At 64.4% G+C, this 54,720-nt stretch carries 57 protein-coding genes and 1 pseudogene (2 of these 58 running past the window's edge); 37 read left to right on the top strand and 21 right to left on the bottom strand.

What is annotated here, in order from left to right:
• On the bottom strand, positions 1-138 hold the 5' end (the start) of the coding sequence (locus tag LB529_RS07445; protein ID WP_224609617.1) for a DUF1003 domain-containing protein. The gene continues 786 nt to the left of window position 1, outside the view; only the first 138 of its 924 coding nucleotides appear in the window; its start codon is at positions 136-138; its stop codon lies off the left edge, out of view.
• A gap of 502 nt (positions 139-640) precedes the next feature.
• On the opposite strand from LB529_RS07445, the gene LB529_RS07440 reads away from it, so the two are divergent.
• Complete coding sequence (locus LB529_RS07440) at positions 641-1,090, top strand: universal stress protein (RefSeq protein WP_224710693.1); 450 nt, start codon at positions 641-643, stop codon at positions 1,088-1,090.
• A gap of 409 nt (positions 1,091-1,499) precedes the next feature.
• Here LB529_RS07440 and LB529_RS07435 read toward each other — a convergent pair.
• Positions 1,500-2,348, bottom strand: a pseudogene (locus LB529_RS07435) (D-alanyl-D-alanine carboxypeptidase family protein); the annotation flags it as partial.
• A gap of 314 nt (positions 2,349-2,662) precedes the next feature.
• On the opposite strand from LB529_RS07435, the gene LB529_RS07430 reads away from it, so the two are divergent.
• The 4 genes from LB529_RS07430 (at position 2,663) to LB529_RS07415 (ending at position 7,066) form a co-directional block, all read left to right on the top strand.
• Complete coding sequence (locus tag LB529_RS07430) at positions 2,663-4,471, top strand: methyl-accepting chemotaxis protein (RefSeq protein ID WP_224710691.1); 1,809 nt, start codon at positions 2,663-2,665, stop codon at positions 4,469-4,471.
• A gap of 240 nt (positions 4,472-4,711) precedes the next feature.
• Positions 4,712-5,818, top strand: a complete 1,107-nt coding sequence (locus LB529_RS07425) for a hypothetical protein (RefSeq protein WP_224710690.1) — start codon at positions 4,712-4,714, stop codon at positions 5,816-5,818.
• 151 nt (positions 5,819-5,969) lie between these two features.
• Positions 5,970-6,596 (top strand): nucleoside triphosphate hydrolase, encoded by a 627-nt coding sequence (locus tag LB529_RS07420; protein ID WP_224710689.1) that lies wholly within the window; start codon positions 5,970-5,972, stop codon positions 6,594-6,596.
• Between the two features lie 152 nt (positions 6,597-6,748).
• On the top strand, positions 6,749-7,066 hold the full coding sequence (locus LB529_RS07415) for a hypothetical protein (protein ID WP_224710688.1): 318 nt from the start codon (positions 6,749-6,751) through the stop codon (positions 7,064-7,066).
• Between the two features lie 4 nt (positions 7,067-7,070).
• Here LB529_RS07415 and LB529_RS07410 read toward each other — a convergent pair whose 3' ends face one another.
• The 3 genes from LB529_RS07410 to LB529_RS07400 all read right to left on the bottom strand — a co-directional run bounded on the left by LB529_RS07410 (position 7,071) and on the right by LB529_RS07400 (position 9,377).
• Positions 7,071-7,775 carry a glutathione S-transferase family protein gene (locus LB529_RS07410; protein ID WP_224637981.1) on the bottom strand — a complete coding sequence of 235 codons (705 nt, stop codon included), beginning with the start codon at positions 7,773-7,775 and terminating at the stop codon, positions 7,071-7,073.
• 134 nt (positions 7,776-7,909) lie between these two features.
• Positions 7,910-9,118 carry a beta-ketoacyl-[acyl-carrier-protein] synthase family protein gene (locus LB529_RS07405; RefSeq protein ID WP_224710687.1) on the bottom strand — a complete coding sequence of 403 codons (1,209 nt, stop codon included), beginning with the start codon at positions 9,116-9,118 and terminating at the stop codon, positions 7,910-7,912.
• 4 nt (positions 9,119-9,122) lie between these two features.
• Positions 9,123-9,377 (bottom strand): acyl carrier protein, encoded by a 255-nt coding sequence (locus tag LB529_RS07400; protein ID WP_041003067.1) that lies wholly within the window; start codon positions 9,375-9,377, stop codon positions 9,123-9,125.
• A 204-nt stretch (positions 9,378-9,581) separates the two neighbouring features.
• Between LB529_RS07400 and LB529_RS07395 the strand changes: the two genes are divergently transcribed.
• The 5 genes from LB529_RS07395 to LB529_RS07375 are packed head-to-tail and all read left to right on the top strand — an operon-like array spanning position 9,582 to position 11,986.
• On the top strand, positions 9,582-10,463 hold the full coding sequence (locus LB529_RS07395; protein WP_224710686.1) for an urease accessory protein UreD: 882 nt from the start codon (positions 9,582-9,584) through the stop codon (positions 10,461-10,463).
• A 21-nt stretch (positions 10,464-10,484) separates the two neighbouring features.
• Positions 10,485-10,787 carry an urease subunit gamma gene (locus tag LB529_RS07390; protein WP_224710685.1) on the top strand — a complete coding sequence of 101 codons (303 nt, stop codon included), beginning with the start codon at positions 10,485-10,487 and terminating at the stop codon, positions 10,785-10,787.
• A gap of 12 nt (positions 10,788-10,799) precedes the next feature.
• A complete protein-coding gene (locus tag LB529_RS07385) occupies positions 10,800-11,054 on the top strand; it encodes a DUF1272 domain-containing protein (protein WP_140756795.1) in 255 nt (84 codons plus the stop codon).
• Between the two features lie 25 nt (positions 11,055-11,079).
• The gene (locus LB529_RS07380; RefSeq protein ID WP_224631543.1) at positions 11,080-11,673 is read left to right on the top strand and encodes a HupE/UreJ family protein; all 594 of its coding nucleotides are present in this window, start codon (positions 11,080-11,082) and stop codon (positions 11,671-11,673) included.
• 7 nt (positions 11,674-11,680) lie between these two features.
• On the top strand, positions 11,681-11,986 hold the full coding sequence (locus LB529_RS07375; RefSeq protein ID WP_224546641.1) for an urease subunit beta: 306 nt from the start codon (positions 11,681-11,683) through the stop codon (positions 11,984-11,986).
• 20 nt (positions 11,987-12,006) lie between these two features.
• On the opposite strand, the gene LB529_RS07370 is transcribed toward LB529_RS07375, so the two are convergent.
• Positions 12,007-12,492, bottom strand: a complete 486-nt coding sequence (locus LB529_RS07370; RefSeq protein WP_095768214.1) for a hypothetical protein — start codon at positions 12,490-12,492, stop codon at positions 12,007-12,009.
• 159 nt (positions 12,493-12,651) lie between these two features.
• Positions 12,652-13,029, bottom strand: coding sequence for a hypothetical protein (locus LB529_RS07365; RefSeq protein ID WP_140546156.1), 378 nt, complete (start codon positions 13,027-13,029; stop codon positions 12,652-12,654).
• Positions 13,030-13,196: 167 nt separating this feature from the next.
• Between LB529_RS07365 and ureC the strand changes: the two genes are divergently transcribed.
• From ureC to LB529_RS07325, 8 genes are all read left to right on the top strand, one after another.
• Positions 13,197-14,909 carry an urease subunit alpha gene (gene ureC / locus LB529_RS07360; protein ID WP_411962446.1) on the top strand — a complete coding sequence of 571 codons (1,713 nt, stop codon included), beginning with the start codon at positions 13,197-13,199 and terminating at the stop codon, positions 14,907-14,909.
• Positions 14,910-15,002: 93 nt separating this feature from the next.
• Positions 15,003-15,596, top strand: a complete 594-nt coding sequence (locus LB529_RS07355; protein WP_224710684.1) for a hypothetical protein — start codon at positions 15,003-15,005, stop codon at positions 15,594-15,596.
• 56 nt (positions 15,597-15,652) lie between these two features.
• Positions 15,653-16,258 (top strand): glutathione S-transferase family protein, encoded by a 606-nt coding sequence (locus tag LB529_RS07350; protein ID WP_224710683.1) that lies wholly within the window; start codon positions 15,653-15,655, stop codon positions 16,256-16,258.
• Positions 16,255-16,815, top strand: coding sequence for an urease accessory protein UreE (gene ureE, locus LB529_RS07345; protein WP_224710682.1), 561 nt, complete (start codon positions 16,255-16,257; stop codon positions 16,813-16,815). Before LB529_RS07350 ends, ureE begins: the two co-directional genes overlap by 4 nt.
• A complete protein-coding gene (locus LB529_RS07340) occupies positions 16,790-17,479 on the top strand; it encodes an urease accessory protein UreF (protein WP_224710770.1) in 690 nt (229 codons plus the stop codon). The genes ureE and LB529_RS07340 overlap by 26 nt, the downstream gene beginning before the upstream one ends.
• Entirely contained in the window at positions 17,476-17,916 is a 441-nt protein-coding gene (locus LB529_RS07335; protein ID WP_224710681.1) for a DUF3995 domain-containing protein, read from the top strand. Before LB529_RS07340 ends, LB529_RS07335 begins: the two co-directional genes overlap by 4 nt.
• Complete coding sequence (gene ureG, locus LB529_RS07330; protein ID WP_224710680.1) at positions 17,913-18,545, top strand: urease accessory protein UreG; 633 nt, start codon at positions 17,913-17,915, stop codon at positions 18,543-18,545. Before LB529_RS07335 ends, ureG begins: the two co-directional genes overlap by 4 nt.
• 82 nt (positions 18,546-18,627) lie before the next feature.
• Positions 18,628-19,395: a class II aldolase and adducin N-terminal domain-containing protein gene (locus LB529_RS07325; protein ID WP_140628305.1), complete on the top strand. Its 768-nt coding sequence runs from the start codon at positions 18,628-18,630 to the stop codon at positions 19,393-19,395.
• Positions 19,396-19,789: 394 nt separating this feature from the next.
• Here LB529_RS07325 and LB529_RS07320 read toward each other — a convergent pair whose 3' ends face one another.
• The gene (locus LB529_RS07320) at positions 19,790-20,422 is read right to left on the bottom strand and encodes an HAD family hydrolase (RefSeq protein WP_224637991.1); all 633 of its coding nucleotides are present in this window, start codon (positions 20,420-20,422) and stop codon (positions 19,790-19,792) included.
• Between the two features lie 208 nt (positions 20,423-20,630).
• Here LB529_RS07320 and LB529_RS07315 point away from each other — a divergent pair, with 208 nt between their 5' ends.
• Complete coding sequence (locus LB529_RS07315) at positions 20,631-21,587, top strand: sugar-binding transcriptional regulator (RefSeq protein ID WP_095768100.1); 957 nt, start codon at positions 20,631-20,633, stop codon at positions 21,585-21,587.
• Positions 21,588-21,607: 20 nt separating this feature from the next.
• Here LB529_RS07315 and LB529_RS07310 read toward each other — a convergent pair whose 3' ends face one another.
• Entirely contained in the window at positions 21,608-21,841 is a 234-nt protein-coding gene (locus tag LB529_RS07310; protein ID WP_224629626.1) for a hypothetical protein, read from the bottom strand.
• Between the two features lie 62 nt (positions 21,842-21,903).
• Here LB529_RS07310 and gcvA (LB529_RS07305) point away from each other — a divergent pair, with 62 nt between their 5' ends.
• The 9 genes from gcvA (LB529_RS07305) to LB529_RS07265 all read left to right on the top strand — a co-directional run bounded on the left by gcvA (LB529_RS07305) (position 21,904) and on the right by LB529_RS07265 (position 32,076).
• A complete protein-coding gene (gcvA, locus tag LB529_RS07305) occupies positions 21,904-22,812 on the top strand; it encodes a transcriptional regulator GcvA (protein ID WP_224560586.1) in 909 nt (302 codons plus the stop codon).
• Between the two features lie 174 nt (positions 22,813-22,986).
• Positions 22,987-24,297, top strand: a complete 1,311-nt coding sequence (locus LB529_RS07300; RefSeq protein WP_095768216.1) for an ABC transporter substrate-binding protein — start codon at positions 22,987-22,989, stop codon at positions 24,295-24,297.
• Positions 24,298-24,440: 143 nt separating this feature from the next.
• Positions 24,441-25,313 (top strand): carbohydrate ABC transporter permease, encoded by an 873-nt coding sequence (locus LB529_RS07295; protein ID WP_095768103.1) that lies wholly within the window; start codon positions 24,441-24,443, stop codon positions 25,311-25,313.
• Positions 25,314-25,519: 206 nt separating this feature from the next.
• Positions 25,520-26,344, top strand: a complete 825-nt coding sequence (locus LB529_RS07290; protein WP_140846390.1) for a carbohydrate ABC transporter permease — start codon at positions 25,520-25,522, stop codon at positions 26,342-26,344.
• A 46-nt stretch (positions 26,345-26,390) separates the two neighbouring features.
• Positions 26,391-27,395, top strand: a complete 1,005-nt coding sequence (locus tag LB529_RS07285; RefSeq protein ID WP_224710679.1) for an ABC transporter ATP-binding protein — start codon at positions 26,391-26,393, stop codon at positions 27,393-27,395.
• Positions 27,392-28,162 (top strand): L-iditol 2-dehydrogenase, encoded by a 771-nt coding sequence (locus LB529_RS07280; protein ID WP_224710678.1) that lies wholly within the window; start codon positions 27,392-27,394, stop codon positions 28,160-28,162. The genes LB529_RS07285 and LB529_RS07280 overlap by 4 nt, the downstream gene beginning before the upstream one ends.
• A 148-nt stretch (positions 28,163-28,310) precedes the next feature.
• Positions 28,311-29,789 carry a mannitol dehydrogenase family protein gene (locus tag LB529_RS07275; RefSeq protein ID WP_224710677.1) on the top strand — a complete coding sequence of 493 codons (1,479 nt, stop codon included), beginning with the start codon at positions 28,311-28,313 and terminating at the stop codon, positions 29,787-29,789.
• A 20-nt stretch (positions 29,790-29,809) separates the two neighbouring features.
• On the top strand, positions 29,810-30,493 hold the full coding sequence (locus LB529_RS07270) for an HAD-IA family hydrolase (protein WP_224710676.1): 684 nt from the start codon (positions 29,810-29,812) through the stop codon (positions 30,491-30,493).
• Positions 30,490-32,076: an FGGY-family carbohydrate kinase gene (locus LB529_RS07265; protein ID WP_224710675.1), complete on the top strand. Its 1,587-nt coding sequence runs from the start codon at positions 30,490-30,492 to the stop codon at positions 32,074-32,076. The genes LB529_RS07270 and LB529_RS07265 overlap by 4 nt, the downstream gene beginning before the upstream one ends.
• 15 nt (positions 32,077-32,091) lie before the next feature.
• Here LB529_RS07265 and LB529_RS07260 read toward each other — a convergent pair whose 3' ends face one another.
• The 6 genes from LB529_RS07260 to LB529_RS07235 form a co-directional block, all read right to left on the bottom strand.
• The gene (locus LB529_RS07260; RefSeq protein ID WP_224710674.1) at positions 32,092-33,177 is read right to left on the bottom strand and encodes an ABC transporter ATP-binding protein; all 1,086 of its coding nucleotides are present in this window, start codon (positions 33,175-33,177) and stop codon (positions 32,092-32,094) included.
• A gap of 3 nt (positions 33,178-33,180) precedes the next feature.
• Positions 33,181-34,227, bottom strand: coding sequence for an NAD(P)-dependent alcohol dehydrogenase (locus tag LB529_RS07255; RefSeq protein ID WP_224710769.1), 1,047 nt, complete (start codon positions 34,225-34,227; stop codon positions 33,181-33,183).
• Between the two features lie 14 nt (positions 34,228-34,241).
• A complete protein-coding gene (locus LB529_RS07250; RefSeq protein ID WP_411962452.1) occupies positions 34,242-35,054 on the bottom strand; it encodes a carbohydrate ABC transporter permease in 813 nt (270 codons plus the stop codon).
• Positions 35,055-35,065: 11 nt separating this feature from the next.
• Positions 35,066-35,932 (bottom strand): carbohydrate ABC transporter permease, encoded by an 867-nt coding sequence (locus LB529_RS07245; protein ID WP_224531626.1) that lies wholly within the window; start codon positions 35,930-35,932, stop codon positions 35,066-35,068.
• A gap of 102 nt (positions 35,933-36,034) precedes the next feature.
• Positions 36,035-37,309: an ABC transporter substrate-binding protein gene (locus LB529_RS07240; RefSeq protein ID WP_224631524.1), complete on the bottom strand. Its 1,275-nt coding sequence runs from the start codon at positions 37,307-37,309 to the stop codon at positions 36,035-36,037.
• Positions 37,310-37,588: 279 nt separating this feature from the next.
• Positions 37,589-38,506, bottom strand: coding sequence for an AraC family transcriptional regulator (locus LB529_RS07235; protein ID WP_140846401.1), 918 nt, complete (start codon positions 38,504-38,506; stop codon positions 37,589-37,591).
• Positions 38,507-38,747: 241 nt separating this feature from the next.
• Between LB529_RS07235 and LB529_RS07230 the strand changes: the two genes are divergently transcribed.
• On the top strand, positions 38,748-40,151 hold the full coding sequence (locus LB529_RS07230; RefSeq protein ID WP_224710672.1) for an MATE family efflux transporter: 1,404 nt from the start codon (positions 38,748-38,750) through the stop codon (positions 40,149-40,151).
• A 40-nt stretch (positions 40,152-40,191) separates the two neighbouring features.
• Here LB529_RS07230 and LB529_RS07225 read toward each other — a convergent pair whose 3' ends face one another.
• From LB529_RS07225 to speB, 4 genes are all read right to left on the bottom strand, one after another.
• Positions 40,192-40,839, bottom strand: a complete 648-nt coding sequence (locus LB529_RS07225) for an amino acid ABC transporter permease (protein WP_224710671.1) — start codon at positions 40,837-40,839, stop codon at positions 40,192-40,194.
• Positions 40,836-41,504 (bottom strand): amino acid ABC transporter permease, encoded by a 669-nt coding sequence (locus LB529_RS07220; RefSeq protein ID WP_224710670.1) that lies wholly within the window; start codon positions 41,502-41,504, stop codon positions 40,836-40,838. The genes LB529_RS07225 and LB529_RS07220 overlap by 4 nt, the downstream gene beginning before the upstream one ends.
• Before the next feature lie 66 nt (positions 41,505-41,570).
• Entirely contained in the window at positions 41,571-42,371 is an 801-nt protein-coding gene (locus tag LB529_RS07215; RefSeq protein WP_224710669.1) for a transporter substrate-binding domain-containing protein, read from the bottom strand.
• Between the two features lie 141 nt (positions 42,372-42,512).
• Positions 42,513-43,568: an agmatinase gene (gene speB, locus LB529_RS07210; protein WP_224631519.1), complete on the bottom strand. Its 1,056-nt coding sequence runs from the start codon at positions 43,566-43,568 to the stop codon at positions 42,513-42,515.
• Positions 43,569-43,780: 212 nt separating this feature from the next.
• On the opposite strand from speB, the gene gcvA (LB529_RS07205) reads away from it, so the two are divergent.
• The 8 genes from gcvA (LB529_RS07205) (at position 43,781) to LB529_RS07170 (ending at position 52,635) form a co-directional block, all read left to right on the top strand.
• A complete protein-coding gene (gene gcvA / locus LB529_RS07205; protein WP_224710668.1) occupies positions 43,781-44,755 on the top strand; it encodes a transcriptional regulator GcvA in 975 nt (324 codons plus the stop codon).
• Between the two features lie 189 nt (positions 44,756-44,944).
• Complete coding sequence (gene pncB / locus LB529_RS07200; protein WP_224710667.1) at positions 44,945-46,249, top strand: nicotinate phosphoribosyltransferase; 1,305 nt, start codon at positions 44,945-44,947, stop codon at positions 46,247-46,249.
• A gap of 183 nt (positions 46,250-46,432) precedes the next feature.
• Complete coding sequence (locus LB529_RS07195; protein ID WP_224710665.1) at positions 46,433-47,875, top strand: hypothetical protein; 1,443 nt, start codon at positions 46,433-46,435, stop codon at positions 47,873-47,875.
• Between the two features lie 152 nt (positions 47,876-48,027).
• Positions 48,028-49,332: an ABC transporter substrate-binding protein gene (locus tag LB529_RS07190; RefSeq protein ID WP_224710664.1), complete on the top strand. Its 1,305-nt coding sequence runs from the start codon at positions 48,028-48,030 to the stop codon at positions 49,330-49,332.
• A gap of 16 nt (positions 49,333-49,348) precedes the next feature.
• Positions 49,349-50,230, top strand: a complete 882-nt coding sequence (locus tag LB529_RS07185) for a branched-chain amino acid ABC transporter permease (RefSeq protein ID WP_224545258.1) — start codon at positions 49,349-49,351, stop codon at positions 50,228-50,230.
• The gene (locus tag LB529_RS07180; RefSeq protein ID WP_224710663.1) at positions 50,227-51,189 is read left to right on the top strand and encodes a branched-chain amino acid ABC transporter permease; all 963 of its coding nucleotides are present in this window, start codon (positions 50,227-50,229) and stop codon (positions 51,187-51,189) included. Before LB529_RS07185 ends, LB529_RS07180 begins: the two co-directional genes overlap by 4 nt.
• Positions 51,186-51,914 carry an ABC transporter ATP-binding protein gene (locus tag LB529_RS07175; RefSeq protein WP_224710662.1) on the top strand — a complete coding sequence of 243 codons (729 nt, stop codon included), beginning with the start codon at positions 51,186-51,188 and terminating at the stop codon, positions 51,912-51,914. The genes LB529_RS07180 and LB529_RS07175 overlap by 4 nt, the downstream gene beginning before the upstream one ends.
• Positions 51,907-52,635, top strand: a complete 729-nt coding sequence (locus LB529_RS07170) for an ABC transporter ATP-binding protein (protein WP_224710661.1) — start codon at positions 51,907-51,909, stop codon at positions 52,633-52,635. Before LB529_RS07175 ends, LB529_RS07170 begins: the two co-directional genes overlap by 8 nt.
• Before the next feature lie 159 nt (positions 52,636-52,794).
• Here LB529_RS07170 and LB529_RS07165 read toward each other — a convergent pair whose 3' ends face one another.
• Together LB529_RS07165 and pncA are read right to left on the bottom strand one after the other, a co-directional pair.
• Entirely contained in the window at positions 52,795-54,177 is a 1,383-nt protein-coding gene (locus tag LB529_RS07165) for a sodium:proton antiporter (protein WP_224710768.1), read from the bottom strand.
• A 370-nt stretch (positions 54,178-54,547) separates the two neighbouring features.
• On the bottom strand, positions 54,548-54,720 hold the final stretch of the coding sequence (gene pncA / locus LB529_RS07160) for a bifunctional nicotinamidase/pyrazinamidase (protein WP_224531653.1). Its footprint extends 442 nt past the window's final position; the window shows 173 of its 615 coding nt (coding positions 443-615); its start codon lies off the right edge, out of view; the stop codon is at positions 54,548-54,550.

The following is a 54,720-nucleotide window of genomic DNA, read 5'->3' as shown; positions in this document are numbered from 1 at the left end:
CACCTCCGGCGCTTCGAGGATCTCGTCGGCTCCGTGCTGGGCATCCTCCAACACGGTTTCCGCCTCGAGATATTCGCCGGCGACGTCGTTCTCGTTGTCCGCCTGTTTCTGCGCGGCTGCCTTCGGGTCGCTGGCCATGGTCGGTGCTCCTGTTCGAGGCTTTGCGATACGATACGCCAAGCCGGCGCGGCATATCCATGGTCAGTATGAAAAGTGTGTGACGGAACAAGTTCTTGTGATTGGGCGGGCGTTGCTTTCTCCGCCGACCTTCGCGCTGCAATCGCACCTGGCGGCGCAGCCCCCTCTCCGTCTCGGCGCTTCGCGCCGATCCACCTCTCCCCCGCTTTGCGGGGGCGAGGAAACGCCAATCGCCATTGCCGCGCCGTTCGCAATCCTGGGTTCCTCGCCCCCGCCGGAGGCGGGGGAGAGGTGGCTCGGCGAAGCCGAGACGGAGAGGGGGAGCGCCGTCGGCAATTTCTCACCAGCCTGGAGCAATCGTCTCCGCCCCCTGGCCTTGATCCGGATCAACCTGGCCCCTGTGGCGGGCCTGATAGGCTGACTATATCGACATCAGGCCTGACCGTTCAGGCTCCCGCCACCTGGGCCGCGCGCAGCGCCCCGCAAATGAGGGATCGCCACCATGTACAAGACAATCCTGATTGCCACCGACGGTTCGGAACTCGCCCAAAAGGGCGTCGCCCACGGGCTTGAGCTGGCCAAGGGGCTCGGCGCCGCCGTGGCTTTCGTCACCGTCTCCGAGCCGTTCCCGACGCTGGCCTGGGGCGGTGCCATGGCCGGCTATGTCGCCGCCGACGAGCTCACCAATTACCAGGAAAGCGCGCGCAAATATGCAAGCGAGGTGCTCGACAAATGCAAGGCCGAAGCCGATGCCAAGGGTGTGGCCTCCAAGGGCGTCCACGTCGAGAACAAGGCGCCGGCCGAGGCGATCCTCGAGGTTGCGGGCGCCGAGGGCAGCGACCTCATCGTCATGGCCTCGCACGGCCGCCGCGGCCTCGGCCGCCTGGTGCTTGGCAGCCAGACGGCGGAGGTGGTGTCGCTGACGCGGATCCCGGTGCTGGTGGTCCGGTAGGCTCCGCCGATATTCAGGTGATGCCGGCCTGCGAACGACGATTTCCTGCGCTTCCGGTGCTCACGTACTTAAAGTACGCTCCGCTCGGTTCTCGGAAACCATCATTCTCGGCGCGGCCTGACCTGAATCTCGACAGACCCGGGCCGTCGGGCGCCGTTTCCTATCGGTTCGTCATTCTAGGGTCTGCGCGCGTCGCTTCGCTCCTTGCTCCGCCCTGGAATGACGAGCCGACAAGGGCGCCGCTCTACTGCGTCGGCAGCAGCGGCGAACTGGGCGACGCCAAATCCGGCGAAGGCAGATCGGACGCCGGCTGGCCAGCCTGCATCGACGCAGGGGGCGCGGAACCAGGTGCCGGCAGCCCTGGCAAAGCCGAATCCGGCGGCGCCATGCCGGGCAGGGGCGAAGCCGGCTGCTGCCCGGAATACATCAGCCTGGGCTGGCCGGCATCGGCTGTCGTCGGCCCCAGGCTTCGCTGGATCAGCGCCTCGACATGGTTGTTGCGCTGGCGCGCGCTGTCGGCGCCCATCACCACCACGATCAGATGCCTGCCGTCGGCATTGTAGGAGGTGACGATGTTGTAGCCGGAGGCACGAATGTATCCGGTCTTGATGCCGTCGACGCCGCGCACGCGGCCCAGCATGTCGTTGTGGCCGCGCACCAGCCGGCCGCGGAACATGAAGTCGCTTTCGGAGAAATAGTGGAAATGCTGCGGAAAGCGCTTTTCCAGCGCCATGCCCAGCACCGCCATGTCGCGCGCCGTGGTCACCTGGCCGTCGTCGGGCAGGCCGCATGCATTGCGGAAATTGGTGGCGGTCATGCCGAGTGCGCGCGCTTTGGCGGTCATCATGGCGGCGAACTGGTCCTCTGAGCCGCCGCCCAGATACTCGCCCACCGCCACCGCCACATCGTTCGCCGACTTCACCACCATGGCGCGGATGGCGGAATCGACGTCGATCGTCTCGCCGTGCCGGAAGCGCAGCTTCGTCGGCGGCTGCGAGGCGGCGTGGTCGTAAACCGGAATCTGCGTCTGCTTGGTGACGCGGCCGGACTCGAGCGCCTCGAACAGCATGTAGAGCGTCATCATTTTGGTCAGCGAGGCGGGATAGCGCTGCGACCTCGAGTTCACTTCGAACAAGGTCTTGCCGGTCGAGGCATCGACCACGATCGCCGCATATTTCTGCGGCTTCGCCGGCACGGCAAGCACGCTTTCAGGCGGCGCGGCCGTGGTGCAGCCGGCGACCAGCAGGAGCAGGGCCATCGCGGCGATGAGTTTCTGGAGGAGCGGGAAGGGACGGGGCAAGACGGTTCTAAAGCTGTTGCTGAGATGCGGCGAAGCTAACGTACCGCATGTGCCGCGTCCAATGGGTTAACGGCGGCAATAAGGCATTTGCCCAGGTTTTCGGGGTGCGCGCTGCCGGCGAAGCGGCCAATCTCCCCCCTTGCGGCCCGCAAGGGGGGGAGATCGGATGCTGCTTGGCTTTCGCCAATCGCCGGCCCCTGCTTACCCCCGTTTTGCCTTCCGCCCCACCTTTCCGTTAATATGCCCGCGGCTTGGTTTTGGGGGGATCGGCAATGTCGGAAATCGCCACGGGCACCACCTCGCTTCTGCGGGCATCGCTCAGCCGCACCGGCAAATGGGCGGCGAGCTTCGCCTTTGTCAGCGGCGCGGTCGGCGACGTGCTCAACCCGCTCGGACCCTTTGCCGCCTATATCGCGCTCGGCGCCGCGGTCGCGGCGTTGATCATCGCCATCGCCATGGTGCTGCGCCTGGTGCTGGCGGCAAAAGCCATGCCAGCACTGATCTTCGCCACCAGCGCGGCGGCAATCGCTGGCGGCGTCTACGGCATCCAGCAGCAAACAAATTCGCAGAACGGCGTGATCGCCGGCCTCGTGCCGGCGGTGGCCGAGCTGCAGCAGTCGCTGGGCATCGTCTCGCAGAAAGTGGCGAAGATCGAAAAGACCGTCACAGAGACGCAGAAGACCGTCGAAGCGGTCAAGAAGTCCACCGACACGGTAGCGAAGACGACCGAAGAGATCGCGCTGACGCAGACCAGGCAGACCCAACAGGGCACCGAGACGCAGAAGACCGTGGATGCGGTGAAGCAGACCACCGACAGCTTGGCCGCGGGCCAAGAACAGCAGCAGGCGCAGGCCGAAAAGCTGCAGGCGACCACCGAGCAAATCGCCGCTTCGATCGACACCATCGCCAAGGGCTTCGCGCAGCTCTCCGCGCAGGGCGGCGCCATCGCCGATCCCAAGCGCCCGGACGAATTCTATCATAATGCCCGCGTCTATGAGCTGGCCGGCGACATGCTCAACGCCCGCCGTTCCTATCTTGGTTTTGCCGGCTTCGATGTCGATGCGATCGACCCCTATACGCGCTTTGCCACGCTGCTCAGGGTCCAGGACGGCAAGGCGGGCGCCCGCGAAGTGTTGGGTTCTCTGGCGGAAAAGGCCAAGGCGCCGTCGATTAAGCTCGTCCATCTGTTGCAGTTCGACGATGTCCAGCGGCTCGACAAGCTCAACGCCTTCATCGCCGCCAACCCGGATTACGCGACGGCTTACTTTCTCCTGGCGCAGGAATTTTCGGAAGACCGCCTGGGCAGCCAGACGCTGGCCGACAAGCGCAGCGAGGCGACCGCGCTGACCAAGTTCGTTTCGTACGAAAAAGACGGCGGCCTGCTCAAATATTTCGTCGATCAGAGCCAACTGGCCGACTGGCTCGACCGCAGCCGCGCCCGGCTGACGGCATTGGGCGACGTGCTCGACCCGTCGCGCTTCGTGCCGACGCTGACGCCGACGCGCTCCAACGCCGGCTGGTCGATGACGATCTCGCTGCCCGAGCCGGCGACGGCGATTTCCTGGCGGCTCGGCGCCAATGGCCCGTTCACCGAGACCGGCATGCTGGCGATGAACGACCAGCGCACCGGCAAGCCGATGCCCAATCCGAGCTTCGAATTGCCGGACAGCACCGCGGCGACCAATATCGGCATCAAATATCTCGACATCCGCGGTCGTGAGACCGGCCCGTTCGACATCCGCTTCGATCCAGATTCAGCGCTCCAGCAGGGCAACAAGCAGATCCTCGACCAGTTCTGGACGTCGTGGATCGCCTTCGACGCAGGCGGCAATCGCGGTCTGGTCTATTTCACCCAGATGCTCTCCTTCCGCTGCGCCATCAGGCAAGTGCATTACAGCCTGAACGGAACCGCGCTCGACAAGGAGATCAAGATGCCGCCCTGCGACGCCAAGGACCCTTATGCGATTCCGTCCGACTACCAGCCCTATTTCAAGGTCAAGGATGACGTGAAATCGATGGCGGTGCAGGTGACCTATACCGATGGCACCAAGTCGCCGGTCAGGGAGTATAAAAGGCAGTAGGGTCGTTTTCAGCGTGGCGCTGTTCCCCTCTCTTGCGATTTTTTATCGCGCGTGAAGCGGCGACCTATCCTTCGTCATTCTAGGGTCTGCGCGCGTCGTTTCGCTCCTTGCTCCGCCCTAGAATGACGAAGGATAGGTTGGCGGGGGCGAAAACGCCTGATGCAAATTGCCAGCCATCACGCTTGCGTATCCGGTGCTGGACAGGCTTTGCTGCCGCGAGAAAAGATTCGGGAAGCATTCATGGACACGCTCACCATCGGCGCAAAGGGCATCTCGGTTTCGCTCGATCTTGCCGTCGGTCACATCAGTGCCATGGAGGTCGAGGCCGAAGGCCGCCTCCTGAAGCCCCTGCACCGCGCGCCCTGGATCGGCACGCCGCGCGAGAGCCTGCCGGAAACCCTGCCCGAAGGCACGGTGCGGCTCTCAGGCGATTTTCTCTGCGCGCCTTTCTCCACCAGTGACGTCGAGACCGCGCCCCTGCATGGCTGGCCGGGCAACAGCGAATGGGATGTCGTCGAAAGCGCCGCCATTGCCGGCGGCTGGCGGGCCGGTTTCCGGCTGCGCCGCAAGGTGATGGGCGCCACTGTCGACAAGGTCTTCACGCTGCGCGACGGCCATTCTTTCCTCTACCAGGAGCACATCTTTTCCGGCGGCTCGGGCGCGATCTCCGTCGCCCATCATCCGATGACGGTCATGCAAGGCGGCGGCCGGCTGGCCTTCTCGCCGAAACGCGTGGCTGTCACGCCCGCCACGCCGCTCGAGCCCGATCCGGCGCGTGGCCGCTTCATGCTCGCCTATCCGGCCCGCGCCCGCGACCTTGCGCAGTTTCCGCTGGCGGCCGGCGGCACCACCGATCTCACCGACTACCACACCGAAGACAGGCGCGAGGATTTCATCACCCTGGTGGAGGCGGATCACGGCGGGCCGGGCTGGACGGCGATTGCGCGGCGCGCCGAGCGGGATCTGGTTCTGGTGCTGAAGAACCCGGCCGAACTGCCGGTCACCATGCTGTGGTTCTCGAATGGCGGCCGCGACTACGCGCCCTGGAGCGGCCGCCATCTCGGCGTGCTCGGCATCGAGGACGGCCGCACCGCGATCGGCCATGCCGCTTCGCTCGGCGACAACTGGCTGAAGCATGAAGGCGTGGCGACGGCCTTTGCGCTGGCCGAGGGGCGGTCGGTCTCCTTCCGCCATGTCATCGGCGCGGTGCCGTTCGCGGACACCGAACCGCCGGGGAGTCTGGAAACCGCGCCCGACCGCCTGCGTGTCCTCGCTGCCGGCGGGGCAGCGCGGGAGCTGCCGTTCGACGGGGAGTTCCTGCGCATTGGCAGGTCGGTTCCTGCTTGAGAGGTCGGCCAGCGCCTGCCGGCGTTTTGGATTTCTGCATGAACCGGCAGCATGCGACTGCCAGCTTGCAGTCTAAAACGACGTCCTAAGGTTTGAATTTTCCGCCGACACCCGCCAAGATGTCGGCTGAACCGCAGCCGGAAAGCCGCCGATGTCCGAGATCGCCCATATCACAGCCGCCATCTTCAAGCGCGCCGGCGGAGCCAGGCGCTTCGTCGTCGCCATCGCCGGTCCGCCCGGCTCCGGCAAGTCGACGCTGTCCGCTGCATTGCATGAACTGCTGCCGGAAGGCACATCCGAGGTCGTGCCGATGGACGGCTTTCATTATGACGACATCATTCTCAACCGCCGCGGCCTGCGCCCCCGCAAGGGCGCGCCGGAAACCTTCGATTTCGCCGGTTTCGAGACGCTCTTGAAGCGCATCCGCTCCGGCGAACCCGATATCGCGATTCCCGTGTTCGACCGCAGCATGGAACTGTCGCGCGCGGCGGCCGAAATCGTCGGCACCGACACCAAGTTCATCCTGGTCGAGGGCAACTATCTGCTGCTCGACGAGGAGCCGTGGTCGCGGCTGGCGCCTTTGTTCGATTTCACCATCTTCGTCGACGTGCCGCGGGGCGAGCTCAAAAGCCGCCTGATGGAGCGCTGGCGCGAACATGGCAAGTCCGACGAGGATGCCCGCGCATGGATCGCCTCCAACGACATGCCCAACATCGAGCGGGTGCTGGCGCGGCGCCGGCCGGCCGATATGGTCGTTGGTTCCTTGGTTATTGGTTAACCTGCTCAATTTTCAATATTTTCCGGCGGGAACTTTAAGGTTTTCAGGCCGTTATGACCCTATCCCGAATTGTCCGGCGCCGGAGCAATTCCAGGAAGGCGGGCGAACGCTTTCCCTCCGAAACTGCGAACCGAGAATGCAGGAGCCGTCAGATGGCAACGAACAGCAGAAAAACCGCGCCCAAAAAGGCCAGGGCCAGCCAATCCAGGACGATGCAAGCCCAAGCCGGCGCCGCGGCGGCCGAACGATCGAAGGACGCCAAGCCGACCTTCGGTAAGGCAGCGCCGAAGAAAGTGACGCCCGGCGCGGCCCACAAGGTCGCGGCCAAGGCGCAGAAGCCCCATAAACCAGCCGCAAGCAGGCCGGGTCCGATCCGCACGGTTGCAAGCGTTGCGACCGGCGCGGTGGTGGCGACTGCAAGATTGGCCGCGTCCATGCTTGGCAGGGGAACCAGCGCCAAGTCGAAATAAGAGCCTAGCCCTTCGCCGGGATGGTCAGGCCCCTCTTCACCGCAGGCCGTGCCAGGCCGCGCTCCAGCCATTCGGCAACGGTCGGGAAATCGTCGAAACCGACCAGGTCGCGCGCCTCGTAGAACCCGATCAGGTTGCGCACCCAGCCCAGCATCGACACATCGGCGATGGTATAGTCGTCGTCCATGATCCACTTGCGACCCTTCAGGCGCGTTTCCATGACGCCGATCAGCCGCCGCGACTCGTCGCGGTAACGCTCCAGCGGCCGCTTGTCGGCAATCTCGCGCCCGGCGAATTTGTGGAAGAAGCCGACCTGCCCGAAGATCGGGCCGATCGCCGCCATCTGGAAGAACACCCACTGGATCGCCTCGTAGCGGCGCGCCGGATCGGCGGGAATGAGCTTGCCGGTCTTGTCGGCCAGATAGAGCAGGATGGCGCCGGACTCGAACAAGCCGATCGGCTTGCCGCCCGGACCATCCGGATCGATGATCGCCGGTATCTTGCCGTTCGGATTGAGCGACAGGAATTCCGGCGTCCAGCTCTCATTCTTGCCGATATCGACATAGTGCGGCTCATAGGGCAGGCCGATCTCCTCCAGCGCGATCGACGCCTTCACGCCATTGGGCGTCGTGGCGGAATAAAGCTGCAGGCGCTCGGGGTGCTTGGCCGGCCAGCGCTTGGCGATCGGAAAGGCGGACAGGTCGGTCATCGCAAACTCCGGATGCGGATTGGCGCGGGGCGGCGCTTTTTGGCGGGTCAGGGAGAATTAGGACCCCGGCCGGCCGGGATCAATACGCCGCTAACCCGCTTGCCGTGCACACACAGTCAACCGGTCGGCCGCGATCAAACCGCCTTGAAGGCCAGCACCGCATTGGTTCCGCCGAAGGCGAAACTGTTGCTGAGCGCGGCGCGCACCTTGCGCTCGCGCGCCGTGTTCGGCGTCACGTCGAGATCGCATTCGGGGTCCGGCTCGCGGTAATTGGCGGTCGGCGGCACGATGCCGTCGCGGATCGCCATCACGCAGGCGATCATCTCCAGTCCGCCGGAAGCGCCGAGGCAATGCGCATGCATCGACTTGGTCGAGGACACCGAAAGCGAACGGGCATGCTCGCCGAAGACGCGCTTGATTGCCGCGGTCTCGATCTGGTCGTTGGCCTTGGTGCCGGTGCCGTGCGCGTTGAGGTAGTCGACATCTTCCGGACTGAGTCCGGCATCCGCCAGGCAAAAACGCATTGCCGCTTCCGGTCCCTCGATGGTCGGCGCGACGATGTCGGAGGCATCGGCCGAAAGCCCGACGCCGGCGATCTCGGCCAAGATAGTGGCGCCGCGCGCCATCGCGTGATCGTAGCTTTCGAGCACCGCCATGCCGGCGCCTTCGCCGAGCACCAGCCCGGCGCGATCGGCCGAGAACGGCCGGCAGGTGTCTGGCGAAAGCACCCTGAGCGCCTCCCAGCCCTTCAGCACGCCCCACACCAGCGGCGCTTCGGTGCCGCCGGCGACCATCACGTCGGCGCGACCGAGCCTGATCTGGTCGACCGCCGAGGAAATCGCATGGTTGGCCGACGAGCAGGCCGAAGTGGCCCCGAAAACAGGACCGCGCAACCCGAGATTCATGCTGACCTGGCCGGCGGCCGCGCCCGGCATCACTTTCGGCACGGTGAAGATGGCGGCGCGGTTGCGCCCTTCGAGCAGGATGGCGCGGTAATTCTCCTCGATCGTCTCGAAGCCCGCGACGCCGATGCCGACGATTGCGCCCATCCGGTAGGTGTTGTCGGCATGTGCGGTCAAGCCCGATTGCTGCATGGCTTCCCGCGCCGCGATCACGGCCAGCAGGCTGAAGCGGTCCATCGACACGACCTGCTTGCGGTCGATGCCATGGTCCGGCAATTGCTTGATTTCGCAGCCAGTCTTGACCTTGAGATCATGCAGCGACGGATTGTCGATAGGGCCGATGGCCGAGCGGCCGGCGCGCATGGCGTCCCATATCGCCGCCGCATCGTTGCCGAGCCCGCAAATCCCGCCAATACCGGTGATGACGACGCGTTTTTGCATGCAGTCAGGCTTTTTTCGCGATCAGTTCGCGAACCGCCTCGACCATGTCGCCGACGTTCTTGAGGTTGCTCCAGGCATCGACCGTGTTCATCTCGATCTCGATGCCGTACTTTTCCTCGAGATCGAAGATGATCTCGGTCAGCTCCAGCGAATGGATGCCGAGCGTGCCGAGATCGGTGCTGGCGGTGATTTCCTCGCCGCCGGTATCGGCATGCGCCTTGATCTTTTCGATGATCTCGGTCGTCAGCTGGTCAGCCATTCGGTTCCTTCCCTGTCGTTGCCCGACGCCAACTGATCAGCGCCTCTTTTTTTGATCCCCGGACCCAACAAACGCCGTTGCCCTTACCTCGTCAGGCACCGCGCGACCGCTCCAAGGTGGCTTCCCTCTATAGAAACCGAAACGATGTCAAGCAACAAGCGATATCGACAAAGCCGCCGGAGTGCTTAACCTGGGATCATGGACATGATCGGCAACACTTTGACATCCCAGCCTGCCTCGCCTTTGGTCGCCCCTCCCTTGCCTGCCGCGCAACGCGTTGCCGGCCTAGGCAGGCTTTTCTGCGGCAAGAGCGGCGGCCGGACGCGCCTGCGGCGGCTCTATCAGGACGGATCGGCCAAGATCCGCCTGCCGGCGGTGCAAGGCGATCCGCTCGAGGCGGTGCTGATCAACACCGCCGGCGGGCTGACCGGCGGCGATCGCCTCGGCTGGACGGTCGAGGTCGGCGCCGACGCCTCCGCCGCCGTCACCACCCAGGCCTGCGAGAAGGTCTATCGCGCCGCCGCCGACAGGGCCGAGACAAGCGTCAACCTGCGGGTCGGTTCGGGCGGCCGCATCGCCTGGCTGCCGCAGGAAACCATCGTTTTCGACCGGGCCGCCTTCGTCCGCACGCTGGATGTCGAGCTTGGCGACGATGCCGAGGCATTGATGCTCGAAGCCACGCTGTTCGGTCGGCTGGCGATGGGCGAGCGGATGGTTCAAGGCAGTTTCCGTGACCGCTGGCGGGTTCGCCAGGGCGGTGCGCTGGTCCATGCGGAGGATTTCCGGCTCGGCCCGGACATCGCCGCAACGCTCCAGCGGCCGGCGGCGACCGGCGGCGCGCTTGCCGTCGCCACATTGCTGCTGGTGTCGCCGCAGGCTGAAAGTCTGCTGGAGCCGGCCCGCGCCATCATCGGCGACCCCGCCATCGGTGGTTGGGGCGGCGCCAGTTTCTGGCGCGTCGGCCGATCTGGCAAGCTTCTTGCGAGGCTCTGTGCCGGCGACGGCTACCAGCTCCGCAAGCGGCTGGTTCCGCTCGTCGAACTGCTCAATGGGCGGGCGGGCCTGCCTAAATTGTGGTCACTCTGATTTCGATTGCCGGGAAGTTGCATGAACCTGACGCCGCGTGAAAAAGACAAGCTGCTGATCGCCATGGCGGCGATGGTGGCGCGCAAGCGGCTGGAGCGCGGCGTCAAGCTCAACCATCCCGAAGCCATCGCCTTGATCACCGACTTCGTCGTCGAAGGCGCGCGCGACGGCCGCCCGGTCCCGGAACTGATGGAGGCGGGTGCGCATGTCGTCACCCGCGCCCAGGTCATGGACGGCATCGCCGAGATGATCCACGACGTCCAGGTCGAGGCGACATTTCCCGACGGCACCAAGCTGGTGACCGTGCATGAACCGATCCGGTGAGGAGGAAGACAGATGCTGGAGCTCAGGCCGAATTGCGAATGCTGCGACAAGGATCTGCCGCCGGAAGCGACCGATGCGCTGATCTGCACCTTCGAATGCACCTTCTGCGCCGACTGCGTGGACAATGTGCTGGGTGGCGTCTGCCCCAATTGCGGCGGCAATTTCGCGCCGCGGCCGATCCGGCCGGCGGCCAAGCTGACGAAATATCCGCCGTCGACCAGGCGCGTGCTCAAGGCCGAGGGCTGCGGTCCGCGCAAGGCCGCTTGACCGGCTCAATTGGAAGGGCAGAAAGATGATCCCCGCTTCGACGAAACGTAGCACGCTTGCCGCGATCCTTTTCCTGGCAGCCGCCATGCCGGCCTATGCCCATGTCGGCATCGCCACGACCTCGTCCTTCGCCGCCGGTTTCGCGCACCCGCTGTCCGGTCTCGACCACATGACGGTCATGATCGCCGTCGGCCTTTGGGCGGCGCTGAAGGGCGGCAAGGCTATCTGGGCCTGGCCGCTGGCCTTTGTCGGCGTGATGCTGGCCGGCGGCGCGCTCGGCATGCTGCATGTGCCGATGCCTTTCGTCGAGCCCGGCATCCTCGCTTCCGTGGTGACGCTTGGCCTGCTGGTGGCGCTGGCGATCGACCTGCCGGTCTCGACCGGGATCGCGGTCATCGGTCTGTTCGCGCTGTTCCATGGTCACGCCCACGGCACGGAAGTGCCCGAAAACGCCGGCGGGCTGGAATACATTGCGGGCTTCGCCGCCGCGACGGCCCTTCTCCATGCCGTGGGCATCGCGGCGGCCCTCAGCCTCGGCATGCGCTTCCGCAGCCTGGCGCGCGCTGCAGGTGCGGCTTGCGCGGCGGCCGGCGTCGGCCTCGCCTTCGGCGTGTTGTGAGGGTGCGATGATCCCCGGCGAAATCATCGCGGCCAAGGGCGAGATCGAGCTCAACAAGGGGCTGCCGACCGTCACGCTCAAGGTCGCCAACAGCGGCGACCGGCCGATCCAGGTCGGCAGCCACTATCATTTCTACGAGACCAATGAGGGCCTGAAATTCGACCGCGAGAGCGCGCGCGGCATGCGGCTCGACATCGCCGCCGGCACCGCAACGCGCTTCGAGCCCGGGCAGGAGCGCGACGTCACGCTGGTGCCGCTGGGCGGCAAGCGCGAGGTCTATGGCTTCCAGCAAAAGGTGATGGGCAAGCTGTGACGTCCGCCGGCGCGCTCACATCACTTCGGAGGCTTGGCGGCGGCATAGATGACGACCTTCCCCGGATTGTCGAACTCTACGGCGAGCACGTCCTCGGCCTGCACGCGTCGCGAATCGATCGCGTTGAAGAGCAGGGCGTTCGCCTCGATCTCCTGGCGCAATTCGGCGACATCCTCCTGATGCTGCTTCACCTTGTTCTCTATCGCCGGCGGCGGCCCGCCCTCGCTGCGCGCCGCGTCGGTCAGGAACACGATGTCGACCGTATCGAGCTTGGTTGTCTTTCGCACCGTGCCGATGTTGTCGCGGGTGCGGTCGATGGCAGTGATGACCTTTCCGGCCTCCGTCGAGGAAAGCGCCTCTTCCTGCCGGACCTCGGAATCGACGATTGCCGCGGCAGGCCTGTCGTTGTCCAGCGGCTGCGCCGCGGACGCCGCATGGGGCGCAGCCACGAAAAGCGTGGCGGCAACCGCGGAACTCCATCTCTTAAAACGCGGGGCTTTCGCCATCGCTCGCTCCTGACTGAACTCGTGGCGGGGCGACAACAGCGAAACGGTCCTGCTTGGCCGGAGGTTCCCTTCAAAAGCCGGCAGGCGGACCGTGACGCGGCCCGCATTCCCTTCAAAATATGGCAGGCGGACCGCAAGGCGGCCCGCCTGGGCGTGCAATTAGCTCGCTTTCTTGGTGATCAGCGTCAGCGCGCCATTGGGCTGCATGCTTGCAGCGATCACTTGCGCGGAGCTCATGCCCTTGGCTTCGAGCGCGGATTTGACCTTGGGCGTGGCGTCGATCGACTTGCGCAATGTCTGCAGGCCGGCATCGCCGCGTTGCGCCACGATCTGGTTGACCTGCGTCTGCGTGTCCTTGGGCAGTTCGGTGATGTCGACGACATTGACGCTTTGGATAGCGGGCGCCGCGGACTGGGCCTTCGGCGCGGCGGGCGCGGTCGGCGCGGGACTGGGCTGCGGCGTCGGCTGCTGCTGGGCATTGGCAGTGCCCGCCATCAACGTGGTGGCGGTTGCGGCGAGAAGAATCGCTTTGAGCATGGATATTCCTTCCATCGGTTTGGCAAACGGTCGTTCTGGGCTGACCGGGGCACCTCAACCGCCAAATGGGAGCGCAAGGTGTCGCCGAGCGGGTCATTGCGTGACCATTGGGTGGCGACAATGTGCACTTCGCGTTCATTCAACCTGAATTTCGGGAGCAATCGCTGATGGCCAGGATAAGCCGTGCCGCCTATGCGCAGATGTATGGACCGACGGTCGGCGACAAGGTGCGGCTTGCCGACACCGAGCTCTTCATCGAGGTGGAGAAGGATCTCACCGTATACGGCGAGGAAGTGAAATTCGGCGGCGGCAAGGTCATCCGCGACGGCATGGGCCAAAGCCAGGTGACGCGGGCCGGCGGCGCCGTCGATACCGTCATCACCAATGCGCTGGTCGTCGATGCGCTCACCGGCATAATCAAGGCCGATATCGGCCTGAAGGACGGCCGCATCGCCGCGATCGGCAAGGCCGGCAATCCGGACACGCAAGCTGGCGTCACCATCATCATCGGCCCCGGCACCGAGATCATCGCCGGCGAAGGCAAGATCCTCACGGCCGGCGGCTTCGACGCGCATATCCATTTCATCTGCCCGCAGCAGATCGAGGAAGCGCTGATGAGCGGTGTCACGACGATGCTGGGCGGCGGCACGGGCCCCGCGCACGGCACCTTGGCCACCACCTGCACGCCCGGGCCCTGGCACATGGCGCGCATGATCCAGTCCTTCGACGCGTTCCCGATGAATATCGGCCTGTCGGGCAAGGGCAATGCGTCAAAGCCGGCGGCGCTGGAAGAGATGGTGCTGGCCGGCGCCTGTTCGCTGAAATTGCACGAGGACTGGGGCACCACCCCGGCCGCCATCGATTGCTGCCTGTCGGTCGCCGACGCCTACGACGTGCAGGTGATGATCCATACCGATACGCTGAACGAATCCGGCTTCGTCGAGAACACGGTCGCGGCCATCAAGGGCCGCACCATCCATGCCTTTCATACCGAGGGCGCCGGCGGCGGCCATGCGCCTGACATCATCAAGGTCTGCGGCCTGCCCAACGTCATCCCGTCCTCGACCAATCCGACCCGGCCATACACGGTCAACACGCTCGCCGAGCATCTCGACATGCTGATGGTGTGCCACCATCTGTCGCCGTCGATCCCGGAGGACATCGCCTTTGCCGAAAGCCGCATCCGCAAGGAGACGATCGCCGCCGAGGACATACTGCACGACATCGGCGCCTTCTCGATAATCTCTTCCGACAGCCAGGCCATGGGCCGCGTCGGCGAGGTGGCGATCCGCTGCTGGCAGACCGCCGACAAGATGAAGCGCCAGCGCGGCGCGCTGCCGGACGAGACCGGCGACAACGACAATTTCCGCGTCCGCCGCTACATTGCCAAATACACCATCAATCCGGCCATCGCGCACGGCCTGTCGAAGGAGATCGGCTCGATCACGGTCGGCAAGCGCGCCGATCTGGTGCTGTGGAACCCGGCCTTCTTCGGGGTCAAGCCGGAGATGGTGCTGGTGGGCGGCTCGATCGCGGCAGCACCCATGGGCGACCCGAACGCCTCGATCCCGACGCCGCAGCCGATGCACTACCGGCCGATGTTCGGCGCCTATGGCAAGGCCCTGACCAACACCTCGGTGACCTTCGTCTCGAAGGCCGCCTTCGATGCCGGCCTGCAGGGCAGGCTGGGCGTCGACAAGGCGATGATCGCGGTCGAGAACACCCGCGGCGGCATCGGCAAGCATTCGATGGTGCTCAACGACGCCACGCCGCATGTCGAGGTCGATCCCGAAACCTACGAAGTCCGCGCCGACGGCGAGCTGTTGACCTGCGAGCCCGCGACCGTGCTGCCGATGGCGCAGAGGTATTTCCTGTTTTGACAGGCGGCTGATCGGTGAATGGGCAAATATCGTTGCGGCTCGCGCGCGCAGACCGCAATATGCGGCAAAGCAGCAGCCGCATTGTGATTACGCATGCCCACCGAAATCGCCTCTCCCCACGACATCTTCCCGCATATCCGCATCGTCATGGGCATGGTGATCGGCCTCGGCGTCACGCGGCTGCTTTCGGGAACTGCCCGCATCGTCCAGCATCCAGGCCAGTACCGGCTCTACGCAGTGCATCTCGCCTGGGTCGCCTCGGTGCTGTTGATGCTGGTGCATTTCTGGTGGTGGGAGTTCGGCCTCTACGCGATCGAGAACTGGACCTTCGGCAAATATCTTTTCATCATCTTCTACGCCATCACGCTGTTCCTGCTTTGCGCGCTGCTGTTTCCGGATTCGATGCTCGACTACACCAGCTACGAGGATTATTTTTACTCGCGCCGCGCCTGGTTCTTCGGGCTGCTGGCGGCTACCTATCTGCTCGACGTGATCGACACGCTGCTCAAGGGCCCGGAGCATTTCGCCCGCTTCGGCAATGAATATCTGATCCGCACGCCGGTCTTCGTCGCGCTTTGCCTGGTGGCGATCCTGGTACGCGACCGCCGTTTCCACATCGCTTTCGTCGCGGCTGCGCTTGTCTACCAGGTATCGTTCATCCTGCGGCTCTTCGACACCATCGTCTGAGCGCCATTGGGCTGATACGGGCGATGGTCTAAGGTTTCGGAAAAGCAAGGTTAACCATGTACAAGGCCGTCGGATCGCGCGGATCCCGGGTCAGCCGGGTGCTCTGGATGCTCGAGGAGCTCGGGCAGCCCTACGAATTCGTCGAGGTGAAGCTGCGCTCGCCGGAGGCCTATGCGCTCAACCCCTCCGGCAAGGTGCCGATCCTGATCGACGGCGAGCTCAAGGTCACGGATTCAGCGGCGATCTGCGTCTATCTGGCCGATAAGCATGCCGATAAGGGCATGGGCGCCAATCCGGGTCTCGCCGGCCGCGCCGAGATGGACTCATGGATGCATTTCGCCCAAAGCGAATTGGAAGCGCCGCTGTGGAACAAGCTGCGCCACCGCTTCCTGCTGCCCAGGGATGTGCGGGTCGATGTCGGCCCGGCCGCGGCCTATGATTTCGCATCCGAAATAAAAGCACTGGATCGCCGGCTTGGCGACAAGCCCTTTGCGCTGGGCGACCGGTTCTCCGCTGTCGATGTCCTGCTCGGCGATATTGGCGGCTGGGCGCGCGCCGGGCGTTTCCCGATCGATTCCGAGCGCGTCAACGCCTATTTCGACCGTGTCCTTCAGCGCCCCGCCCGTGCAAGGGCGCAAGCAAATGGCGGAGCCATGAAATGAAGCTCAACATTAACACCGATTTCACCAAATTCCCGCGTGCCGTTTCGGTGCTTGCCGCCGGGGATCCGGCTTTGACCGCGCCCTACGACAAAGCCGTGCTGCCGCATGACGAGCGGCACCTGCGCCGCCGCGCCATCGAGACGGCGGGCGGCGAAAAGGTGCTGGTCGACCTGCCCGAGCCGGTGGCGCTCGGCAATGGCGACCGGCTGGTGCTGGAGGACGGCCGCCAGCTCGAGATCGTCGCGGCACCCGAGGAGGTCTACGACATCCGCGCCCGCGACGCGGTTCATCTCGCCGAGCTCGCCTGGCACATCGGCAACCGTCACCTCGCCGCGGCGATCGAGGCGGAGCGCATCCTCATCCTGCGCGACCACGTCATCAAGGCGATGCTCGAAGGCCTTGGCGCCACGGTCAATGAGGTTTCGCAGCCGTTCAGCCCGGTGCGCGGCGCCTATTCCGGACATGGCCACGACCACGGCCATTCGCATGATCACCATGACCACGATCATGACGATCACCATCATCACGATCATGGCCACCACCACCATCATGACTGAGGAGCTTTCCAGCGTCGCGCTGCTGCGGCTGATGGCCTGGCTGTCGCCGTCCTTTCCGGTCGGCGGCTTCTCCTACAGCCACGGGATCGAGCGCGCCGTGCATGACGGGCTGATCGCGGATCGTGACGATCTCGCCGGCTGGCTGGAGACGCTGGTCGAGATCGGCTCGGGCTGGAACGACGCCGTGCTCTTCGCCGAAAGCTGGCGCCGCGGACGTGACGGCGGCGATCTCAGCGAGGTTGCCGCGCTGGCCGAAGCGCTTGCCGGGGCGCAGGAGCGGCACACGGAAACCATGCTGCAGGGCACAGCCTTCCTCCAGGCGGCGTCGGCCTGGTCGTCTCGAGCGCTGGAGCGCCTGCCGGCCGATTGCCCCTATTGCGTAGCAGTCGGCGCCCTTGCGGGCAGCAGCGGCATCGGCCTTTCGGAGGCGCTCTCCGCCTTCCTCCAGGCTTTCTTCTCCAATCTCCTGCAAGCGGCAATCAGGTTGGGTGTCGTCGGCCAGGTCGACGCCGTCGCATTGCTAGCCGGCTTCGAACCTCTGGCGCTGGCGACCGCATCGCGCGCCGCCACTTCCAGCCTGGACGATCTGGGTGGCGCGGCCTTCATGTCCGACATCATGGCGATGCAGCACGAGACGCAATACTCCAGGCTGTTCCGCTCATGATCGTGCTTGCCGTCATCCTCTCCTTCGTCCTGCTCCTGATCACAACGCTGCACGTCTATTGGGGCATAGGCGGCATCTGGCCGGGCACGGACCAGGCATCCTGCGCCCGCGCCGTGGTCGGCTTCCGCGGCGTCGATGAGATGCCGTCGTCATTCGCGAGTTTTGCTGTCGCCGCTTGCCTCGCGCTCGCGACGCTCTGGCCACTGGCGCTCGCGGGTGTCTTTGCGACGCCCTTTCCACGGGAAGGCCTGGCTGCCACGGCTTTGATGATCGGCCTCGTCTTCCTCGGCCGCGGCATCGCCGGCTTCACGCCCTGGTGGCGCCGGTTTGCGCCCGAACAGCCTTTCGCGCGGCTTGACCAAAGTCTTTATTCGCCGCTTTGCCTCTTGATCGGGGCAGGCTTCTCAATCCTTGCCATCACGGAGTTTCCGGCATGACATCGAAAAACGGTCCTCTTCGCATCGGCATCGGCGGGCCGGTCGGCTCCGGCAAGACGACGCTCACCGAAAAGCTCTGCAAGGCGCTGCGCGACGACTTTTCGATCGCCGTCGTCACCAACGACATCTACACCAAGGAGGATGCGATGATGCTCGCGCGGCTACAAGCATTGCCCGAAGAGCGCATCGTCGGTGTCGAGACCGGCGGCTGTCCGCACACCGCCATCCGCGAGGATGCCTCGATCAATCTGCGCGCCATTGCCGAGCTGAACAAGAAATTCCCGGATCTCGACATCATCTTCATCGAATCCGGCGGCGACAATCTCGCAGCCACCTTCTCGCCTGACCTTGCCGATCTCACCCTCTACGTCATCTCGGTCTGCCAGGGCGAGGAGATCCCGCGCAAGGGCGGCCCGGCCATCATCCGCTCGGATTTCCTCGTCATCAACAAGAGCGATCTGGCACCCTATGTGAACGTCAACCTCGACGTCATGGAGAGCGACGCCGGCCGCATGCGCGGCAAAAGGCCCTTCGGCTTCACTGATCTGTCGCGCGGCAAAGGCTTGCAGGAAGTGATCGACTTTATCGTCGAGCAGGGCGGCCTTCAGTCGACGCGCCCGGCGGCTTGATCCGCTGAGCCACCGATTATCGGTTGCTGGCAGCCGCCATGCGCGGCATTCTCGGAAAACAAACCCAAGCGGAGGATTTTCGATGAGCCTTGCCCGCCTGCACAAGGAACCGCTGAGCAACCTGCCCTATTATGAGGAGCGGGTTGATCTCGCCGCCGCCTTCCGCTGGACGGCGCGGCTCAACATGCATGAGGCGGTGGCCAACCATTTCTCGCTGTCCGTCAACGACGAAGGCACGAAGTTCCTGATGAATCCCAACCAGGTGCATTTCTCGCGCATCAAGGCGAGCGACCTGCTGCTGATCGACGCCAACGATCCGGACACGCTGTCCGGCCCCAACGCGCCCGACCCGACCGCCTGGGGCCTGCATGGCGCCATCCACCGCAACGTCCCGCATGCGCGTTGCGCCATGCATGTCCATTCAATCCACGCCACGGTGCTTGCTTCGCTCGCCGATTCGACGCTGCCGCCGGTCGACCAGAACTCGGCCATGTTCTTCAACCGCCATGTCGTCGACGCCAATTACGGCGGGCTAGCCTTCGAGGAAGAGGGCGAGCGCTGCTCGCAGCTTCTCACCGACCCCAAGGTCAAGGTGATGGTCATGGGCAATCACGGCGTGATGGTCATCGGCGACACCGTCGCCGACACCTTCAACCGCATGTTCTATTTCGAGCGCGCCGCCGAGACCTACATCAAGGCGCTGTGGACCGGCCGCCCGCTGCGCACGCTCTCCGACGAGATCGCCGAGAAGACCGCGCGCGAAATGGATGATTATCCCGGCCAGGCCGAGCGTCACCTTGCCGAGTTGAAGGCAATCCTCGACGAGGAAGAGCCGGTCTACCGGAATTGATCTTCCTTCTCCCCGGTTACGCTATGCACACATCCTCTGTGGCTGGCGCGACTGATCAGGCCGAGGCTTGATTGCCAGGTGGTTCCCCCAATCCGTCGCTGCTTCGCAGCGCCACCTTTCCCCCCTCCGGAGGGAAAGGAAGGGAGCGTTGCTGGACGAGCGTTGACGGCAAAAGCTTGGCGCCTTTCCTCTACCCCGTCGATCGGGGGAGAGGTGGCTCGGCGAAGCCGAGACGGAGTGGGGGTCGACCAGCGCTACATAAGACAATGCATGCGCCAAGCTGCCATGCACGCTATCGCCAAAGGCCAGCCGCTTGGAAATGTATGCATGCCGTAGCCCGTTTTACGGGGAGAAGGTGCCCGAAGGGCGGGGCGGCGCCGAGGTCTGAAGCTGCTCAGAGCCCCAACTGCGCCCGCAACTCCTCGGCGCTGTTGATGACGATCGCGCCGGCCGGGCCTTCCATCGGCGCCTCCGGCCAGAAGATCGTCTTCATGCCCGCCGCCAGTCCGGCCATGGCGCCTGTCAGGCTGTCGTCGACGGCAAAAGCATCCGCCGGATCGACGCCGGCGAGATAGGCGGCGCGCAGGAATGGTTCGGGAAGCGGCTTGCCGTCAATTACGTCATTGCGGCTGACCGTCATCATGCCCGGATAGGTGAGGCCGACGGCGCGCAGATTGGCGTCAACGATCAGCCGGTCGGAGTTGGACACCACCGCCTGCTCGACGCCGAGCGCGCGCAATTCGTTGAACACCTCGATCGCGCCGGGGCGTGGCTTCAGCGTTTCGGCCAGCGGCAGATAATGGTCATATTTGCGCACGATCCAATCGTCGAAGGGCAGTGCGAGGCCGAACTCGTCGCGCAGCATTTCGTAGACCGGCCATGCCGCGATGCCCAGCACGCGCTGATGCAGGTCGGCCGGCGGGGCGATGCCGACGCTGCGCAGCGCCGCCACAAGTGCCGCCTCGTGCAGCGGCTCGCTGTCGACCAGCGTCCCGTCCATATCCCAGAAAACGGCTTTCGGCGTCATGCGCGGCTCCCTTCGCCGATCCCCCTTAATCGGTTTCCCGGTGGAGATAAACCGTCCCGCCGGCAAATGGTTGGGCAAGCGGCGGATTGATCCTTCGGGATCAGGAAAACTGCCAAGCAATTGCTCTTTCGATAGACAATTGCGCGTCGGCGCAATCGCTGTAAGCTATGGCGCCCGTTTCAGCATTCTGCGGGCTGGGAGGCGAGACGTGAATTCGCGACAGGAAATCGGCAGCACCAGGTTGGACGACGCCGCGCGCGCCGGCTGGCTTTATTATGTTGCCGGCAACACGCAGGACCAGATCGCCGCCAAGCTCGGCATCTCCAGGCAGACGGCGCAGCGGCTGGTATCGCTCGCCATGTCGGAGGGCCTGATCAAGGTGCGGGTCGATCATCCGATCGCCAACTGCCTGGACCTCGCCGCGCGGCTTAAGTCGCGCTTCGCGCTCGACCTTGTCGAAGTGGTGCCGAGCGACCCGACGTCGAGCTCGACGACGATCGGCATCGCGGAGGCGGCCGCGGCCGAGATCGAACGCCGGCTGCGCTCCGAGGCTCCCATCGTCATGGCGATCGGCACCGGGCGCACGCTGAAGGCGGCGATCGAGCAACTGCCGCCGATGGACTGCCCGCAGCACAAGGTCGTGTCCTTGACCGGCAACATCTCGCCCGATGGCTCGGCCGCCTTCTACAACGTCATCTTCACCATGGCCGACCGCGTCAAGGCGCGGTCATTCCCGATGCCGCTGCCGGTCATTGCGTCCTCGCCGGAAGAGCGCGAGATGCTGCTCAACCAGCCGATGATCCAGCCTACATTGGCGCTGGCGGCCGAGGCCGATGTCACCTTCGTCGGCATCGGCGATCTCGGGCCCAAGGCCCCGCTCTACGAGGACGGCTTCATTTCCGAAAACGAGTTGAAGGCGCTGCAGAAGGCAGGCGGGATCGCCGAGATCGTCGGCTGGGTGTACGACCGCGAAGGCCGCATGATCGAAGGCATCACCAACGATCGCGTGTCTTCCGCCGCGCTGCCGTCGCGGGAAAGGTCGCTGGTCATCGCTCTGGCCATGGGCGAACGCAAGCTGGCGGGCATCCTGGCCGCCGTCAACCGCCGGCTGGTCAACGGCCTCATCACCGACGAACGCACGGCCGAAGCACTGCTTGCCGGCTAATTGCCCATAAAAAGTGCCGGCTATTGCGAGCGGCCGCGCGGATCGTTGCCGTCGAGAAAACCCATGTCGCGCTGCAGATGCTCGGAAAATTCCCGGACATCGAGATAACCGCGCCTGCGGCCCGAAAACCTTGCAAATTCCCGCAGGAGCGTGAAAAACCAGCCTTGTGCCGGGGTGGAAACGAGCTTTTCCTGAACCGTGACCATGATCGTCAGCCTTCGCAATGCTTGAACTGGATTGATCGTCGACCCCAAATATCGGTCTGGCCGGTTCGTGCTTCCAATCAAACCTCGATCATTACCCATAAGGAGGCCTTATGCCCGATCTCAGCTCTCCGCAGCTTGCGCCCCTGCCGCCGCTGCAGGCGATCCGTGTGTTCGAGGCGGTGGCCAGACACCTGTCCTTCACCAAGGCCGCGCAGGAGCTGGGCATGACCCAGGCGGCTGCGAGCTACCAGATCAAGCTGCTCGAGGAGCGCATCGGCGCGCCGCTGTTCCTGCGCCGTCCACGACAGATCGAGTTGACCGAGCCCGGCCAGCGCCTGGCGCCCGCCGTCAGCGAAGCCTTCGCTATCCTGGGTCAGGCCTATGCCGCGGCGCGCGGTGGCGCCGACGGCCTGCTCTGCATCACCACCGTGCTGACCTTTGCCTCGAACTGGCTGGCGCAGCATCTGGGCGCGTTCCAGCTCGCGCATCCGGCACTCGCCGTGCGGCTCGACACGTCGAGCCGCCTAACCGATTTCGCGCGCGAGGATGTCGATCTCGCCATTCGCTCCGGCGCCGGCAAATGGCCGGGCCTGGAGGCGCATAAGCTGCTCGACGCCGATTTCACGCCGATGCTGAGCCCGAAGCTCGCGGCGAGCATCGGCGGCGTCAGGGAGCCGGCGGACCTGTTGCGCCTGCCGATCCTCGACCCCGGTGACATCTGGTGGACGCAATGGTTCGAGGCCGCCGGCGTGACCGGGCACGACCTCGCCAAACGGCCGGGCTCCAGCATGGGCGCGCAGGCCTATGAAGCGAACGCGGCCATGGCCGGCCATGGCGTTGCGATCCTGACCAGGTCGTTGTTCAAGAACGAGATCGCCGACGGCCGCCTGGTCCAGCCCTTCGACCTCGTCGGCGACGACGGCCATGCCTATTGGCTGGTCTATCCGACGGCGCGCCGCAACGTGCCGAAGATCCGCGCCTTCCGCGACTGGCTCCTGGCCGAGATCGCCTGCCCGTAAGCCAATCGCCCTGACGTTCCTCCTCCCCAGGATACCGGCGCGTCGCCCGACCGGGTCGCGCGGCATCATTTCTGCTGCGCTGCAGCACAGATTCAGGGTTGACATAATTCACGCCAAGTGAGTAATTGCTCAGAGCCAAGGCAAATGCTCATCTTGGTTTATGGGAGGAATTTGATGAAACTTCGCACGCTCACCCTGGGCCTGTTGTCGGCCAGCGCCCTCGCTTTCGCCGCGCATGCCGAATCCATCACCATCGCCACCGTCAACAATGGCGACATGGTCCGCATGCAGAAGCTGACGGACGACTTCACCAAGGCCAACCCCGACATCCAGCTCAACTGGGTGACGCTTGAAGAGAACGTGCTGCGCGAGCGCGTCACGACCGATATCGCCACCAAGGGCGGCCAGTACGACGTCATGACCATCGGCACCTACGAGGTTCCGATCTGGGCAAAGCAGAGCTGGCTCCTGCCGCTCGACAAGCTCGGCGACGACTATGACGTCAAGGACATCATCCCGGCCATCGCCGGCGGCCTTTCGGTCGACGGCAAGCTCTATGCCGCGCCCTTCTACGGCGAGAGCTCCTTCGTCATGTACCGCAAGGACCTGATGGAGAAAGCGGGCTTGAAGATGCCCGACGCGCCGACCTGGGACTTCATCAAGCAGGCCGCCGACAAGATGACCGACCGCGCCAACGGTGTGAATGGCGTGTGCCTGCGCGGCAAGGCTGGTTGGGGCGAGAACATGGCCTTCCTCACCGCCATGTCGAACTCCTTCGGCGCCCGCTGGTTCGACGAGAACTGGAAGCCGCAGTTCGATCAGCCGGAATGGAAGAACACGTTGCAGTTCTATGTCGACCTGATGAAGGCCGACGGTCCGGAAGGCGCTTCCTCCAACGGCTTCAACGAGAACCTGGCGCTCTTCCAGCAGGGAAAGTGCGGCATGTGGATCGACGCCACCGTCGCGGCGTCCTTCGTCTCCGATCCGAAGGCCTCGAAGGTTGCGGACAAGGTCGGCTATGCGCTGGCGCCCGACAACGGCCTCGGCAAGCGCGGCAACTGGCTGTGGGCATGGTCGCTCGCCATTCCCGCCGGCACCCAGAAGGCCGATGCCGCCGAGAAATTCGTTTCATGGGCGACCTCGAAGCACTATCTCGAGCTCGTCGCCTCGAAGGAGGGCTGGGCCAATGTTCCTCCTGGAACGCGCTCCTCGCTCTACGCCAATCCTGAGTACCAGAAGGCGGCGCCCTTCGCGAAGATGACGCTGGACTCCATCAACGCCGCCGATCCGACGCATCCGACCGTCAAGCCGGTGCCCTATGTCGGCGTGCAGTTCGTCGCCATCCCTGAATTCCAGGGCCTCGGCACCACCGTCGGCCAGCTCTTCTCGGCAGCCCTTGCCGGCCAGTCGAGCGTCGACGACGCGCTGAAGCAGGCTCAGGACGCCGCCACCGCGGCGATGACCGAAGGCGGCTACATCAAGTAAGGCTCCTCCCGGTGCCGAACGCCGGTAGCGCATCATGACCGGCAAGGGGCCGCCCGAAACCCAGTTCGGGCGGCCACCCTTCAAAATCGGGAAAATTCTGGCACGACTCTGAAAATCCGGCTGACCTTGGGAGGGTGACCGTCATGGCTACTCAGCAAACCCGTTCGCTTGCCCGTTTCATGATGGCGCCATCGGTGATCCTGCTGTTCGTCTGGATGATCGTGCCGCTGCTGTTCACGCTGTGGTTCTCGTTCCAGCAATACAATCCGCTGAACCCGATCCGTAACGGCTTTGTCGGCTTCTCGAACTACGCGCTGTTCTATTCCAACCCGGCCTTCCTCTCCTCGATCCTCAACACGCTCATCATCGTTGTCAGCGTGCTGGTCATCACCGTGGTCGGGGGCATCCTTTTGGCGTTGTTGCTCGACCAGCCGATCTGGGGCCAGGGCATCGTGCGCATCCTGGTCATCTCGCCGTTCTTCGTCATGCCGCCGGTCGCGGCGCTGGTCTGGAAGAACATGATCATGCATCCGCAATACGGCGTCTTTGCCGATATAGCGCGCTTTTTCGGCGCCGAGCCGATCGACTGGTTCGGCCAGCATCCGCTGACCGCTATCATCCTCATCGTCGCCTGGCAGTGGCTGCCCTTCGCCACGCTGATCCTGCTGACTTCGCTGCAATCGCTCGACGGCGAGCAGAAGGAAGCGGCCGAGATGGACGGCGCCGGCTTTATTAGCCGGTTCATCTATCTGACGCTGCCGCATATGTCGCGCGCCATCACCGTCGTCATCCTGATCCAGACGATCTTCCTGCTGTCAGTCTATGCCGAGATCCTGGTCACCACCAATGGCGGCCCGGGCTATGCCTCCACCAACCTGCCCTTCCTCGTCTACCAGAAGGCGCTCCTGGAGTTCAAAATCGGTCAGGCGTCCGCTGGCGGCGTGATCGCCGTCATTCTCGCCAACATCGTTGCCTTCTTCGCCATGCGCGCCGTCGGCAAGAACCTGGACAAGTAGGGGGAGACGATGCCGCTTGCGCTGAACCACCCCCACTCCGTCCCGCTGCGCGGGACACCTCTCCCCCTGCCCGGGGGAGAGGAAACGCCTGCATCGAAGCCGCGCCCTTCCTCTACCCCGTCGATCGGGGGAGAGGTGGTTTGCGCAGCAAACCGGAGTGGGGGTCGACCCTGCTGCCAACATCGCCGATACGGGAGGACCTGATCATGGCACGCGCAGTCACCACCCAGCACAAGACCATCGCCACGGCCGCGGCCTGGATCGTCGCCTTGCTGATCTTCTTTCCGATCCTTTATACGATCATCACCTCGTTCAAGTCCGAGCAGGAGGCGATCCAGGGCTTTGCACTGATCCCGTCCGGCACCATGGAGAGCTATGCCGAGGTGCAGGCGCAGAGCGGCTATTTCAAGTTCTTCCTGAACTCGGTGATTCTGTCGGTCGGCTCGACGCTGCTTGCGATCCTGATCGCGGTTCCGGCAGCCTGGTCGATGGCGTTCTCTCCGACAAAGCGCACCAAGGACATCCTGATGTGGATGCTGTCCACCAAGATGATGCCGGCCGTCGCGGTGCTGTTCCCGATCTACCTGATCTTCCGCGACACCGGCCTGCTCGACAGCCGCATCGGCCTCACCGTCATGCTGATGCTGATCAACCTGCCGATCGTGGTCTGGATGCTCTACACCTATTTCCGCGAAATCCCGGGCGAGATCCTGGAAGCGGCGCGCATGGACGGCGCCTCGCTGTGGAACGAGATCATCTATGTGCTGACGCCGATGGCGGTTCCCGGCATCGCCTCGACCATGCTCTTGAACATCATCCTGGCCTGGAACGAGGCGTTCTGGACCATCCGGCTAACCACCACCAATGCCGCGCCGCTGACGGCCTTCATCAGCTCCTTCTCTAGTCCGCAAGGCCTGTTCTGGGCAAAGTTGTCGGCGGCCTCGACGCTGGCGATCGCGCCGATCCTGATCATGGGCTGGTTCAGCCAGAAGCAGCTGGTGCGCGGCTTGACCTTTGGCGCCGTGAAGTAACAACGCCCAAGCAGCGGACGACGAAGATCACCCCCGGGAGGAAACCATGGGAAACATCGCGCTCAAGAACGTCTCCAAGTCCTTCGGGTCGACGACGATCATTCCGAACATCGACCTCAACATCGAGGACGGTGAGTTCGTCGTGTTCGTCGGCCCGTCGGGTTGCGGCAAGTCCACGCTGCTCAGGCTGATCGCCGGGCTCGAGGACACCAGCGGCGGCGCCATCAGCATCGATGGCCGCGACGTCACCCGCGAGGCCCCGGCCAAGCGCAAGCTTGCCATGGTGTTCCAGTCCTACGCGCTCTATCCGCATATGACGGTCGCCAAGAACATTGCCTTCCCGCTGAAGATGGCCGGCGAGGACCAGGCGACCATCGACAAGAAGGTGAAGGACGCCGCGCGCATCTTGAACCTCACCAACTATCTGGAGCGCCGCCCAGGCCAGCTGTCCGGTGGCCAGCGCCAGCGCGTCGCCATCGGCCGCGCCATCGTGCGCCAGCCTTCGGCCTTCCTGTTCGACGAGCCGTTGTCCAACCTCGACGCCGCGCTTCGCGGCACGATGCGGCTGGAGATCAGCGAGCTGCACCATCAGCTCAAGACGACGATGATCTATGTCACCCATGACCAGGTCGAGGCCATGACCATGGCCGACAAGATCGTCGTGCTCAATGCCGGCAATATCGAGCAGGTCGGCTCGCCGATGGAGCTTTACAAGACGCCGAAGAACCTCTTCGTCGCGGGCTTCATCGGCTCGCCCAAGATGAACATGATCGAAGGCGCGCCGGCGGAGAAATACGGCGCCAAGACCATCGGCATCCGGCCCGAGCATCTCAACATCTCGACCTCGGCGGGCGACTGGAAGGCGACAGTGGGCGTTGCCGAGCACCTCGGCTCCGACACTTTCCTGCACGTCCAAGCGGACGGCATCGGCACCATCAATGTCCGCGCCGACGGCGAAGTCGCGGTCAAGCATGGCGATACCGTCTATCTGACACCCGACAAGGCCAAGCTCCACCGCTTCGGCGCCGACGGCAGGGCGCTGGTGCAGTGAGGTTGAAAGGCAAATCGGCGCTGATCACCGGATCGGCGCGCGGCATCGGCAGGGCCTTCGCCGAAGCCTATGTTCGCGAAGGCGCGATGGTAGCGATTGCCGACATCGACCTGGAAGCTGCGGAAGCGACGGCGAAAGCGATCGGTTCTGCCGCCTACGCGATCAGGCTCGACGTCACGGACCAGGCTTCGATCGAGGCCGCGGTGAAGGCGGTCGAAGTGAAGGCCGGCGGCCTCGACGTGCTGATCAATAACGCGGCGATCTTCGACCTCGCGCCGATCGTCGAGATAACGAGGGCGAGCTACGAAAAACTGTTCGCGGTCAATGTCGCCGGCACGCTGTTCATGCTGCAGGCGGCTGCCCGTTCGATGATCGCGCGTGGCAAAGGCGGCAGGATCATCAACATGGCGAGCCAGGCCGGTCGCCGCGGCGAGCCGCTGGTCGCGGTCTACTGCGCCACCAAGGCCGCTGTCATCTCGCTCACCCAATCAGCCGGGCTCGACCTGATCAAGCATCGCATCAATGTCAACGGCATCGCGCCGGGTGTCGTCGACAGCGACATGTGGGATCAGGTCGATGCGCTCTTCGCAAAATATGAGAACCGGCCCAAGGGCGAGAAGAAGCGGCTGGTCGGCGAAGGCGTGCCTTACGGTCGCATGGGCAAGCCGGAAGATCTCGCCGGCATGGCCGTGTTCCTCGCCAGTGACGAGGCCGAATACATTGTCGCCCAGACCTACAATGTCGACGGCGGCCAATGGATGAGTTGAGGGGGAGGCGCTTCTCTTCTTTCCTCCGGAGAAGACGCCATGGGGCAGGTGAGGGGCAGCATACTGGAATACCGGGTGTTGCCCCTCATCCTCGCCATCCGAAGGAGGCGGAACAGTCGGGCTGCAGATCGGCCAAAGGGTAAATGAGATGACCGTAAGACTCTCTTCCTCCAACCTCGCCATGCTGCCGGCAAAGGTCGCCGGCCCGAAATATGACCGCTCCACCCTGAAGGCGGGCATCGTCCATTTCGGCGTCGGCAACTTCCATCGCTCGCATCAGGCGGTCTATCTCGACAACCTGTTCGGCACCGGCGAGGGCCATGACTGGGCGCTGATCGGCGCCGGCGTGTTCGAAGGTGAGAAGATCGGTCGCGCCAAGCTGCAGGAACAGGACTGGCTGACCACCGTCGTCGAGCAGGATCAGGGTCATATGAGCGCCCGCGTCACCGGCGCCATGATCGATTTCCTGATGCCCGGCGACGCGGCTGCGACCATCGAGCGGCTTGCCGATCCGGCGATCAAGATCGTGTCGCTGACCATCACCGAGGGCGGCTATTTCATCGACCCGGCCTCCGGCAAGTTCAACCCGGCCCATCCCGATATCGTCGCCGATGCGCAGCCGGGCGCTGTGCCGAAGACCGTCTTCGGCATCATCCTTGCCGGACTGTTGCGCCGGCGGGCCGACGGCGTCGTGCCGTTCACCGTCATGTCCTGTGACAACATCCCCCATAACGGCCATGTCACCTCCGACGGCGTCATCGGCCTTGCGCGGCTGATCGACGAGGACCTCGCCAAATGGGTGGAGGATAAGGTCGCCTTCCCGAATGGCATGGTCGATCGCATCACCCCTGCCACCACCGAGCGCGAGCGCAAGATCCTCGCCGACGATTTCGGGCTGGAGGACAACTGGCCGGTGTTCTGCGAGCCGTTCAAGCAATGGGTGCTGCAGGACCGTTTCACCGCTGGCCGCCCGGCGTTGGAAAAGGTCGGCGTGCAATTCGTCAAGGATGTCTCGCCTTACGAGCTGATGAAGATCCGCATCCTCAATGGCGGCCACGCCACCATCGCTTATCCGGCCGGGCTGATGGACATCCATTTCGTGCATGAAGCCATGCAGGAGCCGCTGGTGCGCGCCTTCCTGTCGAAGCTCGAGCATGACGAGATCATCCCGACCGTGCCGCCGGTGCCGGATACGGATCTGGAGGACTACTACCAGCTCATCGAGCGCCGCTTCTCCAATCCCAAGATCGGCGACACGATCCGACGGCTTTGCCTCGACGGCTCCAACCGTCAGCCGAAATTCATCATCCCGACGATCGCCGACCGGCTGAAGGCGGGCGAGGGTGTCGCCGGCCTCGCGCTGGAATCGGCCCTGTGGTGCCGCTACTGCTTCGGCACCACCGACAGCGGCGCCGTCATCGAGCCGAACGACCCGAGCTGGGACCGCATGCAAGCGACCGCGAAGGCGGCCAAGGACGATCCGCAGGCCTGGCTGGCGATGGAGGACATCTATGGCGATGTCGGCCGCTCGTCCGTCTTCGCCGAGGCCTTCGCCCACGCCTTGAAGGTCCTGTGGGCGCACGGCGCGGGCGAAACCCTGACGCGTTACCTCGCCGGCAAGCTCTGAGGCGCCGGAAACCAACAGCCATGACGCCTGAGCTGGTCATCTTCGACTGTGACGGCGTGCTGGTCGACAGCGAGGCGCTTTCGGTCTCGGCGCTGCTCGGCATGATCGAGCTGGCCGGCGGCACGGTCAGCGAGGATGCCGCCTACGAGCATTTCCTGGGCAAGAGCATGAAGAGTGTGCGCGAGATCCTCGGCCGCGATTTCGGGCTTGATATCAGCGACCGGCATCTGACCGCCATGCGCGTCGACCTGATGCGCAAATTCCGTGAGGAATTGAAGCCGATCCCAAGCGTCAAGGAGGTGCTGCCGAAGCTCGGCCGGCCCTTCTGCGTCGCGTCGTCCGGCACGCTGGAGCGCATCCGCTATGCGCTCGACGTCACCGGCCTGCTTCCGCTGCTGGAGCCGCATCTGTTCAGCGCCAGCATGGTCAAGCGCGGCAAGCCCGCGCCCGACCTTTTCCTTCATGCCGCGGCAAGCATGCAGGCGCGTCCTCGCAATTGTCTGGTCATCGAGGACAGCCCGGCCGGCGTTGCCGCCGCCCGCGCGGCAGGCATGCGCGTCTTTGCCTTCACCGGCGGCTCGCATGCTTCCAATCCCGCCCTGAAGGCGCGGCTTGCGTCGACGGAACCGGACTTTATATTCGCTGACATGCTGCAATTGCCCGATTTGATTGCAGGCCTGGGAGCGAGAGAAAAAGCATCTTGATCAAGAGTTTCGTTTGCGCGGTCGATGTCGGCACCGGGAGCGCCCGCGCGGGCATTCTCGACGCGCGCGGCAACCTGCTCGGCCGCGCCGATCATCCGATCGCCATGCATCAGCCCAAGCCCGATCATGCCGAGCACGATTCGGAAGATATCTGGTCGGCGGTGTGCAAATCCGTGCGGTCCGCGCTCCAAAAATCCGGCGTGGCCGCCGGCGATATCGCCGGCATCTCTTTCGACGCGACCTGCTCGCTGGTCGCGCGCGACAGGCAAGGCGGCCAGCTCAGCGTATCGGTCACGGGCGAGAAGCGCTGGGACACGATGGTCTGGCTCGATCACCGCGCCATCGCCGAGGCCGATGAATGCACGACGAGCGGCCACGCCGTTCTCGACTACATTGGCGGTGTGATGTCGCCGGAGATGGAAACGCCGAAGCTGATGTGGCTGAAGCGTCATCTGCCGAGCACATGGAATGAAGCCGGCTATCTATTCGATCTCGCCGATTTCCTGACCTGGAAGGCATCGGGCTCGCTCGCCCGCTCGCAATGCACGCTGACGGCGAAATGGACCTATCTCGCTCATGAGGAAAAGAGCTGGCGGCGCGATTTCTTTGAGCTTGTCGGGCTCGGCGACCTGTTCGAGCACGGCAATCTGCCGGAAAAGGCAAGCCCGGTCGGAACCGATATCGGTCCGCTGACGGCGAATGCCGCGGCCGAGCTCGGCCTCACCGAAAAATGCCGGGTGGGCGCCGGCGTCATCGATGCCTATGCCGGCGCGCTCGGCGTTTTGGGCGGTTTTGCCGGCGACGAGAGGAACATCAGCCGGCATTTGGCGCTGATTGCCGGCACATCGTCCTGCGTCATGGCGATGTCGCAAGACCCGCAGCCCTTTGCCGGGGTGTGGGGACCGTATTACGGCGCGGCATTGCCGACGCTGTGGCTGTCGGAAGGCGGCCAGTCGGCCACCGGCGCGCTGCTCGACCACATCATCCGCTGGCATGGCGCCGGCGGCGAGCCGGACGCGGCCATGCATATGAAGATCGCCAGGCGCGTCGCCGAGCTGCGCGCCGAGGACGGCGACGCGCTGGCGGCCAGGCTGCACGTGCTGCCGGATTTCCACGGCAACCGCTCGCCGCTCGCCGACCCGCATGCCGTCGGCGTCATCAGCGGCCTGACGCTCGATTCCTCCTTCGACAGTCTGTGCAAGCTCTACTGGCGCACTGCCGTCGCCATCGCGCTCGGCGTGCGCCATGTGCTCGAGGCGCTGAACGAGAACGGCTATCTGATCGACACGCTGCATGTCACCGGCGGCCACACCAAGAACCCGCTTCTGATGGAGCTTTACGCCGACGCCACCGGCTGCACCGTGGTCGAGCCGCTGGCCGACGAGGCGGTGCTGCTCGGCACCGGCATGGTGGCGGCGACCGCCGCCGGGATCTACCCTGACCTCAACGCGGCCTGCGTCGCCATGCAGCAGGGCGGCAGGACGCGCGCCCCCAACAAGGAAGCCGGCGCCCGCTTCGACCGCGACTACCGCATCTTCCTCGAAATGCACCGCCAGCGGCAGGCGCTCGACGCGATCCGCTGATGCTGGAACATCGCCCTACTGCTTGCGCAACGACGCGCCCGACGTCGCGTCAAACAAATGAATGCTTTCCTCGTCGAAGCTGTAGCGCACGGGCGCGCGCAACTCCGGGCATTCGCGGGCCGGCACCAGCGCGCTGATCTCCTTGCCGCCGGAGCCGAACGTCACCAGCGCGTCATTGCCGTGGAACTCGATGAGATCGGCGGTGCCCTGCAAAAGGTTTGCTGTGCCGGCTTGCGCCGTCTTCAGATCCGGAGGCCGAATGCCGAGCATAACGCGATCGCCGTGCTGCAGATGGAAGTCGCCGCCTTGCAGCGACAGCACCGTCCCCGCACCGGTCAGCGTCCAGCCATCCTTGCTCTTGCCGACCGTCACCTCGATGAAATTCATGTTCGGCGTGCCGATGAAGCCGGCCACGAACAGATTGCCCGGGCGGCGATAGATCTCCGCCGGCGAGCCGATCTGCTCGATCACGCCATCCTTCAAGAGCACGATGCGGTCGGCCAGCGTCATCGCCTCGAGCTGGTCATGCGTGACATAGACGGTGGTAGTCTTCAGCGACTGGTGCAGCCTGGCGATCTCGACGCGCATATGATTGCGCAGCTTGGCGTCGAGGTTGGAGAGCGGCTCGTCGAAAAGGAACACTTTCGGCGTCTTGATCATGGCGCGCGCGATCGCCACGCGCTGCTGCTGACCGCCGGAAAGCTCTGTAGGCTTGCGGCCGAGATAGGGCTCCAGCCCGAGCGTCTTCGAGACCGCCTCGACCCGCTTCCTGATCTCGTTCGCCGGCACCTTCTGCCGCTTCAATCCGAAGGCGATGTTGTCGAAGATCGTCATGTGCGGATAGAGCGCATAATTCTGGAACACCATGGCGATGCCGCGATCGCCGGGCTCGAGATCGTTCACCACCTTGCCGCCGATCGACACCTCGCCGCCGCTGATATCCTCCAGCCCGGCCAGCATCCTGAGAAGCGTGGACTTGCCGCAGCCGGACGGCCCCAGGAACACGACGAATTCATGTTCCTCGATCGCGAGGTTGAGATCGCGGATGACGGTCGTGGCGCCGTAGGCCTTGTCGACATGGGAGCAAACGATGGCGGACATCCCTTAGCCCTTCTCGCCGGTCAGCAGGATCTGCAGCTTGACGTCCTGCGGCTTGCCTTGGGCGGCGCGCTCGAACGCCTTGATGCTCTCGGAGAAATCATAGGTGCCGGTGATCAGCGGCTTGAGGTCGACCTTGCCCGAGGCGATGAGCTGCAGGGCGCGGTCGAAGATGTTGGCATAGCGGAACACGGTCTCGATGCGCACTTCCTTGGAAATCGCCGCCGGCACGTTGAGCTCGACCGCCTCCACCGGCAGGCCGACCAGCACCACCGCGCCGCCTGGCCGCACCACGTCGAACAGGTTGGCGAAGGCCTTCGGGCTGCCGCTCGCCTCGAACACGATATCGGCGCCCCAATTGTCGGTCGCCGCCCGCACCGCATCGACCAGCGACTGCTTGCCGATATCGACCGGCACGATGCCGGGATACTGGGCGGCGATCGCAAGCTTCGGCGCGGAGAAGTCCGAGATCAGCACTTTTGCGCAGCCGCCCGCCAGCGCGGCGAGCGCGATCATGATGCCGATCGGGCCGCAGCCGACGACGACGGCGACATCGCCGGGCACGATGCGCGCGCGCGCCGCCGCCTGCATGCCGATGGCGAAGGGCTCGACCATCGCGCCCTCGGCGAAGGAGACATTGTCCGGCAGCTTGTAGGTAAAGGCCGCCGGATGAACGGCGTAGGGCGCGAGCACGCCATGCACCGGCGGCGTTGCCCAGAAGCGGACGTCCGGGTCGACATTGTAGATGCCGAGCTTCGTTGCGCGCGACGCAAGGTTCGGCACGCCGGGCTCCATGCAGACGCGGTCGCCGACCTTGAGATTCGTGACATTGGCGCCGACCTCGACGATGGTTCCCGAAGCCTCATGGCCGAGCACCATGGGCTCGCGAACTATGTAGCTGCCGATGGCGCCGTGCGTGTAGTAGTGCACGTCGCTGCCGCAGACCCCGACCGTGTGGATGGCGATCCTGACGTCGTCCGGTCCGACGTCTTGCGGCAGCGCGATCTCGCGCAGCGTCAGTTCGCCTTTTTTCTCAAGCACCAGTGCCCGCATCGGGTATCCTCGCATCAACTTTTCTTTTGCCGGAAAACGGAATTCAGGAAGCCGCTCAAAACGCCGAGGAACAAAAGCGGCGGCAGCGACAGAAGCACGACCGAGGCGTTGAGGATTCCCCAGGGCACGTTCATGCCTTGCTGGGAGAGCTCGGAAGCCACGATCGGCAGCGTCTTGGCGTTGGAGCTCGACAGCATCAGCGCGATCAGGAACTCGTTCCAGACCAGCACGAAGCTGAAGGCGATGGCGCCGATCAGCGAGCGCGCCGCGACGGGAAGCGCGATCCGCCAGAAGACAGCATAAGGGCCGTAACCGTCGACGAAGGCCGCCTCCTCGATCTCCTTCGGCACACCCTGGAAGGCGGGAATGGCGAGCCACATGATCACCGATATGGTCAGCAGCGAATAGGTGACGATCAGCGCCGGCAAAGTGTCGTAGAGCCCGACCTGCAGCCAGATCACCATCAGCGGGATCGCCACCGCCACCGGCGGCAGGAAACGCAGCGACAGGACGAAGAACTGGATGTCGCCGGCGAAGCGGTTGGGATAGCGCGCCACCGCATAGGCCGCCGGCAGCCCGAGGACGACGCCGATCAGCACCGCCGAACCGCAGGCGACGACCGAGTTGTAGAGCCCGGTCAGCACGCTGTCGCGGCCGAGGATGTAGCCGATGTTGGCGAGCGTCGGCGCGAATATCACCTTCGGCACCCGCGTGATGATGTCGACATTGTTCTTCAGCGCATTGAGCGCCGTCCACAGAAGCGGGAACACGGCCAGGAACCCGGCCAGCGCCAGGATGGCCTTGGCGACCAGACGGCCCGGTCTTATCGGATATGGCTTCATGCCTGCACCCGCTTCCACAGCATGGTGAAGGTGATGACCGTCGCGATCATCATCAGCACCGCCATGGCCGATGCGTAGGAGACCTTGCCGGACTCGATGAAGCCTTGCGAGAAGGCGTACATGTCGAGCGTTTCGGTCGCGACGCCCGGCCCGCCGCGCGTCATCACATAAATCAGATCGAAGGAGCGCAGCGACTCGATCATCTTGACGAACATCAGGCTGATCAGCGGCGCCTTCAGCATCGGCAAGGTGACGTAGGCGTGGATTTGCCAACGCTTGGCGTGGTCGAGCCTGGCCGCCTCGATCGGCTGCGGCGGCAAGGTTTCAAGCAGCTTCAGCACGATGACGGCAAAGAACAGCCCCCATTGCCAGACGTCAACCGAAGCGACGGCGAACAGCGCTGTGCCGGGCTTGGACAGCGGATCGAAGATCAGCCCGCCGGTGATCAGCCGGTAGGGATAGGTGGCAATGCCGTAGAGCGGATGATAGGCGAACTTCCAGACGAAGGCGGCCGAGACGCGCGGCAAAAGCACCGGGATGATGAACAAAAGGCAATAGAAATTGCGCAGGCGTGGGCCGGCGACCTCGAACATCAGCACACCCAGCCCGATCGCCACCACCATGGTCGCTACCACGGTGACGATCTCCCATTTCACCGAAACCCAGACGGCGTTGAGGAAACGGCGGTCGAGGAAGAGATCGGCGAAGTTCGAGAACCACACCCAGGAGTAACCGGTCGTGCTCAACTCGCGGTTCTGCAAGGCGATCACGATGGCGTAGAGCGTCGGCACCATCGACAGCACCAGGAGGATGGCGAGGGTAGGAACCAGAAATGTGACCGGCAGGGAAGAACGTCGGCGCATTGCCTATCCTTGGATTTTTACTGCTGTCTGGCGAAGGTCCCGCGGCGCGCAGGTTCCGGCATTCGGACGAATGCCGGAACCTGCGCGCCGCGGGCGGGAGGATTACTTCTTCTTCACCAGCTCGTTGGCATAGGCCTCGAGCTCGTTGAGGCCGCCCTTGATGTCGGTGCGGGTGCCGGTGACCAACTCCTCGAGGATGATGCCCCAGCGGTCGCCGAGATCCGGCCAGCGCGGATCCTGCCAGAAGTTCACCGCCGTCACCTTGCCGGTGTCGGCCAGCGCCTTGCCGAGGTCGGCGCCGTAGATGTCGGCGAATTCCTTGCTGGAGAGGACGCTGGTGCGGTTGAGCTCGCCGAACTGATGCGCATCGAGCCGGCGCTTCTCATTCTCCTTCGAGGTCGCCCAGGCGATGAACAGGCCGGCGCATTTCTTCGCGGCGTCATCCGCATTGGCCTTGGTGCCGATGGCAAGGCCATGCCCGTAGCCGCCGCCCGGCAGCGGCGAGGGCGGCGGCAGGAAGCCGACCTCGCCGACCACTTGCGAGGTCTTCGGGTCCACCGCCATGCCCGACAGCGGCGTCGATTCGACGAGGATGGCGACCTGGCCGGAGAGGAAGGCGCCGGTCGATTCATCCCAGCTGCCGGTCTGCGTGCCGGGGGCCGAGTCCTTGAACAGCTTGAGATAGGTCTCCGTCGCCTTGACTGCGGCGTCCGAATTGAAAGCCGGCTTGTCGCCGTCGAACCACTTGCCGCCATAGGCCTTGAAGAAAGGCATCCAGCGCCAGACATTGGCGCCCGAGCCGCGCGCGCCGCGCAGCGCGATGCCGTACACGCCCTTGTCGGCATTGGTCAGTTTCGGCACGTCGGCGATCAGCTCGTCCAGCGTCTTGGGCGGCTGGATGCCGGCGGCCTCGAGCACGTCCTTGCGGTAGACCATCAGGTCGCCGCCGCCGGTCAGAGGCGCGAACCAGACCTTGCCGTCATAGGTGGCGACCTTCTGGCGGCCCGGATCGAAATCGGCGAAATCGTATTCAGCCGGATAATAATCGGTCAGCGGCGCGATCCAACCCGAGGAGGCGAACAGCGCCACATTGGCCTCGTCGACATAGTAGACATTGTAGTTGCCGACGGTCGAAGCGTCGGCGCGCGACTTGGCGCGGCGGTCGTTCTCGTTGAGATAGTCGATCTGGAACGAGGCGCCGGACAGCTTCTTGAACTCGTCCTTGGAGTCCTCCAGAAGCGTCAGCCCGTCGCGTGGCTGCGCCAGCACCTTGACCGGCGCCGAGCAGACCGGCGCCTGGGCAAGTGCTGCGGTTGAAACGGAAGCGGTAAGCACGAAAGCTGCACCGAGGCTGGCAGCGAGCCGGGTTGATTTCATTGATGTTTCTCCTCCAGGAACAAGCAAGTCCGCGGGCTAAGCGACCCTCACCGTCGCCCGCATGACTGCGACCCGCCGCCAAAATGAGGAGTTGGAAGGGGCGAGACTAGAAGCCTCGTTGCAGCAGACCTGTACTTTTATGCATTGTGCGGCGCAAAAAATGGCACCGGTAGAGTCTGTCCGTCACACGAGTATCAGTACGATTAGAGCAATTCCAGGAAAAGTGTGCAGCGGTTTTCCGTCCGGAATTGCGATGAAACAAAAAGCTAGGTGGCGAAATCACGCCCGCAGCGTCAGCCGCTGCCGCGACAGCTTGCGGTAGGATGACGGCGTCATCTTGTGCTTGCGCAGGAAGGCGCGGTTGAAGTTCGAGATGTTCATATAGCCGACCTGGAAGCAGATGTCGGTGATCGGGATCTCGGTGTCGGCGAGCAGCTTGCAGGCCTGCCAGAGCCTGAGCTTGGCGACGTGGTCGCTGAACGAGTTGCCGGTGTTTTTCTGGAAGAAGCGCGAGAAAGTGCTTTCGCTCATCCCGGCCAACGCCGCCACCTCCGGCAGCTTCAGATCCTCGGCAAAGTGCTGGAACAGATAGGTCAGCGAGCGCTGGATAATATCCAGCGATTCCGCGTCGAGAAGCGGAGAAAAATCCGGCGACGACAGAAGCTCGTATTCCTGGGTGGTGGCCAGAAGGTCCAGCAGTTCGAGGAACATGCGGAACCTTGCCAGCCCATGCACCTCGCCCATTCGTTCCATCAGCTCGGCGCCGTCGAGCGCCGTCTGGCCATGGAAGACCATGCCGCGCAGCGAGCGTTCCAGGAACGGCTCCAGCTCGCGCAGCTCCGGCAGCAGCCCCGAGGAGCCGCGCAGCCGTTCGGGATCGAATTGCAGCACGATATCGCGGCCTTCGATAAGCTCGCCGGGTTGCACTGCCGTCACCCAGTCATGCGGCAGCCCGCCGCCGACGATGGTCAGATAGCCCGGCCCGAACTCGCCGATATGGTCGCCGACCAGCACGACGCCGGACGATTTCCGCAAGAGATGGATTTCGTATTCGGGATGGAAATTCCAGACATTGCGCTCCCACGGATAATCGTCCAGCCGCCACAGGAAGCTCTCGCTGGCCTCCGTCACGATGTGCTCGAAGGCGGGCGCCGTGCGCGGGATCGCGGCTGTGTTCTTTCTGCGCCTGAACGGCATTCGTTCCTCCCGGCATGGCGCGCCGGCTTAATATGCCAGGGCATCCGTAGCAGCCCCCGGCCGGCAAATGAAAGAGGCGTCGCGGAATCCCGGCTTCGCCTGGATCAATCGCTAGCCGGACCTCTGCCCTTGCCATGATGTCGCATTTCGTTCACAAGGCGACGCAAATGGCGCCATTTTGCGCCGTGTGTGCGGCTTCCGGCCCTTTGGCCGACGCGCCGTGTTCTGAAAGAGCGGAACAATGTCTGCGATCGAAGCCGGCGCTCGCGCGCCGGAAAACCTTTGGCGTCAGGAAATCAGGGCAACGATCGCGCTCGCCTGGCCGATGGTGCTGACCAATCTCGGCCAGACCGCCATGACCGCGACCGACGTCATGATGATGGGCCGCCTCGGGGCCGATACGCTCGCCGCAGGCGCGCTCGGCTCCAACCTCTATTTCATGCCGCTGATCTTCGGCCTCGGCCTGATGCTGGCGACCTCGCCGATGATGGCGACCGAGCTCGGCCGCCGCCGCCATTCCGTGCGCGACCTGCGCCGCACCGTGCGCCAGGGCCTGTGGCTGGCGATCCTCATCTCGATCCCGATCTGGATTTTTCTCTGGCATGGCGAAGCGGTGCTTCTGGCCATGGGCCAGAAGCCGGAGCTCGCGCATGAGGCCGGCATCTATCTGCATTGGCTGCAATGGGCGGTGCTGCCTTTCTATGGCTATATCGTGCTGCGCTCCTTCATCTCGGCGCTGGAACGGCCGGGCTGGGCGCTGATCATCGTTTTCGTCGCGGTCGCCTGCAACGCCTTCTTCAACTGGGTGTTCATGTTCGGCAATCTCGGCGTCAGGTCGATGGGCATCGCCGGCTCGGGCCTCGCCACGACTTTGTCCAGCACCCTGATGTTCGTCGGCCTCGCCGCCGTGGTGATCAAGGAGAAAAAGTTTCGCCGTTACCGTCTGTTCGGCCGCTTCTGGCGCGCCGACTGGCCGCGCTTCCGCGGCCTGTTGAGGCTCGGCTTGCCGATCGCTGGCATCCTCGCCTTCGAGGTGACGATCTTCAATGCGGCCGCCCTGCTGATGGGCCTGATCGATGCGGATTCGCTGGCCGCCCACGCGATTGCCATCCAGATCGCCTCGATCTCCTTCATGGTGCCGCTCGGCCTCAACCAGGCGGTGACCGTGCGGGTCGGCTTGGCGCATGGCGCCGGCAATCCGGAAGGCGTTTCGCGCGCCGGCTGGACGGCCTTCGTCATCGGCGTCTCGTTCATGGCGCTGATGGGGCTGGTGATGATTCTGTGGCCGCATGCGCTGATCAGCGCCTTCATCGATCTCACCGATCCGGCCAATGCAAGGGTGATCACGCTTGCCGTCTCGTTCCTGGTCTTTGCAGCGCTGTTCCAGATTTTCGACGGTGCCCAGGCAGTGGCCGCCGGCATGCTGCGCGGCCTGCACGACACCAAGGTGCCGATGATCTACGCCGCGATCGGCTATTGGGGCGTCGGCCTGCCGCTCGGCGTGCTGCTTGCCTTCCATTTCGGCCTGAACGGCGTCGGCATCTGGATCGGCCTGGCCTCGGGACTGGCCGTGGTGGCGGCGCTGCTCCTGGCACGCTGGCTCCGGCGCGACCGCATCGCGCCGGCGCTGTCCTTCGGGCATTGACCGACAAAGGCTGCGGTCCGGTCGGCCGCCTTTTGGCGGCTCAGCGCGCCCCTGCACGCTGCTCCAGCCGCCGTGCATATTGCGTCAGCGGGAAACACATGACGAAGAAGATCAGCGCAACCAGCCCGTAGACCTTGAACGGCTCGAAGGTGGCGTTGTTGATCGCGTTGGAGGTCCTGACCAGTTCTTCGAAGCCGATAATCGAGGTCAGCGCCGTCGATTTGATGAGCTGCACCAGGAAGCCGACGGTCGGCGCGCGGGTGATCGCGAAAGCCTGCGGCAGGATGATCAGCCTGAGCTCCTGCAGATAATGCAGCCCAAGGCTGGCGCCGGCGTCCCATTGGCCGCGCGGCAGCGCGTCGACGCCGCCGCGCCAGATCTCGGCCAGATAGGCGCTGGCGAAAAACGTCAGCCCGAGCGCCGCTGCCGTCCACGGTTCGATGCGCAGCCCCAGCATCGGCAGGCCGAAGAACATCAGGAACAGCTGCATCAAGAGCGGCGTGCCCTGGAACAGCGCGATATAGCCTGACGCGATCCGCTTCACCCACTTGTTCTTGGCGATGCGAAAGAACAGCACCGCCAGCCCGACTAGCGCGCCGCCGATGAAGGCGGCGAGCGACAACAGCACCGTCCAGCGCGCGGCGAGTAGCAGGTTGCGGACGATATCCCAGAAGGTGAATTCGATCATGACACGCCCGCTCCCAGAACACGGCGGCCGCCGCCGACCAGCAGCCGGCGCAGCCCCATAGACAGGCCGAGATAGACCATCGTCACCACGAAATAGGTCTCGAAGGCGCGAAAAGTGCGCGCCTGCAGCATGTCGGCCTCGTAGGTCAATTCGCGCACCGCGATCTGCGACACCACGGCCGATTCAAGCATCATGATGACGATCTGGCTGGTCAGCGCCGGATAGATCACCTTCAGCGCCTGCGGCAGCACGATCTTGACGAACACCTGGCGGGGCCTGAGGCCGAGCGCCAGCGCGGCTTCCGTCTGCCCGCGTGGCACGGCGTCGAGCCCGGCGCCGACGATCTCGATCGTATAGGCCGCCATGTTGAGCGTCATCGCCAGCATCGCGGCCAGGATCGGGTCGAGCCTGACGCCTAGGCTGGGCAGCCCGAAGAAGATGAAGAACAGCTGCACCAGGAATGGCGTGTTGCGCATCACCTCGACATAGATGCCGATCGCCAGCTGAAGCGGCTTGGGGCCGTTCCTCTTGCTGGCGGCGCCGAGGATGCTGAGGAACGTGCCCGCCAGCGTGGTGACGGCGATCAGAAGGATCGTCGTCGCCGCGCCACGCGTGATCGCGCCCACAGCGCCCGCAAGCCAGCCGAAGTCCAGGCTGTAGCCCATGGCGATTGACCTTGTTGGAACAGTCGGAGCGGCTCAGCGCTTGTCATGGCTGGGCCGCTCTCGAGATCAATCCCTCAGGTTGTCCGGATTGAGCGGGGTCTTCAGCCAGGCCTTCGAGCTCTCGTCAAGCTTGCCGTCGGCCAGCATCTTGGCGACGGCGTCGTTCACCGCCTTCTTAAGCCGGTCTTCATTCTTGTTGAGGCCGATATGCGAGGGCGAGGTGAGCAGCTGGAATTTCTGCTCCGGCTTCAGCGCATCCTGTTTGGCCAGCACCTGGGCGCCGACATCGTTGCCGACCACCATCAGCTGCGTCTGGCCGGAGATGAAGGCCTGGATGACGGAATTGTAGTTGTCGAAGCGGCGGATGTCGGCCGAAGCCGGTGCTGCCTGGGTCAGCGAGGTATCCTCAAGCGTGCCGCGATTGACGGCGACCGACTTGTCGGCGAGGTCTTCCTTGCCTTTGACGGCAAGCTCGGCCGGGCCGATGACGGCGATGTAATAAGGCGCGTAGGCGGCGGCGAAATCGATCACCTGCTCGCGCTCCTTGGAGTAGCCGACGCTCATCAGGATATCGACACGCTTGTCGGTGAGATAAGGGATGCGGTTCTGGCCGGTGACGCTGACCAGGTTGAGCTTCACCTTGAGTGAATCGGCGATCGCCTGCGCGACGTCGATGTCATAGCCCTTGATGCTCATATCGGCGCTGGCCGAGGAGAAGGGCGGGAAGTCCGAGAAGATGCCGACATTGATGGCGCCGGCCTTGGTGATGTCGTCGACGGCGTCGGCTTTCGCCTGCGTGGCGAGGCCGGCGGCGCTGAGTATCATCGCCGCTGTGATTACGGATTTCAGTGCGTTGCGAAGTAACATTGTTATTCCCCTGCTGGAAGCTTGTTGTTGAAACCGGCCGCCGGCTCCAGCGCGGCGGTCGTGTTGGGAGAGCAATTCCGGAAGAACGCGGTTTAGGCTTTGCGCCTTGGCCATAGCTTCCGTCCGGAATTGCGCGAGGCATCAGCCCTTCTTGATCGCTGGGCTGAACACCATCAGGCTCAGAATCTCGAACAGGACTTGGGCGCCGACATGGGCGGTGTTGGTGGTCGCGTCATATTGCGGCGCCACCTCGACCACGTCGCCGCCGACGATGTTGAGGCCCTTCAGCCCGCGCAGCAATTCGAGCACCTCGCGCGTCGTCAGCCCGCCGACTTCCGGCGTGCCGGTGCCGGGCGCGAAGGCCGGATCGATGCTGTCGACATCGAAGGAGATGTAGGTCGGGCCGTCGCCGACGATCTTGCGCGCCTTTTCGATGATGGCCGGGATGCCGAGGCCGGTCACCTCCTCGGCATGCACGACGGTCATGCCGGACTCGTAGGTGAATTCCCACAGATATTCGGCCGAGCCGCGGATGCCGATCTGGATCGTGCGCGATGGATCGAGCACGCCGTCCAGCACCGCGTTGCGGAACGGACCGCCATGGTGGAATTTGGTCATGTCGAACAGCCCGCTGGTATCGCAATGGGCATCGATATGGATCATGCCGACCGGCGCCTTTTTTCCGACCGCCTTCAGGATCGGATGGCTGATCGAATGATCGCCGCCGACGGAGAGCGGCAGCACGCCGGCGTCGACGATCTGATTGGTCCGCTTTTCGATGTCCTCGTGGCTGATCTCCAGCCGGTAGCGGCTGCGGAACGGCGTGTCGCCGATATCGGCGACGCGCAGCTCATGCGTCGGCGCGCATTCCAGCACATGATTGTAGGGGCCGATGCGCTCGATGGCGCGCAACGCGCGCGGCCCGAAGCGCGAGCCGGGACGGTTGGTGACGCCGAGATCCATCGGCACGCCGATCATCGCCACCTGCAGGTCGCCAAAATCCGGATTGTCGGCCGCGATCTCGCGGTAGGGCGCGGCGAGGAAGGTCGGGATGCCGGAATAGGGGGCGAGGCGTGTGCCCGACTTGTTGAAGATCTTGTCGGCCACCTTGCGGAATTTCGGGTCGAACATCTCGCCGCCATGGCTCTCGCCATATTTGCGGCGCAACGCTTCGAGCTTGCCGCGATCGTAACCCATGTCCGGTCCTCCTGCCTGCCTGCAGCGCTGCCCGTATGGGCGATTTGCCAAGCCAGCCTGTTGTCCGGCTGGATCGCTGTCCGCCGCTGCGTTGCGGATTCCACGTCTCTTGAAGCTGTTCCGGGCAAAAGTGTCGGGCAGCCGCTTTGAAAAATCAATTGATATTGTTAGGGTCTTGGCTGTGAGAAAATCTCACAAAGGAGGAGCCCCTCATGGCCAAGCGCCTGCCGCCGTTGAACCCTCTGCGCGCCTTCGAGGCCACGGCGCGGCACGCCTCGCTGACCAAGGCGGCGGGTGAGCTCAATGTCACGCACGGCGCCGTTAGCCACCAGATCAAGGCACTCGAGCAGTCGCTGGGCGTAAAGCTCTTCGAGCGCAGCGGGCAGCGCGTGAAGCTGACGCCGCATGGCGCGGAGTTCCTGCCGGCGGTCTCGGCGGCCTTCGAGGGCATTGCCGCCGCCACCCAGCGCATGACGCGGCCGGCAAGCGCCGGCGCGCTGTCGGTGTCCTGCGTGCCGGCGCTGCTCTTGCTCTGGATGACGCCGCGGCTCGGCTCCTTCACGGCGCAATATCCGGACATCCAGCTGACGCTGATCCCGTCCAACGATCCCAAAGACGTCCGCGCCGCGGATATCGACGTCTGCGTGCATTATGGCGACGGCAGCTGGAGTGACTGCTGGATACGCAAGTGGTCCGGCCTGGAGCTGTTTCCGGTTGTCAGTCCGACGCTGATCAACAACCGCCCGATCCGCAGCGTCCGCGACCTCGCCGACCACGTCTTCCTGCATGGCGACGATGGCCGTGAATGGCACACCTGGCTGGCCGCCGCCGACGCGCTCGATCTGGAACGCGGCCGCCGCCACCGTCTGGGCGATGCCCGCATGGCGACGGAGGCCGCCGTGCACGGCCATGGCGTGGCGCTCGGCGATTCCGTCACCGCGCGCGCCTTGCTCGCCAGGGGCATGCTCGTGGCGCCCTTCAGTTTGTCGGTTCCGGCGGTCGACGATTTCTACGTCGTCTGCCGCAACGAGATGCGCTCGGCGCCGATCGTGCAGCTCTTCATCGACTGGCTGTTCGCCGAGAAGGAGCAGGACGAGGCCCGCGCCGATGCGCCGGTCGCCGGCCGCGTGCCGAGTCGCAGAAAACGCCCCGCCCTCAAGGTCATAGGCGCCAGGACCGCGTCCTAATGGCTGGACTTGCATAGCTGCTTTTTGTCGGGCCAGCTTGCAAAGCAGCAAGCGCGTTCGAAAATACGGTGCTAAGAGGCAGTTGCTAAAGCAATTCCGCGCAACGGGGTTCCGTCCGGAATTGATCGAACAAGGATTTGAAGCGTGGCGCCCGCGTTTCCGTGCGTTGTGCGTTATGGGTGAGCGAGCATGGCAAAGACCGATATAGCGCGGCGCGTCTACAACCACACCTGGAAGCTCGACCCGATCGTCCGCAGCCTGCTGGACACCGACTTCTATAAGCTTCTGATGCTGCAGATGATCTGGGGCATGTATCCCAAGGTCGATGCCACTTTCTCGCTGATCAACCGCACCACCTCGGTGCGGCTGGCCGATGAGATCGATGAGGGCGAGTTGCGCGAACAGCTCGACCACGCCCGCACATTGCGTTTCTCGAAGAAGGAGATGATCTGGCTGGGCGGCAACACCTTTTACGGCCGCAAGCAGATCTTCGAGCCGGAATTCCTCGCCTGGCTCGAGAATTTCCGCCTGCCCGAATACGAGCTTTCCAGGCGCGACGGCCAGTTCGAGCTCTCCTTCGCCGGGCCCTGGATGTACACAACGCTCTGGGAAATCCCGGCACTTGCGATCATCAACGAGCTGCGCTCGCGAGCGGCGATGCGCTCCTTCGGCCCGTTCGCGCTCGACGTGCTCTACGCCCGCGCCAAGGCCAAGATGTGGGCCAAGACCGAGCGGCTGAAGGCGCTGCCCGGCATCCGCATTTCCGACTTCGGCACAAGACGCCGCCATTCCTTCCTGTGGCAGCGCTGGTGCGTCGAGGCGCTGAAGGAAGGCATCGGCGATGCCTTCACCGGCACCTCCAACGTGCTTCTGGCCATGGACAACGACCTCGAGGCTTTGGGCACCAATGCGCATGAATTGCCCATGGTCTTCGCCGCCCTTGCCAATTCCGAAGAGGAGCTGAGGCAGTCACCCTACAAGGTGCTGCAGGACTGGCAGCGCTATTATGGCGGCAATCTCCTGATCGTGCTCCCCGACACTTTCGGCACCGCCGCGTTCCTGCGCGATGCGCCGGACTGGATCGCCGATTGGACCGGCTTCCGGCCGGACAGCGCGCCGCCGATCGAAGGCGGCGAGAAGATCCTCTCCTGGTGGCGTGAGAAAGGCAGGCATCCCAAGCAGAAGCTGCTCATCTTCTCCGACGGCCTGGAAGTTGAGACAATCGAGGAGACCTACAAGCATTTCCGCGGCAAGGTGCGCATGTCCTTCGGCTGGGGCACCAACCTCACCAATGATTTTGAGGGTTGCGCGCCGACCGAAACCAAGAGCCTCGACGCCATCTCGCTCGTCTGCAAGGTCAGTGAGGCCAATGGCCGGCCGGCGGTGAAGCTGTCGGACAACCCCGCCAAGGCGACTGGGGACGAGAAGGAGATCAAGCGGTATCTGAGGATTTTTGGCGAGAAGGGACGGGTGGAGCAGCTGGTGAAGGTGTGAGGCTTAAGGCCCGGACGAATGGAATTCCCGGATAAGCCGAGTTCCTTCGCGCCCCCCTCTGTCCTGCCGGACATCTCCCCCTCTAGGGGGGAGATTACGCTGTCATCTCCGCTTTCGCCAATCTCCGACGTCGCAGGAGGAGAGCTGGCGCCGAAACTGCTAATCTCCCCCCAAGAGGGGGAGATGCCCCGCAGGGCAGAGGGGAGCGCCGTAGAGCGCCAACGTTGGAGGTTGGCCTTTCTCGCAACTGCCTTGGCAGCCGCTCTCCCCACCCCCGTTTTCGCCCATGCCTCCGACCGCGGCCACGTCCTGCTCCTCCCGACCGGTTACTACATCGCCGGCGGCGCGCTGGCGGTAGCCGTCAGCTTCCTCGTGCTGGCGCTGCTGCCGCCTGCCGCCCTCGACAATTTTCGGCGTCGGCGCCTACCCCTATTTGCTTTCAGCGACACCCCCCGCATTGTCGTCAGCCTGATTTCCTTTGCCGGCTTTGCGCTTCTCGTCGCTGCCGGTCTCTCCGGCAGTCGCGACCCGCTTTCCAACCCTCTCCCACTCGTGATTTGGACGCCGCTCTGGGCCGGCTTCACCCTGCTGCAAGGCATGCTCGGCGACCTGTGGGCGTGGCTCAACCCATGGTATGGGCCCTGGCGCGTCGTGAGCCGGCTTGTCGGCAGCCGACGGGCCGAAGCCCCGCCGTCGCGCCCGATCAACTGGCTCGGCTACTGGCCGGCCTTCGTGCTGTTCTTCGCCTTCGCCTGGTTTGAGCTGATCGATCCGGCACCCGACGATCCGGCCCGCCTGGCTTTTGCCGCCGGCCTCTACTGGCTGGCCAGCCTCGTCGCGATGCTCATCTTCGGCTACGACGCCTGGAGCAATCGCGGCGAATTCCTCACTGTATTCTTCGCCATGGTGGCCCGCTTCGCGCCTGCCGAACGCCTTGATGGTCGGCTCTCGCTCTGCTGGCCCGGTGCGAAGCTGCTTGCCGGCGACCCGCTGCCGCTGAGCGGCACAGCTTTCCTCCTGCTGGCGCTTTCTTCGGTGTCCTTCGACGGCCTGTCGAAGACCTTCTTCTGGCTCAGCCTGTTCGGCGTCAACCCGCTGGAATTTCCCGGCCGCACCGCGCTGATCGGCGTCGGCAGCTTTGGCCTCGTGCTGACCCTTGTCCTGCTGGCAGCGGTATTCGCGTTGGCCGCCTTTCTTGGACAGCGCCTCGCCGGCAATGCGCAGTCGTTCGGAAAAGCCGCCGGCCTGCTGGTCTGGTCGATCGTGCCGATCGCGCTCGCCTATCATATCGCGCATTACCTCACCGTGCTCCTGGTCGACGGCCAGTATGCGCTGGTCGCGCTCTCCGATCCTTTCGCGCTCGGCTGGAATCTGTTCGGCACCGCCAACAGGATGGTCGAGGCCGGTGTCGTCGCCGGCGCCGAGTCCGCCTGGTGGCTGTGGAATCTGCAGGCCGGCGTCATCATCGCCGGCCATGTGCTGGCGGTCCTCGTCGCGCATGGCCTTGCCTGGCGTCTCCATCCTCAGCCGTCGCGCGCAGCGCTCAGCCAGCTTCCACTCACGCTGCTGATGATCGCCTACACAATGTTCGGCCTGTGGCTGCTTGCCACGCCGACGGCGGGATGAGACAAGGCCGCCGCCATGACGCGAGGGAAGCTAGCTTGCCACGTCGCGGCTTTGGTGATTTAGTTTGTACACATGCAATTTTCCCATCCTTCGGAAGAGGATGGGTTAGCCGCCTTATCGCTGGTCAAGACTGAAAAAACAGGGGAACCGACATGGCTGACAAGAACGGATTTTTCGACCTCTCCAAGACGACGCTGTCGCGCCGCACCGCGCTGAAGAGTATCGCCGCCGGGGCCGGCCTGGCGCTGGCGCCGGGCTTTGTCCGTTACAGCCAGGCGCAGAGCTCGGCGCCGATCAAAATAGGCTTCCAGTTGCACCGCACCGGCATCGGCGCCGCCTATGGTCGCTGGTACGAGAAGACCAGCGCCGCCGCTGTCAAGGCGATCAACGACGCCGGCGGTATCGGCGGCCGCAAGGTCGAGCTGGTCATCGAGGATGACGGCACCGATCCGGCGCGCGGCGCCGAGGTGGTCAACAAGTTTGCCAAGCAGCACAAGACCGATATCGTCTTCGGCACCTTGTTCTCGCATGTCGTGATCGGCTCGGCGCCCGCCGCCGGCGAGAACAAGATCCCTTATTTCGTGGTTAGCGAAGGCCATCACGTCGCTTCCACCAAGCTTAACCGCTACGTCTTCCAGCCCGGCATCACCGACGTGAAGAGCCAGATCCAGTCGATGGCGCCATGGATCGCGGCGAACGCGGGCAAGAAGGTGACGCAGATATTCCCCGATTTCGCCTTCGGCTACGACCATCGCGACTACCTGCCGCCGGCGCTGAAGGCGCAGGGCGCCGACGTGATCGCTCAGATCGCCATCCCGCCGACGGAGAGCTCCTTCACAAAGTACTTCCCGCAGATCCCGGCCGAGACCGAGGTGATCTACCATGTCATGGTCGGTCCGGCCGTGCTCACCTTCGTCAAGGAGCTCGGCGAATTCTATGGTTCGCAACGGCCGCAGCTCTTCGGCTTCATCGACTCGCTCGAAGCCGTCGACATCAACAGCCCCGGCCTCGAATTCCTCGACGGCAGCCATTTCTGGGAAGGCTCTCCGCGCTATGCGCAGCCTGACGATTCTGCGGCGCAGAAAGCCTACCGCGCCGCGGTCGGCATCGACGACAACGGCGCCGCGGTCGGCGACCCCAAGGACGTCTCCACCGCCGCCCACATGTTCGGCTGCTGGGAAACGCTCTACGTGGTCAAGAAGGCGATGGAAGACGCCGGCTACAAGGGACCCGAAGACCGCGCCAAGCTGGTCGAGGCGACCGAGGCGCTGAAGGAGTTCGCCGAAGGGCCGGAGCATCCGCAGGGCCCGAAAACCTTCAACGGCAAGATCCACCAGTGCTTCGGCATCCAGAACATCTCCAAGGTCGAAGGCGGCAAGCTCAAGGTCGTCCACAAGACCAAGATCGAGGACGGCCTCTACGAGCCGGAAGGGGACTATACGAAGCAGGCGCTGTGAGCTTGTCTCATAGCATATGCACTTCGGACCCCATCTCCTCCTCGCCGCGCTCGAAGGCCTCGTCACCTCCGCCGTGCTGGCGCTGACGGCGCTTGGCCTGTCGCTGGTGTTCGGCGTCATGCGCGTCGTCAATGTCGCGCATGGCGAGTTCTTCATGCTGGGCGCGGTGCTCGCCTGGGCGGTCTCGACGGCGATTTCCGGCCACCCGGCGATCGGTTTCGTCGCCGCGCTGGTGATCGCGCCCTTGCTGGTCGGGCTGGTCGCGCTGATTGCCGAACGCCTGGTGCTGCGCCGCCTCCACTACAATCCCGAAGGCACCATCGTCGCCACCATCGGCATGCTCTACATCATCCAGCAGCTGGCGCTGACCTTCTATGGTCCCGAGGCGCGCCCGGTCGAGCCGCCTTTCAGCTACCGCATTCTCCTGCCTTGGTTCGGCTATTCCGGCTACAAGCTCTCGGTGGTCGCAGCCTCCGCCATTCTGCTGGTCATCACCTGGCTGGTGCTGACGCGAACGAAGATCGGCCTGATCATGCGGGCAACCCAATATGACCGCGAGACGGCGCAGGCCTTCGGCATCCCGGTCGAGCGCGTCTATGCCGGCGTCTTCGCCGTCGGCGCCATGCTGGCGGCGATCGCCGCGGTGCTGATCGTGCCGATCAGCCAGGCGCATTACCTGATGGGGCAAGACCCGCTGCTGCTCTCCTTCATCGTGGTCATCATCGGCGGCCTGGGATCGCTGCGCGGCACCGTTGTGGCCGCCGTCCTGATCGGCCTTTCCGACGGCATCATCTCGATGTTCTTCTCGCCGACGCTGGCCAAGATCATCGCCACGCTGGTCGTCGCCATGGTGCTGGTGTTCCGGCCGCAAGGCCTGTTCGGGACCACGCCGCGATGAGGGATGCTTCACCGGCAAAGACCTACGCCCTGCATATCGGCGTCATCGCGCTTCTCTTCGCGCTGAACTTCGTCCTGCCGGACTACCACCAGGGCCTGTTCGCCCGCATCATGGCGCTCGCCGTCTTCGCCATGGGCTACAATCTGCTCTTCGGCTATGTCGGCCTGCTCAGCCTCGGCCATGCCATGTTCTTCTCGGCCGGCCTCTACGGCGCCGGCTTGACCGTCTATCACCTCGGCTGGGGCGTGCCGGCAGCTTTTGTCGCCGGCGTCGCCTGTGGCGCGCTGCTCGCCTTGGTCATCGGCCTGCTGGCGCTGCGCACCTCCGGCGTCGCCTTCATGATCGTCACCATGATGTTCGCTCAGGTCTTCTATCTGCTCATCCTCTATTTCGCCGCCTGGACGGGCGGGGACCAGGGCTTGGTCATCCAGCAGGCGTCGCGGGTGATCGCGATCGGCGGCGCATCCTTCGACCTGACCGACCCGACCGTGCGCTACATGATCGCGCTGGCGCTTTTCTCGATCATTCTGCTCGTCACTCTAGCCGTCGTCCGCTCCCGCTTCGGCCGCGTGCTGGTCGCCATTCGCGAGAATGAGGAGCGCACCAAGATGCTCGGCTACGACACGGTCGCCAACAAGCTCGCCGCCGTCGTCGCCTCCGGGGCCATTTGCGCAGCCTCGGGCGCGGCCTATGCGCTGCTGTTCGGCTATGTCGGCTCGAGCTTCGCTTCCGTGCAATATTCCATCCTGCCGCTGCTCTGGGTCCTGCTCGGGGGTGCCGCGACCACGCTCGGGCCGCTCGTAGGCACGCTGTTCATGTACTATGTCACCGACATCACCAGCGGCTTCACCTCCGCCTATCTGCTGATCGTCGGCGTGGCGCTCATCCTGTTGGTGCTGTTCTTCCCGAAAGGCATTCTGGGCAGCATCCGCGAGCGCTGGCTGGGGTGGCTGCCATGACGCCGCTGCTTACCACCAAGGGCCTGTCGCGTCATTTCGGCGGCCTGCGCGCGGTCGACGGTGTCGACTTCGCGCTGATGCCGGGCGAGATCCGCGCCATCATCGGCCCCAACGGCGCCGGCAAGACCACCTTCGTCAGCCTGCTCTCAGGCCGCATCCGGCCGTCATCCGGAATGGTCGTCTTCGACGGCGCCGACATCACCGCCATGCCGGCTTACAAAAGGGTTCGCCTCGGCGTCGCCTATACATTCCAGATCACCAGCGTCTTCGCCAATCTCACCGCCTTCGACAATGTCGCGCTGCCGGTGCAGCGCACGTTGACCGACGGCCGCACGAATGGCCAGGTGAGAAGCGGCGTGATGGCGGCGCTCGAACGGACCGGCCTTGCCGACCGCGCCGGCGCGCTTGCCGGGCAGCTTTCCTATGGTCACCAGCGCCTGCTCGAAGTCGCGATGGGCCTGGCGCTGAAGCCGCGCCTGCTGATCCTCGACGAGCCGACGCAGGGTCTCGCCGACAGCGAGATCGACAATTTCATCACGCTGGTGCGCGAGATCGCCAGGGACGCCACGGTGCTTTTGATCGAGCACAACATGCCGGTGGTCATGCAGCTTGCCGACCGCATCACCGTCTTCAATTCGGGAAAGATCCTCGCCGAAGGAACGCCGGGTGAGATCCGCGCCAACGCAGAGGTGCAGGACGCCTATCTCGGAGCGACCCATGGCTGACTCCATTGGAGCCAACGGCGGATTGCTCACCATTTCCGGCCTCGATTGCTTCTACGGCGAGGTGCAGGTGCTATACGGCCTCGACCTCACGCTGAACAAGGGCGAGGTGCTTTGCCTGTTTGGCCGCAACGGCGCCGGCAAGACGACGACGCTGAAGGCGATCATGGGTCTAGTTCCGGCGGCGGCCGGCTCGATCAAGCTGGACGGCAAGGAACTGACCGGGCTCGCCGCGCATGACGTGCCCAAAGCCGGCGTCGCCTATGTGCCGCAGGGCAGGCGGCTGTTCGCCGAGATGACGGTGGCGGAAAACATCGAGATCGGCCTGATGGCGCGCGGCAAGGGCAAGCAAACCCGCGAGAGCGTGCTCGATCTCTTCCCGTTGCTCAGGGAGCGGCTGAGGCAGCGCTCCGGCACGCTCTCGGGCGGCGAGCAGCAGATGCTGGCAATGGCCCGCGCGCTCTGCCTCGAGCCGCAAGTACTGCTGCTGGACGAGCCGACCGAAGGGCTGATGCCGTCAATGATCGCCAAAATCCGCGAGACGGTGGCGAAGCTGCGCGAGCTCGGCGTCTCGACCATCGTGGTCGAGCAGCGTGTCGACGCCGTGCTGTCGGTGGCGGATCGGGTTTGCTTCATCGAAAACGGCCGCAATCGCGAGACGGTCGATGTCGAGGCACTGCGCGCCGATCCGTCGGCGGTGCGCAGGTATGTGGGCGTTGGCTGAGGATTACCCTCCCCCTTTGTGGGGAGGGTCGCTGCAAAGCAGCGGGGAGGGGGCAGCGCCGCCCCCCCCCCCCCCCCCCCCCCCCCCCCCCCCCGCGCCGCCCCCACCCGGACCTTCGGTCCGACCTCCCCACAAGGGGAGGTAAGGCTTTGCACCGCCTCAACTAAAAAACAAAATCCCCGCAACCAAGAACGTCGGGATCAGCACCAGCCCCGACCACGCCATATAGCCGAAGAAGCCGGGCATCTTGAAGCCGCGATGCCGGGCGATGGCGAAGACCATGAAGTTCGGCGCATTGCCGATATAGGTGTTGGCTCCCATGAACACGGCGCCCGCCGAGATCGCGGCCAATGTCGAGGCGGCCTCGGTCATCAAGTGGTGCGCATCGCCGCCGGCAAGCTCGAAGAACACCAGATAAGTCGGCGCATTGTCGAGGAACGACGACAACGCCCCGGTCAGCCAGAAATAGGCGAGATTGTTCGGCTGGCCGTCGGCGGATGTGACCAGGGCCACCAGCGGCGCCAGCGCGCCGTCATGGCCGGCCCGCAGGATAGCGATCACCGGCACGATGCAGGTAAAGATGCCGGCAAAGAGCTTCGCCACCTCGGCGATCGGCTCCCAGGTGAAGCCGTTCGCCTCGCGGTGGCTCTTGTACGACACCTTGAGGGACAGCAAGGCGAGCGCCAGGATGATGGCGTCGCGCACCAGGTTCTGCAGCTCGAGGCCGACGCCGAGGATCGGGATGCTGATGCCCGGCTTCCAGCTCGCCGAAAGCAGGATCGCGCCGATCACGCCGGCAAGCAGCGGCAAATTGGCCAGGCCGCGCAAGCGCACCTTCGTGTCCGGCGTCGGGTCCTTGATCTTCGGCATGCCGCCTTCGCGGCGATGCAGCATGATGTCGAGCGCCAGGAAGACGGTGAGCACCAGCCCGCCGCTGAACAGCGTCTCGCGCCACAGATTCGCGGTCGTCCAGAAGAAATCGACGCCGCGCAGGAAGCCGACGAACAGAGGCGGATCGCCAAGCGGCGTCAGTGAGCCGCCGATGTTGGAGACCAGGAAGATGAAGAAGATCACCACATGCGCGTTGAACGGCCGGTTGTCGTTGGCGCGCAGCATCGGCCGGATCAGGATCATCGAGGCGCCGGTGGTGCCGATCACCGAGGCAAGCAGCGCACCGATGAGCAGCAGGCCGGCATTGACGAGCGGCGTGCCGTGGATGTTGCCGGCAAGCAGGATGCCGCCCGAGATGGTGTAGAGCGCGAACAGGAGGATAATGAAGGACAGATATTCGGTAAGCAGCGTGTGCAGCACCGCTTCGCCTGCCGACGGAAGGCCGAAGGCGATCGTCAGCGGCACCACCGCCAGCATGGCCCAGGCAGCGGCGATCTTGCCGTAATGATGCTCCCACGCATGCGGGAAAAGCAGCGGTCCGGTCGCGATCGACAAGAGCAAGCCGGCAAAAGGCAATCCCCACCACAGCGGCATCGCGGCGCCCGGCAGCCCGTGAATTTCGGCCGCGAGCGCCTGCGCCGGAAACAGCATCGCGATGGCGAGCGCGATGAATGCGAAAAGCTCCTTCCTTCGGCCGCGGCGCGCCTTCCCCTTCTCCCCTTGTGGGAGAAGGTGGATCGGCGCGTAGCGCCGAGACGGATGAGGGGTGTTCCAGCGGAGTGAGGCGTTGGCGTTCCCTGGAACACCCCTCATCCGTCGCCTTCGGCGACACCACCCGGCCCTTCGCTGGCTCAGGGCGTTCGAAGTTCGAAAAGCCAAGCGATTGGCTTTTCGTCCGCTACGCGGACCTCTTCTCACCCCACAAGGGGAGAAGGGGGAACCCGCATCTTGGCTCCGCAAACTGGTGGCCTCTCCCCACCAGGAAGATACGAAAGGAACCGTCGCTTGCCCCACGATCCGGTCAATCCGCCGAATGGTCTTCGAGCGTCACGCCGGCGTCGCGCATCCGCTTCAGCATCGCCTCGACCGAGCCGTTGAGGTCGATGCCGCGGCAGGCGTCGAGCCGCACGGTCGTCCTGAAACCCTGCTTGACCGCGTCGAGCGCAGAGAAGGCGACGCAGAAATCGGTGGCGA

Origin of the sequence: Mesorhizobium sp. CA5, assembly GCF_020165105.1 — a bacterium.
GTDB lineage: Bacteria > Pseudomonadota > Alphaproteobacteria > Rhizobiales > Rhizobiaceae > Mesorhizobium.
The sequence above is the reverse complement of the archived record's forward strand: the minus strand, read 5'-3'. Positions and strand labels throughout refer to the sequence as shown.

What these genes read in the sequence shown, in the direction of transcription:
- LB529_RS07195 (WP_224710665.1), top strand. Translation starts at nt 46,433, where the DNA reads ATGCCCCGCAGGGCAGAGGGGAGCGCCGTAGAGCGCCAACGTTGGAGG.
- ureG (WP_224710680.1), top strand. Translation starts at nt 17,913, where the DNA reads ATGACATCGAAAAACGGTCCTCTTCGCATCGGCATCGGCGGGCCGGTC.
- LB529_RS07300 (WP_095768216.1), top strand. Translation starts at nt 22,987, where the DNA reads ATGAAACTTCGCACGCTCACCCTGGGCCTGTTGTCGGCCAGCGCCCTC.
- LB529_RS07270 (WP_224710676.1), top strand. Translation starts at nt 29,810, where the DNA reads ATGACGCCTGAGCTGGTCATCTTCGACTGTGACGGCGTGCTGGTCGAC.
- LB529_RS07395 (WP_224710686.1), top strand. Translation starts at nt 9,582, where the DNA reads ATGATCGGCAACACTTTGACATCCCAGCCTGCCTCGCCTTTGGTCGCC.
- speB (WP_224631519.1), bottom strand. Translation starts at nt 43,568, where the DNA reads ATGGGTTACGATCGCGGCAAGCTCGAAGCGTTGCGCCGCAAATATGGC.
- LB529_RS07180 (WP_224710663.1), top strand. Translation starts at nt 50,227, where the DNA reads ATGAGGGATGCTTCACCGGCAAAGACCTACGCCCTGCATATCGGCGTC.
- LB529_RS07365 (WP_140546156.1), bottom strand. Translation starts at nt 13,029, where the DNA reads ATGCTCAAAGCGATTCTTCTCGCCGCAACCGCCACCACGTTGATGGCG.
- LB529_RS07375 (WP_224546641.1), top strand. Translation starts at nt 11,681, where the DNA reads ATGATCCCCGGCGAAATCATCGCGGCCAAGGGCGAGATCGAGCTCAAC.
- LB529_RS07320 (WP_224637991.1), bottom strand. Translation starts at nt 20,422, where the DNA reads ATGACGCCGAAAGCCGTTTTCTGGGATATGGACGGGACGCTGGTCGAC.
- LB529_RS07170 (WP_224710661.1), top strand. Translation starts at nt 51,907, where the DNA reads ATGGCTGACTCCATTGGAGCCAACGGCGGATTGCTCACCATTTCCGGC.
- LB529_RS07400 (WP_041003067.1), bottom strand. Translation starts at nt 9,377, where the DNA reads ATGGCTGACCAGCTGACGACCGAGATCATCGAAAAGATCAAGGCGCAT.
- LB529_RS07420 (WP_224710689.1), top strand. Translation starts at nt 5,970, where the DNA reads ATGTCCGAGATCGCCCATATCACAGCCGCCATCTTCAAGCGCGCCGGC.
- LB529_RS07165 (WP_224710768.1), bottom strand. Translation starts at nt 54,177, where the DNA reads ATGCTGTTTCCGGCGCAGGCGCTCGCGGCCGAAATTCACGGGCTGCCG.
- LB529_RS07235 (WP_140846401.1), bottom strand. Translation starts at nt 38,506, where the DNA reads ATGCCGTTCAGGCGCAGAAAGAACACAGCCGCGATCCCGCGCACGGCG.
- LB529_RS07350 (WP_224710683.1), top strand. Translation starts at nt 15,653, where the DNA reads ATGTACAAGGCCGTCGGATCGCGCGGATCCCGGGTCAGCCGGGTGCTC.
- LB529_RS07245 (WP_224531626.1), bottom strand. Translation starts at nt 35,932, where the DNA reads ATGCGCCGACGTTCTTCCCTGCCGGTCACATTTCTGGTTCCTACCCTC.
- LB529_RS07440 (WP_224710693.1), top strand. Translation starts at nt 641, where the DNA reads ATGTACAAGACAATCCTGATTGCCACCGACGGTTCGGAACTCGCCCAA.
- LB529_RS07255 (WP_224710769.1), bottom strand. Translation starts at nt 34,227, where the DNA reads ATGCGGGCACTGGTGCTTGAGAAAAAAGGCGAACTGACGCTGCGCGAG.
- LB529_RS07340 (WP_224710770.1), top strand. Translation starts at nt 16,790, where the DNA reads ATGGCCACCACCACCATCATGACTGAGGAGCTTTCCAGCGTCGCGCTG.
- ureE (WP_224710682.1), top strand. Translation starts at nt 16,255, where the DNA reads ATGAAGCTCAACATTAACACCGATTTCACCAAATTCCCGCGTGCCGTT.
- LB529_RS07285 (WP_224710679.1), top strand. Translation starts at nt 26,391, where the DNA reads ATGGGAAACATCGCGCTCAAGAACGTCTCCAAGTCCTTCGGGTCGACG.
- LB529_RS07175 (WP_224710662.1), top strand. Translation starts at nt 51,186, where the DNA reads ATGACGCCGCTGCTTACCACCAAGGGCCTGTCGCGTCATTTCGGCGGC.
- gcvA (WP_224710668.1), top strand. Translation starts at nt 43,781, where the DNA reads ATGGCCAAGCGCCTGCCGCCGTTGAACCCTCTGCGCGCCTTCGAGGCC.
- LB529_RS07225 (WP_224710671.1), bottom strand. Translation starts at nt 40,839, where the DNA reads ATGATCGAATTCACCTTCTGGGATATCGTCCGCAACCTGCTACTCGCC.
- LB529_RS07230 (WP_224710672.1), top strand. Translation starts at nt 38,748, where the DNA reads ATGTCTGCGATCGAAGCCGGCGCTCGCGCGCCGGAAAACCTTTGGCGT.
- LB529_RS07295 (WP_095768103.1), top strand. Translation starts at nt 24,441, where the DNA reads ATGGCTACTCAGCAAACCCGTTCGCTTGCCCGTTTCATGATGGCGCCA.
- LB529_RS07380 (WP_224631543.1), top strand. Translation starts at nt 11,080, where the DNA reads ATGATCCCCGCTTCGACGAAACGTAGCACGCTTGCCGCGATCCTTTTC.
- LB529_RS07385 (WP_140756795.1), top strand. Translation starts at nt 10,800, where the DNA reads ATGCTGGAGCTCAGGCCGAATTGCGAATGCTGCGACAAGGATCTGCCG.
- LB529_RS07240 (WP_224631524.1), bottom strand. Translation starts at nt 37,309, where the DNA reads ATGAAATCAACCCGGCTCGCTGCCAGCCTCGGTGCAGCTTTCGTGCTT.
- gcvA (WP_224560586.1), top strand. Translation starts at nt 21,904, where the DNA reads ATGCCCGATCTCAGCTCTCCGCAGCTTGCGCCCCTGCCGCCGCTGCAG.
- LB529_RS07260 (WP_224710674.1), bottom strand. Translation starts at nt 33,177, where the DNA reads ATGTCCGCCATCGTTTGCTCCCATGTCGACAAGGCCTACGGCGCCACG.
- LB529_RS07355 (WP_224710684.1), top strand. Translation starts at nt 15,003, where the DNA reads ATGCCCACCGAAATCGCCTCTCCCCACGACATCTTCCCGCATATCCGC.
- LB529_RS07415 (WP_224710688.1), top strand. Translation starts at nt 6,749, where the DNA reads ATGGCAACGAACAGCAGAAAAACCGCGCCCAAAAAGGCCAGGGCCAGC.
- LB529_RS07185 (WP_224545258.1), top strand. Translation starts at nt 49,349, where the DNA reads ATGCACTTCGGACCCCATCTCCTCCTCGCCGCGCTCGAAGGCCTCGTC.
- LB529_RS07390 (WP_224710685.1), top strand. Translation starts at nt 10,485, where the DNA reads ATGAACCTGACGCCGCGTGAAAAAGACAAGCTGCTGATCGCCATGGCG.
- LB529_RS07430 (WP_224710691.1), top strand. Translation starts at nt 2,663, where the DNA reads ATGTCGGAAATCGCCACGGGCACCACCTCGCTTCTGCGGGCATCGCTC.
- LB529_RS07405 (WP_224710687.1), bottom strand. Translation starts at nt 9,118, where the DNA reads ATGCAAAAACGCGTCGTCATCACCGGTATTGGCGGGATTTGCGGGCTC.
- LB529_RS07220 (WP_224710670.1), bottom strand. Translation starts at nt 41,504, where the DNA reads ATGGGCTACAGCCTGGACTTCGGCTGGCTTGCGGGCGCTGTGGGCGCG.
- pncB (WP_224710667.1), top strand. Translation starts at nt 44,945, where the DNA reads ATGGCAAAGACCGATATAGCGCGGCGCGTCTACAACCACACCTGGAAG.
- LB529_RS07325 (WP_140628305.1), top strand. Translation starts at nt 18,628, where the DNA reads ATGAGCCTTGCCCGCCTGCACAAGGAACCGCTGAGCAACCTGCCCTAT.
- LB529_RS07425 (WP_224710690.1), top strand. Translation starts at nt 4,712, where the DNA reads ATGGACACGCTCACCATCGGCGCAAAGGGCATCTCGGTTTCGCTCGAT.
- ureC (WP_411962446.1), top strand. Translation starts at nt 13,197, where the DNA reads ATGGCCAGGATAAGCCGTGCCGCCTATGCGCAGATGTATGGACCGACG.
- LB529_RS07290 (WP_140846390.1), top strand. Translation starts at nt 25,520, where the DNA reads ATGGCACGCGCAGTCACCACCCAGCACAAGACCATCGCCACGGCCGCG.
- LB529_RS07370 (WP_095768214.1), bottom strand. Translation starts at nt 12,492, where the DNA reads ATGGCGAAAGCCCCGCGTTTTAAGAGATGGAGTTCCGCGGTTGCCGCC.
- LB529_RS07215 (WP_224710669.1), bottom strand. Translation starts at nt 42,371, where the DNA reads ATGTTACTTCGCAACGCACTGAAATCCGTAATCACAGCGGCGATGATA.
- LB529_RS07190 (WP_224710664.1), top strand. Translation starts at nt 48,028, where the DNA reads ATGGCTGACAAGAACGGATTTTTCGACCTCTCCAAGACGACGCTGTCG.
- LB529_RS07410 (WP_224637981.1), bottom strand. Translation starts at nt 7,775, where the DNA reads ATGACCGACCTGTCCGCCTTTCCGATCGCCAAGCGCTGGCCGGCCAAG.
- LB529_RS07335 (WP_224710681.1), top strand. Translation starts at nt 17,476, where the DNA reads ATGATCGTGCTTGCCGTCATCCTCTCCTTCGTCCTGCTCCTGATCACA.
- LB529_RS07275 (WP_224710677.1), top strand. Translation starts at nt 28,311, where the DNA reads ATGACCGTAAGACTCTCTTCCTCCAACCTCGCCATGCTGCCGGCAAAG.